57 protein-coding genes and 1 riboswitch (2 of these 58 only partly in view) are annotated in these 53,170 nt (G+C 67.8%); of the genes, 33 read left to right on the top strand and 24 right to left on the bottom strand.

Annotated features, from left to right (window positions below; translation table 11 throughout):
• Positions 1–83 carry the 5' portion of a tetratricopeptide repeat protein gene (locus SriyCCGPB3_RS02080; protein ID WP_197612515.1) on the bottom strand. Its footprint begins 1,438 nt before the window's first position, so only the first 83 of its 1,521 coding nucleotides appear in the window; it begins with the start codon at positions 81–83; the stop codon falls past the left edge of the window.
• Positions 84–248: 165 nt separating this feature from the next.
• Here SriyCCGPB3_RS02080 and SriyCCGPB3_RS02085 point away from each other — a divergent pair, with 165 nt between their 5' ends.
• Complete coding sequence (locus tag SriyCCGPB3_RS02085; RefSeq protein WP_350259814.1) at positions 249–2,330, top strand: gluconolaconase; 2,082 nt, start codon at positions 249–251, stop codon at positions 2,328–2,330.
• Here the strand turns inward: SriyCCGPB3_RS02085 and SriyCCGPB3_RS02090 are convergent.
• The gene (locus SriyCCGPB3_RS02090; protein ID WP_004153945.1) at positions 2,308–2,715 is read right to left on the bottom strand and encodes a YciI family protein; all 408 of its coding nucleotides are present in this window, start codon (positions 2,713–2,715) and stop codon (positions 2,308–2,310) included. The genes SriyCCGPB3_RS02085 and SriyCCGPB3_RS02090 overlap by 23 nt on opposite strands.
• A gap of 213 nt (positions 2,716–2,928) precedes the next feature.
• On the bottom strand, positions 2,929–3,156 hold the full coding sequence (locus SriyCCGPB3_RS02095) for a hypothetical protein (RefSeq protein ID WP_350259815.1): 228 nt from the start codon (positions 3,154–3,156) through the stop codon (positions 2,929–2,931).
• Between the two features lie 295 nt (positions 3,157–3,451).
• Here SriyCCGPB3_RS02095 and SriyCCGPB3_RS02100 point away from each other — a divergent pair, with 295 nt between their 5' ends.
• The 9 genes from SriyCCGPB3_RS02100 (at position 3,452) to SriyCCGPB3_RS02140 (ending at position 10,829) form a co-directional block, all read left to right on the top strand.
• Complete coding sequence (locus SriyCCGPB3_RS02100; RefSeq protein ID WP_180859041.1) at positions 3,452–3,865, top strand: YciI family protein; 414 nt, start codon at positions 3,452–3,454, stop codon at positions 3,863–3,865.
• Positions 3,866–3,936: 71 nt separating this feature from the next.
• Positions 3,937–4,359: a VOC family protein gene (locus SriyCCGPB3_RS02105; protein WP_110710913.1), complete on the top strand. Its 423-nt coding sequence runs from the start codon at positions 3,937–3,939 to the stop codon at positions 4,357–4,359.
• Between the two features lie 34 nt (positions 4,360–4,393).
• Positions 4,394–4,804, top strand: a complete 411-nt coding sequence (locus SriyCCGPB3_RS02110; RefSeq protein ID WP_350259816.1) for a VOC family protein — start codon at positions 4,394–4,396, stop codon at positions 4,802–4,804.
• A gap of 23 nt (positions 4,805–4,827) precedes the next feature.
• Positions 4,828–5,184, top strand: coding sequence for a DUF1428 domain-containing protein (locus SriyCCGPB3_RS02115; RefSeq protein ID WP_110710915.1), 357 nt, complete (start codon positions 4,828–4,830; stop codon positions 5,182–5,184).
• A gap of 45 nt (positions 5,185–5,229) precedes the next feature.
• Positions 5,230–6,486, top strand: a complete 1,257-nt coding sequence (locus tag SriyCCGPB3_RS02120; protein WP_350259817.1) for an RNA polymerase sigma factor — start codon at positions 5,230–5,232, stop codon at positions 6,484–6,486.
• A 98-nt stretch (positions 6,487–6,584) separates the two neighbouring features.
• On the top strand, positions 6,585–8,234 hold the full coding sequence (locus SriyCCGPB3_RS02125; RefSeq protein WP_350259818.1) for a M28 family metallopeptidase: 1,650 nt from the start codon (positions 6,585–6,587) through the stop codon (positions 8,232–8,234).
• Between the two features lie 212 nt (positions 8,235–8,446).
• Positions 8,447–9,706, top strand: coding sequence for a sensor histidine kinase (locus SriyCCGPB3_RS02130; RefSeq protein ID WP_110710918.1), 1,260 nt, complete (start codon positions 8,447–8,449; stop codon positions 9,704–9,706).
• Positions 9,696–10,466 carry a LytR/AlgR family response regulator transcription factor gene (locus SriyCCGPB3_RS02135; RefSeq protein WP_110710919.1) on the top strand — a complete coding sequence of 257 codons (771 nt, stop codon included), beginning with the start codon at positions 9,696–9,698 and terminating at the stop codon, positions 10,464–10,466. The genes SriyCCGPB3_RS02130 and SriyCCGPB3_RS02135 overlap by 11 nt, the downstream gene beginning before the upstream one ends.
• Positions 10,467–10,484: 18 nt before the next feature.
• Positions 10,485–10,829 (top strand): hypothetical protein, encoded by a 345-nt coding sequence (locus SriyCCGPB3_RS02140; protein ID WP_110710920.1) that lies wholly within the window; start codon positions 10,485–10,487, stop codon positions 10,827–10,829.
• A 39-nt stretch (positions 10,830–10,868) separates the two neighbouring features.
• Here the strand turns inward: SriyCCGPB3_RS02140 and SriyCCGPB3_RS02145 are convergent, their stop codons facing one another.
• The gene (locus SriyCCGPB3_RS02145) at positions 10,869–11,483 is read right to left on the bottom strand and encodes a hypothetical protein (protein ID WP_110710921.1); all 615 of its coding nucleotides are present in this window, start codon (positions 11,481–11,483) and stop codon (positions 10,869–10,871) included.
• 309 nt (positions 11,484–11,792) lie between these two features.
• Here SriyCCGPB3_RS02145 and SriyCCGPB3_RS02150 point away from each other — a divergent pair, with 309 nt between their 5' ends.
• Positions 11,793–12,722, top strand: coding sequence for an oxygenase MpaB family protein (locus tag SriyCCGPB3_RS02150; RefSeq protein ID WP_164161786.1), 930 nt, complete (start codon positions 11,793–11,795; stop codon positions 12,720–12,722).
• A gap of 194 nt (positions 12,723–12,916) precedes the next feature.
• On the opposite strand, the gene SriyCCGPB3_RS02155 is transcribed toward SriyCCGPB3_RS02150, so the two are convergent.
• The gene (locus tag SriyCCGPB3_RS02155; RefSeq protein WP_110710923.1) at positions 12,917–13,504 is read right to left on the bottom strand and encodes a TetR/AcrR family transcriptional regulator; all 588 of its coding nucleotides are present in this window, start codon (positions 13,502–13,504) and stop codon (positions 12,917–12,919) included.
• Between the two features lie 133 nt (positions 13,505–13,637).
• Between SriyCCGPB3_RS02155 and SriyCCGPB3_RS02160 the strand changes: the two genes are divergently transcribed.
• Entirely contained in the window at positions 13,638–14,852 is a 1,215-nt protein-coding gene (locus SriyCCGPB3_RS02160; RefSeq protein ID WP_350259819.1) for an MFS transporter, read from the top strand.
• Complete coding sequence (locus SriyCCGPB3_RS02165; protein ID WP_350259820.1) at positions 14,849–16,021, top strand: MFS transporter; 1,173 nt, start codon at positions 14,849–14,851, stop codon at positions 16,019–16,021. Before SriyCCGPB3_RS02160 ends, SriyCCGPB3_RS02165 begins: the two co-directional genes overlap by 4 nt.
• Positions 16,022–16,229: 208 nt before the next feature.
• Here SriyCCGPB3_RS02165 and SriyCCGPB3_RS02170 read toward each other — a convergent pair whose 3' ends face one another.
• Positions 16,230–18,341 carry a M13 family metallopeptidase gene (locus SriyCCGPB3_RS02170; RefSeq protein WP_350259821.1) on the bottom strand — a complete coding sequence of 704 codons (2,112 nt, stop codon included), beginning with the start codon at positions 18,339–18,341 and terminating at the stop codon, positions 16,230–16,232.
• 175 nt (positions 18,342–18,516) lie between these two features.
• On the opposite strand from SriyCCGPB3_RS02170, the gene SriyCCGPB3_RS02175 reads away from it, so the two are divergent.
• Positions 18,517–21,579, top strand: coding sequence for a bifunctional diguanylate cyclase/phosphodiesterase (locus SriyCCGPB3_RS02175; protein WP_110714247.1), 3,063 nt, complete (start codon positions 18,517–18,519; stop codon positions 21,577–21,579).
• A gap of 95 nt (positions 21,580–21,674) precedes the next feature.
• Here SriyCCGPB3_RS02175 and SriyCCGPB3_RS02180 read toward each other — a convergent pair whose 3' ends face one another.
• Positions 21,675–22,556: a LysR family transcriptional regulator gene (locus tag SriyCCGPB3_RS02180; protein WP_153856205.1), complete on the bottom strand. Its 882-nt coding sequence runs from the start codon at positions 22,554–22,556 to the stop codon at positions 21,675–21,677.
• A gap of 96 nt (positions 22,557–22,652) precedes the next feature.
• On the opposite strand from SriyCCGPB3_RS02180, the gene SriyCCGPB3_RS02185 reads away from it, so the two are divergent.
• The 3 genes from SriyCCGPB3_RS02185 to SriyCCGPB3_RS02195 all read left to right on the top strand — a co-directional run bounded on the left by SriyCCGPB3_RS02185 (position 22,653) and on the right by SriyCCGPB3_RS02195 (position 25,650).
• A complete protein-coding gene (locus SriyCCGPB3_RS02185; RefSeq protein ID WP_180847747.1) occupies positions 22,653–23,063 on the top strand; it encodes a DoxX family protein in 411 nt (136 codons plus the stop codon).
• Positions 23,064–23,094: 31 nt separating this feature from the next.
• Positions 23,095–23,883: a dioxygenase family protein gene (locus SriyCCGPB3_RS02190; RefSeq protein WP_350259822.1), complete on the top strand. Its 789-nt coding sequence runs from the start codon at positions 23,095–23,097 to the stop codon at positions 23,881–23,883.
• A 117-nt stretch (positions 23,884–24,000) separates the two neighbouring features.
• The gene (locus SriyCCGPB3_RS02195) at positions 24,001–25,650 is read left to right on the top strand and encodes a Na+/H+ antiporter (RefSeq protein WP_032128751.1); all 1,650 of its coding nucleotides are present in this window, start codon (positions 24,001–24,003) and stop codon (positions 25,648–25,650) included.
• A gap of 81 nt (positions 25,651–25,731) precedes the next feature.
• Here SriyCCGPB3_RS02195 and SriyCCGPB3_RS02200 read toward each other — a convergent pair whose 3' ends face one another.
• A complete protein-coding gene (locus tag SriyCCGPB3_RS02200) occupies positions 25,732–25,980 on the bottom strand; it encodes a DUF3297 family protein (protein ID WP_049456360.1) in 249 nt (82 codons plus the stop codon).
• A 90-nt stretch (positions 25,981–26,070) separates the two neighbouring features.
• Between SriyCCGPB3_RS02200 and SriyCCGPB3_RS02205 the strand changes: the two genes are divergently transcribed.
• The gene (locus SriyCCGPB3_RS02205; protein WP_049398337.1) at positions 26,071–26,613 is read left to right on the top strand and encodes a DUF6630 family protein; all 543 of its coding nucleotides are present in this window, start codon (positions 26,071–26,073) and stop codon (positions 26,611–26,613) included.
• A 148-nt stretch (positions 26,614–26,761) separates the two neighbouring features.
• Here SriyCCGPB3_RS02205 and SriyCCGPB3_RS02210 read toward each other — a convergent pair whose 3' ends face one another.
• The 5 genes from SriyCCGPB3_RS02210 to msrB all read right to left on the bottom strand — a co-directional run bounded on the left by SriyCCGPB3_RS02210 (position 26,762) and on the right by msrB (position 29,992).
• Positions 26,762–27,037 (bottom strand): DUF4031 domain-containing protein, encoded by a 276-nt coding sequence (locus SriyCCGPB3_RS02210; RefSeq protein WP_004153991.1) that lies wholly within the window; start codon positions 27,035–27,037, stop codon positions 26,762–26,764.
• Positions 27,038–27,050: 13 nt separating this feature from the next.
• Positions 27,051–27,539 carry a hypothetical protein gene (locus tag SriyCCGPB3_RS02215; protein ID WP_153856207.1) on the bottom strand — a complete coding sequence of 163 codons (489 nt, stop codon included), beginning with the start codon at positions 27,537–27,539 and terminating at the stop codon, positions 27,051–27,053.
• A gap of 97 nt (positions 27,540–27,636) precedes the next feature.
• Entirely contained in the window at positions 27,637–28,575 is a 939-nt protein-coding gene (gene motB, locus SriyCCGPB3_RS02220) for a flagellar motor protein MotB (RefSeq protein WP_014035837.1), read from the bottom strand.
• A gap of 3 nt (positions 28,576–28,578) precedes the next feature.
• Positions 28,579–29,433 (bottom strand): flagellar motor stator protein MotA, encoded by an 855-nt coding sequence (gene motA, locus SriyCCGPB3_RS02225; RefSeq protein ID WP_014035838.1) that lies wholly within the window; start codon positions 29,431–29,433, stop codon positions 28,579–28,581.
• A 91-nt stretch (positions 29,434–29,524) separates the two neighbouring features.
• The gene (gene msrB / locus SriyCCGPB3_RS02230; protein WP_005415117.1) at positions 29,525–29,992 is read right to left on the bottom strand and encodes a peptide-methionine (R)-S-oxide reductase MsrB; all 468 of its coding nucleotides are present in this window, start codon (positions 29,990–29,992) and stop codon (positions 29,525–29,527) included.
• Between the two features lie 140 nt (positions 29,993–30,132).
• Between msrB and SriyCCGPB3_RS02235 the strand changes: the two genes are divergently transcribed.
• Positions 30,133–30,507, top strand: a complete 375-nt coding sequence (locus SriyCCGPB3_RS02235; RefSeq protein WP_164161793.1) for a classical arabinogalactan protein 4 — start codon at positions 30,133–30,135, stop codon at positions 30,505–30,507.
• A gap of 144 nt (positions 30,508–30,651) precedes the next feature.
• On the top strand, positions 30,652–30,843 hold the full coding sequence (locus SriyCCGPB3_RS02240; RefSeq protein WP_164086219.1) for a lana protein: 192 nt from the start codon (positions 30,652–30,654) through the stop codon (positions 30,841–30,843).
• A 111-nt stretch (positions 30,844–30,954) separates the two neighbouring features.
• Here SriyCCGPB3_RS02240 and SriyCCGPB3_RS02245 read toward each other — a convergent pair whose 3' ends face one another.
• Positions 30,955–31,434, bottom strand: a complete 480-nt coding sequence (locus SriyCCGPB3_RS02245) for a winged helix-turn-helix transcriptional regulator (RefSeq protein ID WP_005407919.1) — start codon at positions 31,432–31,434, stop codon at positions 30,955–30,957.
• Between the two features lie 149 nt (positions 31,435–31,583).
• Between SriyCCGPB3_RS02245 and SriyCCGPB3_RS02250 the strand changes: the two genes are divergently transcribed.
• Together SriyCCGPB3_RS02250 and alr are read left to right on the top strand one after the other, a co-directional pair.
• A complete protein-coding gene (locus tag SriyCCGPB3_RS02250; protein ID WP_005412127.1) occupies positions 31,584–32,888 on the top strand; it encodes a D-amino acid dehydrogenase in 1,305 nt (434 codons plus the stop codon).
• Positions 32,867–33,934, top strand: coding sequence for an alanine racemase (alr, locus tag SriyCCGPB3_RS02255; RefSeq protein ID WP_164161795.1), 1,068 nt, complete (start codon positions 32,867–32,869; stop codon positions 33,932–33,934). The genes SriyCCGPB3_RS02250 and alr overlap by 22 nt, the downstream gene beginning before the upstream one ends.
• A gap of 102 nt (positions 33,935–34,036) precedes the next feature.
• Here alr and SriyCCGPB3_RS02260 read toward each other — a convergent pair whose 3' ends face one another.
• Positions 34,037–34,600 carry a DUF3016 domain-containing protein gene (locus SriyCCGPB3_RS02260; RefSeq protein WP_110710934.1) on the bottom strand — a complete coding sequence of 188 codons (564 nt, stop codon included), beginning with the start codon at positions 34,598–34,600 and terminating at the stop codon, positions 34,037–34,039.
• A 243-nt stretch (positions 34,601–34,843) separates the two neighbouring features.
• On the opposite strand from SriyCCGPB3_RS02260, the gene SriyCCGPB3_RS02265 reads away from it, so the two are divergent.
• Positions 34,844–36,832: a hybrid sensor histidine kinase/response regulator gene (locus tag SriyCCGPB3_RS02265; protein ID WP_153856211.1), complete on the top strand. Its 1,989-nt coding sequence runs from the start codon at positions 34,844–34,846 to the stop codon at positions 36,830–36,832.
• 43 nt (positions 36,833–36,875) lie between these two features.
• On the top strand, positions 36,876–37,169 hold the full coding sequence (locus tag SriyCCGPB3_RS02270; RefSeq protein ID WP_110710936.1) for a DUF3247 family protein: 294 nt from the start codon (positions 36,876–36,878) through the stop codon (positions 37,167–37,169).
• A 70-nt stretch (positions 37,170–37,239) separates the two neighbouring features.
• Here SriyCCGPB3_RS02270 and SriyCCGPB3_RS02275 read toward each other — a convergent pair whose 3' ends face one another.
• The gene (locus tag SriyCCGPB3_RS02275; RefSeq protein ID WP_005407925.1) at positions 37,240–37,503 is read right to left on the bottom strand and encodes a hypothetical protein; all 264 of its coding nucleotides are present in this window, start codon (positions 37,501–37,503) and stop codon (positions 37,240–37,242) included.
• 156 nt (positions 37,504–37,659) lie between these two features.
• Here SriyCCGPB3_RS02275 and SriyCCGPB3_RS02280 point away from each other — a divergent pair, with 156 nt between their 5' ends.
• From SriyCCGPB3_RS02280 to SriyCCGPB3_RS02290, 3 genes are read left to right on the top strand one after another with little or no spacing between them, the layout of a single operon-like run.
• The gene (locus SriyCCGPB3_RS02280; protein ID WP_110710937.1) at positions 37,660–38,724 is read left to right on the top strand and encodes a class I SAM-dependent methyltransferase; all 1,065 of its coding nucleotides are present in this window, start codon (positions 37,660–37,662) and stop codon (positions 38,722–38,724) included.
• A complete protein-coding gene (locus SriyCCGPB3_RS02285; RefSeq protein ID WP_110710938.1) occupies positions 38,721–39,422 on the top strand; it encodes a pseudouridine synthase in 702 nt (233 codons plus the stop codon). The genes SriyCCGPB3_RS02280 and SriyCCGPB3_RS02285 overlap by 4 nt, the downstream gene beginning before the upstream one ends.
• Positions 39,419–40,102, top strand: a complete 684-nt coding sequence (locus SriyCCGPB3_RS02290) for an HAD family hydrolase (protein WP_350259823.1) — start codon at positions 39,419–39,421, stop codon at positions 40,100–40,102. Before SriyCCGPB3_RS02285 ends, SriyCCGPB3_RS02290 begins: the two co-directional genes overlap by 4 nt.
• A 94-nt stretch (positions 40,103–40,196) precedes the next feature.
• Here the strand turns inward: SriyCCGPB3_RS02290 and fabB are convergent, their stop codons facing one another.
• The gene (gene fabB / locus SriyCCGPB3_RS02295; RefSeq protein ID WP_350259824.1) at positions 40,197–41,405 is read right to left on the bottom strand and encodes a beta-ketoacyl-ACP synthase I; all 1,209 of its coding nucleotides are present in this window, start codon (positions 41,403–41,405) and stop codon (positions 40,197–40,199) included.
• Positions 41,405–41,920: a 3-hydroxyacyl-[acyl-carrier-protein] dehydratase FabA gene (fabA, locus tag SriyCCGPB3_RS02300; RefSeq protein WP_049432293.1), complete on the bottom strand. Its 516-nt coding sequence runs from the start codon at positions 41,918–41,920 to the stop codon at positions 41,405–41,407. Before fabA ends, fabB begins: the two co-directional genes overlap by 1 nt.
• Before the next feature lie 191 nt (positions 41,921–42,111).
• Between fabA and dinB the strand changes: the two genes are divergently transcribed.
• On the top strand, positions 42,112–43,182 hold the full coding sequence (gene dinB / locus SriyCCGPB3_RS02305; RefSeq protein WP_350259825.1) for a DNA polymerase IV: 1,071 nt from the start codon (positions 42,112–42,114) through the stop codon (positions 43,180–43,182).
• Positions 43,183–43,467: 285 nt separating this feature from the next.
• Here the strand turns inward: dinB and SriyCCGPB3_RS02310 are convergent, their stop codons facing one another.
• Both SriyCCGPB3_RS02310 and SriyCCGPB3_RS02315 read right to left on the bottom strand, forming a co-directional pair.
• Complete coding sequence (locus tag SriyCCGPB3_RS02310; protein ID WP_350259826.1) at positions 43,468–44,379, bottom strand: MBL fold metallo-hydrolase; 912 nt, start codon at positions 44,377–44,379, stop codon at positions 43,468–43,470.
• 91 nt (positions 44,380–44,470) lie between these two features.
• Entirely contained in the window at positions 44,471–45,109 is a 639-nt protein-coding gene (locus tag SriyCCGPB3_RS02315; RefSeq protein WP_350259827.1) for an NAD(P)-dependent oxidoreductase, read from the bottom strand.
• A 108-nt stretch (positions 45,110–45,217) separates the two neighbouring features.
• Between SriyCCGPB3_RS02315 and SriyCCGPB3_RS02320 the strand changes: the two genes are divergently transcribed.
• The 3 genes from SriyCCGPB3_RS02320 to gph all read left to right on the top strand — a co-directional run bounded on the left by SriyCCGPB3_RS02320 (position 45,218) and on the right by gph (position 47,656).
• Positions 45,218–46,147 (top strand): LysR family transcriptional regulator, encoded by a 930-nt coding sequence (locus SriyCCGPB3_RS02320; protein WP_153856215.1) that lies wholly within the window; start codon positions 45,218–45,220, stop codon positions 46,145–46,147.
• Positions 46,144–46,935, top strand: coding sequence for a class I SAM-dependent methyltransferase (locus tag SriyCCGPB3_RS02325; RefSeq protein ID WP_153856216.1), 792 nt, complete (start codon positions 46,144–46,146; stop codon positions 46,933–46,935). Before SriyCCGPB3_RS02320 ends, SriyCCGPB3_RS02325 begins: the two co-directional genes overlap by 4 nt.
• Positions 46,936–46,999: 64 nt before the next feature.
• The gene (gene gph / locus SriyCCGPB3_RS02330; RefSeq protein WP_350259828.1) at positions 47,000–47,656 is read left to right on the top strand and encodes a phosphoglycolate phosphatase; all 657 of its coding nucleotides are present in this window, start codon (positions 47,000–47,002) and stop codon (positions 47,654–47,656) included.
• Positions 47,657–47,797: 141 nt separating this feature from the next.
• Here gph and btuB read toward each other — a convergent pair whose 3' ends face one another.
• Positions 47,798–49,642, bottom strand: a complete 1,845-nt coding sequence (gene btuB / locus SriyCCGPB3_RS02335) for a TonB-dependent vitamin B12 receptor (protein WP_350259829.1) — start codon at positions 49,640–49,642, stop codon at positions 47,798–47,800.
• A 115-nt stretch (positions 49,643–49,757) separates the two neighbouring features.
• Positions 49,758–49,980, bottom strand: a riboswitch (cobalamin riboswitch).
• Positions 49,981–50,122: 142 nt separating this feature from the next.
• Between btuB and SriyCCGPB3_RS02340 the strand changes: the two genes are divergently transcribed.
• A complete protein-coding gene (locus SriyCCGPB3_RS02340; protein WP_032128728.1) occupies positions 50,123–50,701 on the top strand; it encodes a histidine phosphatase family protein in 579 nt (192 codons plus the stop codon).
• Positions 50,702–50,792: 91 nt separating this feature from the next.
• Here the strand turns inward: SriyCCGPB3_RS02340 and SriyCCGPB3_RS02345 are convergent, their stop codons facing one another.
• Positions 50,793–51,155, bottom strand: a complete 363-nt coding sequence (locus SriyCCGPB3_RS02345; RefSeq protein WP_350259830.1) for a TfoX/Sxy family protein — start codon at positions 51,153–51,155, stop codon at positions 50,793–50,795.
• Entirely contained in the window at positions 51,152–51,634 is a 483-nt protein-coding gene (locus SriyCCGPB3_RS02350; protein ID WP_110710949.1) for a GAF domain-containing protein, read from the bottom strand. The genes SriyCCGPB3_RS02345 and SriyCCGPB3_RS02350 overlap by 4 nt, the downstream gene beginning before the upstream one ends.
• Before the next feature lie 68 nt (positions 51,635–51,702).
• Between SriyCCGPB3_RS02350 and bioD the strand changes: the two genes are divergently transcribed.
• Positions 51,703–52,386 carry a dethiobiotin synthase gene (gene bioD / locus SriyCCGPB3_RS02355; RefSeq protein ID WP_350259831.1) on the top strand — a complete coding sequence of 228 codons (684 nt, stop codon included), beginning with the start codon at positions 51,703–51,705 and terminating at the stop codon, positions 52,384–52,386.
• A gap of 75 nt (positions 52,387–52,461) precedes the next feature.
• On the opposite strand, the gene SriyCCGPB3_RS02360 is transcribed toward bioD, so the two are convergent.
• On the bottom strand, positions 52,462–53,170 hold the 3' portion of the coding sequence (locus SriyCCGPB3_RS02360) for a PLP-dependent aminotransferase family protein (protein ID WP_350259832.1). The gene runs 740 nt beyond the window's last position; only the last 709 of its 1,449 coding nucleotides appear in the window; the start codon falls outside the window, past its right edge; the stop codon is at positions 52,462–52,464.

The following is a 53,170-nucleotide window of genomic DNA, read 5'->3' on the forward strand; positions in this document are numbered from 1 at the left end:
GGCGCCACCGTGATCGAGGCGGAGGCCGGCGTGCTGGCCAGTGCAGCCACCAGCAGGGCGGCGAGGGGGAAGACGCGGGGCATGGAGGATCTCCATCCGTGGGAAGAGCATTGAACCCGCTGTAGCCAACGAGAACAAGCGCGACGCATGGAACTCTGGTATCCGGCAGTACGATTGGCCGTGGCGGATCGCGCCTCCAGCGTCTATTGTCGTTGCCTCTTCAAGCAGCAGGCAGGCAGCGCAGCACGATGGCACGGTGGCAATGGATGGCGGCAGGCGTGGCGCTGGCAACGGCGGTGGCATTGGCTGCAACCTGGTGGGAGACCCCGCTGCACCACTTGGCTGAACCGGCAGGCCCAGCGCCCACGCCACTGGCCTGGACCGCGCAGATCGAGCCGCTGGCCGGCGATGGCCACCTGGGTGATCGTGACGGCGCATCTGCCCAGGCCCGTTTCGCCGACCCGTACGCGTTGCTGCGCAGTGCCGATGGCAGCATCTATTTCACCGATGCCGGCGACAACAACCGCATCCGCCGACGCCTGCCCGATGGCCGCGTCGAAACCGTGGCCGGGCAGGGCGAGGGGCGCATTGATGGCCCGGCACTGCAGGCCAGTTTCAATACGCCCTCCGGGATTGCCGCCGATGCGCAGGGCAACCTGTACGTGGCCGACACCGGCAACCATGCGATCCGCCGCATTGGCACTGATGGCCAGGTGACCACGTTGGCCGGTGGCGAACAGGGCTACGCCGATGGCCCTGCCACGCAGGCGCGGTTCGATGCGCCGATGGGCATCGCGGTGGACGCGCAGGGCCAGGTCTACGTGGCCGATACATTCAACGATCGCATCCGGGTAATCGGCACCGATGGCAATGTGCGTACCCTGGCCGGCGGCGAGCGCCCGGGGCTGGCCGATGGTCTGGCGAGCGATGCACGCTTCGATACCCCGGTGGCGCTGGCCTTCGATGCGCACGGCGCGCTGCTGGTGGCCGACCTGTTCAACAACGCGGTGCGTCGGGTCGGTGCCGATGGCACGGTCAGCACGCTGCTGGGCGATGGCGGCGTGATCAATGGGCCGCTGTCGCTGGCCACCACGCACGACGGCGTGCTGTACGTGGGTGACCTTGATGGCCGCGTCGTGCAGGTGACACCGCAGGGCCACCAGATCGCGCTGGTGGGCAACGGCCGCCTGCCGCGACTGGCCCGCCCGAGTGGTCTGGCGATGGATGCCGACGGCAGTGTGCTGGTCGCCGATTCCGCCAGCTATCGCCTGCACCGCCTGCGCCCGCTGCCGGTGGGTGATTTGCCGGCACCGGCACTGGTCGGGCCCGCTGCCGATGCAGCGTTGCCGGATACCGGTGGGCGCTGGCCATTGGCACCGCAGGACGGCTGGCATGAAGTGGTCGGCACGCTGGGCGAGGTGCGCGGCAACTTCAAGGGCGAGAGCCGCCACCACCTGCACGGCGGTTTCGACGTGCGCGGTGATGTCGGCCAGACCGTGTTGGCGATCGCCGATGGCAAGATCAGCAGCCCGGTAGCGGCGTGGAGCCTGGGGGGGCAGGCCGAGGGCCTGGCCGTGGACCGCCTCAAGTACATTCACATGCGGGTCGGCCGCACCCCGCGCGACCAGCCGTTCGATGCGCGCTGGCAGGCGCTGTACGACGAGCAGGGTAAGCTGGAGCGGATGCGCGTGCGTCGCGGCATGCGCATCCACGTCGGTGATCGCCTGGGCAGCATCAACAACCAGGCGCACGTGCATCTGGCCGTAGGGACCGGCGGCTTCGAAACCAACGCGGTGGCGCTGGGCTTCCACAACTACGCCGACCACTTCGCGCCGCGCATCACCGATGTGGCCCTGCTGGACGACAACGACCAGCCGATGACCGCAGGCAGCGACGGCGTGGTGATGGTGGCGCGGCAGGGCCGCGGCGTGCAGATCGTGGTCGAGGCCTGGGACCAGGTCGATAACAACCTGCCGCGCCGCCGCTTGGGCATGTACCAGGTGGGCTACCAGATCCTTGATGCTGCCGGGCAGCCGCTGCAGGGCTACGAGCAACCGCGCTGGAACATCGTGTTCAACCGGATGCCGCCGCAGAACGAAGCGGTGCGCGTGGCCTACGCGCCGGACAGCGGCATCACCGTGCATGGCAGCGCGGTGACCCGCTTCCGCTACCTGGCCACCAACACCGTGCGTGATGGCCTGATGGAAACCGGGCGCTGGCAGCCGGCGGCATTGCCACCGGGCGAGTACACCGTGCGCGCCAGCGTGCGCGACTACAGCGGCAACGAAGGCGTGGGCCCGCGCGAGATCAGGGTACGGCTGCTGCCATAGCCGCAGCCGGGGCGCCGCAGCGTTCGCGCTCGGCGTCCATGTCTTCCAGCGGCCGCACCTCGATGCTGCCGAAGCGTGCCCACGGGAAATCGCGGGCGATGCGCATGGCTTCGTCGCGGTCGCGGGCGACGATCAGGTTGAAGCCGGCCAGCAGTTCGCGGGTTTCGGCGAACGGGCCATCCAGTACACGGCTGTGGCCATCACGCACGCGCAGGGTCTGCGCGGTGTCGACCGGCTGCAGCTTCTGCGCGGCCAGCAGCGTGCCTTCGGCCTGCAGTTTGTCGGCGTGCGCCAGGCAATCGCGCATCAAGGCGTTGAATTCTTCGGTGGGCAGCGCCTGCAGCAGGGCAGGCTCGATGTAGATCAGAAGCAGGTACTGCTGCATGGCACGGTCCAGGCGGGGGCGGGGGCGGGGTGTCCATGATGGCGCAGGTTTGCCTGCCGGCATGCTGCAGCGCGAAAGGCCGCCTGCGGCGGGCGATCGGCGAACGGCGGAGCCCCTCCGTGGTGGGGTGGGTTGGTCGCTGAAAGCTGGGTTTCAGAGGGTGGGTCGGGCGGGTGGGATTGGCGGGGACGCCGTGAATCCGTCCCTGGAGGCTTAGCCGCGCCATCCATGGCGCGGATACCCCGCCAATCCCACCCGCCCGACCCCTGACAGATTCCGGTCGCCGAACCACCACGGGAAATCAACAACAAGAGCGAAAGCGGGTCGCTTCGCTCGCAAAGCCGAGGCCGCCAGCCAACCGCCGTTGCTGTTGCTTTTGCTTTTGCTTTTGCTTTTTTTCTTGATCTTCCCGTGGTGGAACGGAGACAGGAACTTGTCCAAGGCCGGGTGGGTAGGCGGGGCGGGGGTGTCCGCGGCATGGATGCCGCGGCCAAGCCCCCAGGGACGGGTTTACGGCGTCCCCCGACCCGCCTACCCACCCGGCCAAACCCATGAACCCGAGCTTTTCAGCGACCAATCCAACCCCACCACGGAGGGGCTCCGCCGTTCGCCGACTCCCGCCGAAGGCGCGCTTTCCACGGAAGAAATAATTCTCAGAGAACGTGTCGATTCCCAGCCCTCTGGTTCGTTGTACCCAGTGAAGGGCACGCACCACGCGTCCCCACGGGAGACCGCAATGAAAGTGATGGTGATCGTGAAGGCCAACGCCGACTCCGAAGCCGGCCGCATGCCCAGCGAACAGGAATTGTCCGAAATGGGCGCCTTCAACGAACAACTCGTGGCCGCCGGCATCATGCTGGCCGGTGAAGGCCTGCATGCCACCCAGCGCGGACGTCGCATTCATTTCGGCGGCGGCGCGCCCAAGGTCGAGGCCGGTCCGTTTGGCCCTGCGGGCGAACAGATCGCCGGTTTCTGGTTGTGGGACGTGCGCTCGCTGGACGAGGCGGTCGAATGGGCCAGCCGTGCGCCCTTCGGCAGTGGCGGCACGCTGGAGCTGCGCCCCTTGATCTCCGCTGAAGACTTCGGTGAGGCCTTCACCCCCGAATTACAGCAGCAGGAACAGCGTCTGCGTGCACAGCTGGAAGGCTGACCCGTTCCCTGCTTCACATCTGCCGGGCATGCCCGGTGTCACCCCCCTGCAACACTCAACGGAGTAGTGCGATGAGACTGATTCCCTTCCTTGGCTTCAGCGGCCAGGCCCACGACGCGATGGCGTTCTATGCCAAGGCACTCGGTGGCCAGGTCACCTCGGAAATGAAGTACCGCGACATGCCGCCGTCCGATGGCATGCCCGGCTGCAACGAGATGCCGGCGCAGACCCTGGACCATGTCGCACACAGCCAGCTGGAGATCGGCAGCGCCATCCTGATGGCGGCCGACGGTCCGGGTGGTGGTGAGGGGGGCTCGACCACCATCAATGTCGACGTCGACAGCATCGAAGAAGCCGAACGCGTGTTCGCGGCGCTGGCCGAAGGTGGCCAGGTGCAGATGCCGATCGCCGAAACGTTCTGGGCGCACCGCTGGGGCATGCTGATCGACCGCTACGGCAAGCCGTGGATGGTCAACTGCATGAAGCAGCCCTGATCCCTCTTTCTTCCATCCACAAGGAGCTTCACCGATGAGTGCACCGCAACCGCAGATGATCTTCGTCAACCTGCCCGTGCAGGATCTGAATTCCTCCAAGGCCTTTTTCGCCGCGCTGGGCTACAGCTTCAACCCGACCTTCACCAACGATGATGCGGCCTGCATGGTGATCAGCGAGAGCATCTACGTGATGCTGTTGACCCAGCCGTTCTTCAGGCAGTTCACCAACAAGTCGATCGCCGACGCACATCAGCAGACCGAAGTGATCACCTGCCTGTCCGCCGACAGTCGCAAGGCGGTGGATGTGATGGTGGACAAGGCGCTCGCGGCGGGCGCCAGCGAGCCGCAACCGGCGCGTGACTATGGCTTCATGTACCAGCGCGGCTTCCAGGACCTGGACGGTCATCTCTGGGAAATCGCACACATGGACGGCGAGCCGGGCTGACGGTCGCCGCAGGGAGACACCTCATGGCTTACGTGGATGCTTACGTGCTGCCGTGCCCGCAGGACAAGGTGGCGGCCTACCGCCGCCTTGCCCGCAAGGCCGGCGCGGTGTGGAAGGACCATGGCGCGCTGCAGTACATGGAGTGCGTGGCGGACGACGTGGAGCCGGGCAAGAGCACCTCGTTCCCGCGCGCGGTCAAGGCAAAACCGGGCGAAACGGTGATCGTCGCCTTTGTGGTGTTCCGTTCGCGCGCGGCGCGCGACCGTATCAACGCGAAAGTGATGGCGGACCCGCGGCTGGCGTCGCTGGGCCCGAAGGACATGCCGTTCGACACCAGGCGCATGTTCTGGGGCGGCTTCAGGCCCATTGTCGAAGCGTGAGCCACGGCGCTTGTGCGGGCCACGCGTGCGTGCTGTGATCGGCGCATGCTTGATCCCGCACTGACGCAGCGTCTGGAAACCCTCTGGCGGATGGAGTCGCCGGTGTTGATCGCGCGCCTGGCGCGGCTGCTCGGTGGCGATGTCGGCCGTGCCGAGGAGCTGGCCCAGGACACCTGGCTGGCCGCGCTGGAGCGTTGGCCGGAGCAGGGCATCCCGGACAATCCCGGAGCCTGGCTGATGACCACCGCGCGCAACCGTGCCATCGATGTGCTGCGCCAGCACCAGCGGGTGGCGCAGCAGCATGCGCAATGGGGCGAGGAACTGCATCCGGCCCCCCTGCCGGCACCGGATGACAGCCAGGCGCTGGAGGATGACCTGGGTGACGACCTGCTGCGGCTGATGTTCGTGGCCTGCCATCCGGTATTGCCGGCCGACGCGCGGGTGGCATTGACCCTGCGCCTGCTCGGTGGCCTGACTACCACCGAGATTGCCCGTGGCTTCCTGCAACCCGAGCCCACCATTGCCCAGCGCATCGTACGTGCCAAGCGCACGCTGGCGCAGAAGCAGGTGCCCTATGAAGTGCCGCGCGCGGAGGCGATGCCCGAACGGCTGGCCTCGGTGCTGGAGGCGATCTACCTGGTGTTCAACGAAGGCTATGCGGCCAGCGCCGGCGATGACTGGATGCGCCCGGCGTTGTGCGAGGAGGCGCTGCGGCTGGCGCGCATCCTGGCGCACCGGCTGCCGGTGCCACCGGTGTTGGGCCTGCTGGCACTGATGGAACTGCAGGCATCGCGTGTGGCGGCGCGGACCGATGCGGAGGGTGCACCGGTGTTGCTGGACCAGCAGAACCGGGCGCGCTGGGACTGGCTGCAGATCGAGCGCGGGCAGCAGGTGCTGGCACGTGCGCTGGCCGCCGGTGGCGGCGATGATCCTTATGTGCTGCAGGCACGCATCGCGGCCTGCCATGCAGCCGCACGCCGCGCTGAAGCGACCGACTGGCCACGCATTGCCACGCTCTATACGCAGCTGCTGCAGGTGCAGCCGTCACCGGTGGTTGCATTGAACCGGGTGGTGGCGGTGCTGCGCAGCGAAGGTGCCTTCGCGGCATGGGCGCAGCTGCAGCCGTTGCTGGACGATGCGCGACTGCGCGATTACGCACCGTTGCAGGTGGTGCGTGGTGAGCTGCTGCAGCAGCTGGGTCGCCTTGAGGATGCCCGCAGTGCATTTGCCGCCGCCGCCGCGCTGACCGGCAACACGCGCGAACGCGAGCACCTGCTGTCCCGCGCGCAAGCACCAGGATGACCATCGGGGTCAGATCCCTCTCCCGTCGGGAGAGGGATCTGACCCCGCCTTTCCGAATCCCTTTACACTCCAGTAGGATTTCCCTGCTGGAGAGAGCAATGAAACGAGTGGTACTGGGCGTGCTGGCCGTGTCGGTGTCGAGCGCACTGATGGCGGCCACCCCGAAATTCGATGGCGCGCGGATCTCCGCCGACGTCAAGGAACTGGCCTCCGATGCCTACGAGGGCCGTTCGCCGGCCACCGCCGGTGAAGAGAAGACCATCGCCTATCTCAGCAAGCAGTTCGCCGATGCCGGCCTGCAGCCGGGCGGTGACCTCAAGGACGGCAAGCGCCTGTGGACCCAGGCTGTGCCGCTGCGCAAGGGCGACATCGTCGGCGCACCGCAGCTGGCGCTGCACCAGGGCGGCAAGACCGTGCCGCTGGAGCAGGGCAAGCAGATCGCCGTGCGCGCGGCCATGAACGGCGCCAGCAACGTCGACATCAGCAAGGCCCCACTGGTGTTCCTCGGCTACGGCGTGAAGGCGCCGGAGCGCAACTGGGACGACTTCAAGGGCGTGGACCTGAAGGGCAAGATCGCCGTGGTGCTGATCAACGACCCGGACTTCGAGACCGGCCAGGGTGATTTCGACGGCAAGGGCATGACCTACTACGGCCGTTGGACCTACAAGTACGAAGAAGGCGCCCGCCAGGGTGCGCTGGGCGTGCTGATCGTGCACGAGACCGCGCCGGCGTCGTATGGCTGGGCCACCGTGGCCGGTTCCAACACCAACACCATGTTCGACGTGGTGCGCGACAACCCGGCGGAAAGCCATCCGCTGCTGGAAGGCTGGATCCAGCGTGACCTGGCGGTGGAGCTGTTCCGCTCGGCCGGACAGGACTTTGAGGCGCTGAAGAAGAAGGCGCAGCAGCGTGACTTCACCCCGGTGCCGCTGACCGGCGCCAGCCTGGACGCGAAGTACGCGGTGAAGACCGAAGTGATCACCTCGCACAACGTGGCCGCACGCCTGGAGGGCAGCAGCCACCCGGACGAGACGATCATCTACAGCGCGCACTGGGACCACATCGGCGTGGGTGAACCGGACGCACGTGGCGACCGCATCTTCAACGGCGCACTGGACAACGCCAGCGGTACCGCCTCGCTGATAGAGCTGGCCCGTGGCTTCGCCAAGCAGAAGCGCCCGCAGCGCTCGGTGCTGTTCCTGGCGGTCACCGCCGAGGAGAAGGGCCTGCTGGGTTCGGAGTACTACGCTACCCATCCGCTGTATCCGCTGGAAAAGACCGTGGCGGTGATCAACATGGACGGCATGGCGCCGTTCGGGCCGTCACGTGACTTCGGCATCTACGGTGCCGCGCGCTTCGAGCTGCTGGACCAGCTGAAGGACGTGGCCAAGGGCTGGGACATCCGCTATACGCCGGACCCGAAGCCGGAAGCGGGCCTGTTCTTCCGCTCCGACCACTTCCCGTTCGCCAAGCGCGGCGTGCCGGCGCTGTCCTGGTCGGCCGGCCAGGACTGGGTGGACGGTGGCGTGGCCGCAGGCAAGAAGGCCTCCGAGGACTACACCGCCAAGCGCTACCACCAGCAGGGCGACGAATGGCAGCCGGACTGGGTGTTCGCCGGTGCCGCCCGCGACCTGGAAGTGCTGTACACGCTGGGCAACCAGCTGGCCAACTCGCGCAGCTGGCCGAACTGGAGCAAGGACGAATCGTTCCGCGCTGTGCGTGACGCCAGCACCGACCAGCGCAAGTAAGGGAATGCGCCGGGTTCGCCCGGCGCCTCCCGGGTAGTGCCGGCCGCTGGCCGGCAACCCTGTGATGCATGCGGAGATAATGGGGAGCCGGCCAGCCGCCGGCTCTACCAGAATGGCTTCCATCCCCACTTTTCCGGCCTTCGTCGCAGCCCGCTTGCTTGCCCGGCGGGCCGCCCTATGCTCGGCTCACCCCCTTCCTCCAAGGCGCCGCCGTGTTCGCCAGCCTCTCTCTCCTGATCCGCCACCTGCTGGCCTGGGCCGCCGCGTTGGTTGTCGCCGGCATGGTCTGGAGCGGCATCTTCAGCGGCATGAACGATGGCCCGGGCTGGGTCTTCGGCCTGCTGGCGATGTTCCTGATGATCTCCGCGCTGGGCAGCGCGATCACCCATGTACGACGGGTCTGGCTGGTCGCCGGCCGGCTGGACTCGACCACGCTGTCCGGGCGCCAGCGCCGCCAGGTGGAACTGCCGATGGATGCCGGCCAGGCCTACGCCGTGGTGGAAGCGGCGATCGCTGAACTGCCGCGCGTCGAAGACGTGGAGAGTTCGGCCGGCAGCCTGCAGGTGCGCGCTTACGTTCGCCGGGTCGATCTCTGGAATGGCCGCCAGCCGTCGCGCTGGAACCTGCCGGCGCGATTGGCGATCAAGCGCAACAGCGTGCTGGCCACGGTCACGCCGGGGCAGGGCACCAGCACGGTCACCCTGCTGTTCGAACCGGATGCCGGCTGGTGGGCCGACCTGCTGGCGCTGGACGAAGGCAGCAACTTCGAGAACGCCGAAGCGGTTACCCGCGCGATCAGCCGTCGTGTTGCCGACCAGCGCCGCGACGAGCAGGCCGCGGCCGAACAGACCCAGGTAGAGAAGGAGCTGTCGGTGGCGCGCTTGAGCCTGCTGCATGCGCAGGTGGAACCGCACTTCCTCTACAACACACTGGCCAATGCGCAGGTGCTGACCCGCACCGACCCGGCGCGCGCCGAGCAGATGCTGGGCCATCTGATCCAGTACCTGCGCAGCTCGCTCCCGCAGGTGGATGAATCGGTGTCCACGCTGGGCGTGGAGCTGGAACGTACCCGCGCCTATCTGGAGATCCTGCGCATCCGCATGGGCGCGCGGTTGGCGGTGGAGGTGCAGGTGCCGAACGATCTGCACGGCGTGCACCTGCCGGCGATGGCGCTGCAGACGCTGGTGGAAAACGCGATCAAGCACGGCCTGGAACCGAAGCCCGGCGGCGGCACGATCTGGATCCTGGCGCGTGGCTTCGATGACCATGTGACGGTGACGGTGGCCGACGATGGCCTCGGTTTCGGCCAGGGCACCAGTGGTACCGGCATCGGGCTGAAGAACCTGCGCGAGCGCCTGCGCCTGACCTGCGGCGAGCAGGCCGGTGTGGCGATCGTCGCCAACTTCCCCAGCGGCGTGGCCGCGACCATGACCCTGCCGCAGTCGAACAAGGAGCGCAGCCATGCCGCTTGAAGCGCTGATCGCTGAGGATGAGGAACTGCTGCGGCAATCACTGGTGCAACAGCTGGGCCGGCTGTGGCCGGAACTGAAGCTGGTGGCCGAGTGCGAGGATGGTGCCAGTGCGCTGGAACAACTGGCCGAGAAGCAACCGGACATTGCCTTCCTCGATATCCGCATGCCCGGCATCAGCGGCATCGAAGTGGCGCGTTCGCTGTCCGAGCTGAGCCCGCGCACCCAGGTGGTGTTCGTGACCGCCTACGATCAGTACGCCATCGACGCGTTCGAGCAGGGCGCGATGGACTACCTGCTGAAGCCGGTCAGCGACGAGCGCCTGCTGGCCACGCGCGAACGCATCCTCTCGCGGCTGCCATCAACGCGCCAGGACGATGCCGTACTCGAACGCCTGCTGCAGCGGTTGGGCCCATCGCAGGGCGCTGCCGAGCGCCCGCCCTTGGCCTGGATCACCGCCAGCAACGGCCGCGAGACGCAGCTGATCATGCTGGAGGACGTGGCCTACTTCCGCGCCGACAACAAGTACACCACCGTGGTGACCGCGGCCGGTGAGAGCCTGTTGCGCACCCCGTTGCGCGAGCTGCTGGAAGTGCTCGATCCGCAGCACTTCCGCCAGATCCATCGTTCGACCATCGTCAACATGAAGGCGGTGGCGGCGGTCAGCCGCGACGATACCGGCCGCGGCGTGCTTCGCCTGCGGGGGCGGGCCGAGACCCTGGTGGTCAGCCAACCGTTCATGAGCCTGTTCCGCGGCATGTAGCCGCACCCTGGAGGCACCATGCGCCTGTTCCTGCTTGCCTGCATTGCCGCGCTGCCATTGGCCGGCTGCGAGAAGTCCAGCAACACCTCGATCACCCGCACCCGTGCCAATGGCGTGGACACGCTGTACAGCAAGGGCACGGTGGCCGATGGCGAGGCGCGGTTCCAGTGCATCGCCAGCAGCAGCGGCCAATGCCACTACCTGGTGCTGGACCCTGCCTGCAGTACCGATGCGGCATGCGCGAAGCCACCGCTGCGCCGGTTCGCAGTGGCGGTGGGACAGACCGAGGCGATGCGCGACCTGCCCGAGGGCTTCCGCCAATGCGTCAGCCAGGACCCGATAGAACAATGCCACCGTGAGTGATCACGGTGGCATTGTGGGTCCCCCCGCTTCCCTGAAGGGTCAGTAGGCAGGCTGCAGTGTCAGGTCGTGGTGGTGCTCGTTCTCGCCGACATGGTTGAGGCGACCGACCAGTTCGGAGTGCTGCTTCATGCGCCCGATCTCGGTCATGATGCGGATGTCCTCATGGCGCAGTTCGCGCCGGGCGGTGACCGCCTGCTTGTAGTCCAGCACTTCCGGATAGTGCTCGGCCAGGTCCAGCGCCTCGGCCACGTGTTCGACACTGTCGGCCTTGGAGCTGATGCGGGCACGGCTGTTGAAGGCCTTCATCCAGCGCTCGAAACCGGCGGTGCGGTCGAACATGTTGGCCATGAACCAGATCACGAACAGGATCGAGATCCACGAACCGAACACCACGACCACGCGGGTGAAGGTGATGTGGTAATCGTCGCGCCAGAGGTAGTTGGTGATCAGGCCGAGGATCAGCAGCGAAGCCGCCTGCCAGCCGACGATCGAGGCGATCAGCCACTGGCACTTGGCCTGGGCCAGCACAGCCACTTCATCGCGGATCTGCTGCTCGCTCAGATTGCGCCAGTGCGCGACCTGTTTGTCGAACGGGCTGCTGTAGAGCTCGTTGTCGCGAAGCAGTAGTCCCAAACCCTTGAACAAAGCAATCATGGCTGGCTCCTTGTGGAACGTGCGTCGATCAGCATTGGACGGTGTGGCGGGTTCAGTTCTAGCACTTCCAGCGAGCCGTGCAATGGGCGGAATGCCTAGCGGCGTAAGGGTTTTGTCTGAATGGGTGAATGTTGCTGCGGCGCAGCATCATCGCCGCACCCTGCGACAGGATGTCGCAGGGTGAAACATGCTGCAGCCGCACATGAAACCGTTGCTGAGTGCGGGGACTCGCCGTCGGCGTCGTGATCGACCAGAATCGGGGCCGACCGCGCAACGCGTGGCCGTTCTTCCGCCTCTCCTGGACCTGTGATGCCGGCTCTGCTGCAGCGACTCTCCCGCCCCGTGACCGCGCCGATCCGGCGCTGGGTCCTGGAGGCCTTCCCGCGTGGCCAGAGCGGCATCGACTACGACCACCCGCTGGGTGACCCGGGCTGGTTCGGCCCGGACAGCGTCACCTGGCGGCTGCATGCGGAATTTCCGTCGATGCTGGCCGGAGGCCTGTGCGCGCTGATGCTGCAGACCCTGCACCCGCGCGCGCTGGCCGGAGTCTACGACCATTCCAACTTCCGCCAGGACCTGGTGGGCCGCCTGCGCCGCACCACCGCGTTCGTTGCCGGCACCAGCTATGCGCCTGCCGGCGAAGTCGAGACGCTGGTGGCGAAGGTACGCCGCATCCATGCGCAGATCCGCGGCCAGACCGCGCAGGGCGAGGCCTATGCCGCCGATGATCCGCAGCTGCTGACCTGGGTGCATGTGACCGAGGCCTTCGGCTTCCTGCAAGGCTTCCGCCGTTACGGACGCGAGGTGCCGGCGCACATCGCCGATCGCTACTACGACGAGTATCGCTGCGTGGCCGAGGCACTGGGCGCGGTGGATGTGCCGCGCAGTGAAGCGGAAGTGGCCGCCTATTTCTGCGCGCGGCAGCCTGAGCTGCGCGTCGACGAACGCTCGCGCGAGGTGCTGGAGGTGCTGTCCGGCGTGCGCCTGCCGGTACCGGTGCCGGGCCTGTCGCGCGAAGTGTTCCTCGGCGCCGGTGCGGCGCTGCTGCCGGACTGGGCCGAAGGCATGCTGGAACGCAATGCGCGCCAGCGTGCACAAGCTGCAGCGTCGGCGAAGCTGATGCAGGGCATGGCGCCGTTGTTCCGCCGTGCGCTGCCCGACGGCCTGGCCAGCCGCGCCTGCGCGCGGATGGGCGTGCCGGCAGCGGTGTTGCGCGAGTGGCCCGAAATGCTCCGGTAGGTGCCAACCTGGGTTGGCACGCGTTTCGCGATAGAGCTTCATCCACGCATGGGGTGGATCTACTGACACCATGGTTCTGGTAGCTGCCGACCTTGGTCGGCACGCATTTCGCGCAGTGCCGTAGAAGCGCCAACCAAGGTTGGCGTCTACCCGAGCGGATTCCGCAGTAGGTCCACGCCACGCGTGGATCGGCGTTACCCGGCCACCTTCAACCCACGCAACAGCATCTCCAGCGCCGCCGTCGCCTGCTGCAACCGCGCGTCGCCGTCCTCGCCCTCGGCGATCCAGAACGCGGCCTCGGCCAGGCTGCCGTAGATCAGCGATGCCAGCGCCTGCGCATCCACCGGCACCGCTACGCCCTGCGCGATCAACTGTTCGATCAGGCGCTGCATCGAGTGCACGCAGTGGCGCTGCGATTCCGGTGAGGCGCCACCCAGTACCGCGCGCGCATCACGCAGCACGATGCGCTGGATCTCCGGTTCCAGCGCCATCTCCAGATAGGCACGGCAGCGCCGTACGAAGCCGTCCCAGGCATCATCCGCGCCATCGCTGATCGCCTGCAGGCGCAGGTCGGTCTCGGCATCGAGCTGGGCGACCACCGCCGCCAACAGGCCCTTCTTGTCGCCGAAGTGGTGGTAGAGCGCACCCCGGGTCAGACCGGCCTGGGCGGTCAGGTCATCCATCGAGGTGGCGGCATAGCCATGCTCGCTGAACACCCGGCGGGCGGTGGCCAGCAGGCTGGCGCGGGTTTCTTCCATCTCGGCGCGGGTGCGGCGAACCATCCGGAGCTCCTTACATACGCAGTGCATGATTATTTACATACGGCGCGTATGAATGTAGCCTCTTATTCATACGCTCTGTATGTATTGTCGTGGCGCCGCACGCGCCAGGCAAGCCGCTGCCCTGGAGATCCTGATGGCCACCCCCTATCGCGACCTGTTCGCTGCCCCCGGCACCGCCGGCCTCGCTCTGGCCGGGCTGCTGGCACGCCTGCCGCTGCCGATGACCGGTATCGGCATCATCACCCTGCTGTCGCAGCTGCGCGGCAGCTATGCGCTGGCCGGCGCGGTGTCGGCCACCTTCGTGCTGACCTACGCGTTGCTGTCGCCGCAGGTGTCGCGCTGGGTCGACCGGCGCGGGCAGCGCAGGGTGCTGCCGTGGGCCACGGCGGCCAGTGCGGCCGGCCTGCTGTTGCTGCTCGCGTGCACGCTGCTGGCCGCGCCGGACTGGATGCTGTTCGTCGCAGCGATGCTGGCCGGCTGCATGCCCAGCGTGTCGGCGATGGTGCGCGCGCGCTGGACCGCGATCCACCGCGGTTGCCCGCAACTGCAGACCGCGTACTCGCTGGAGACCGTGTTCGACGAGGTCACCTTCATTGCCGGCCCGCCGCTGTCGGTCGGGTTGTCGGTGGCGGTATGGCCGCAGGCCGGCGTGCTGGCCGCGGCCCTGCTGCTGGTGCTCGGGGTGACCGCACTGGTCCTGCAACGCGGTACCGAACCACCGCTGCAGCGCTGCGAAGGCGCAACACCCTCGCGCTCGCTGCTGCGGCAAGCGGAGATCCGCCTGCTGGCGTTGCTGATGCTGGCGATGGGTGTGATTGTCGGTACCGTCGACATCACCAGCGTGGCCTTCGCCGAACAGCGGGGACAGCCACTCGCGGCCAGCGTGGTGCTGTCGGCCTATGCGCTGGGCAGTTGTGCGTCGGGCCTGCTGTTCGGCGCGCTGAAGCTGCAGGCGCCGCTGCAGCGCCTGTTGCTGCTGGGCGCAGCGGCCACCGCGCTGACCACGCTGCCACTGCTGTGGGTCGGCAGCCTGCCGGCGCTGGCCGTGGCGGTGCTGGTGGCCGGGTTGTTCTTCGCACCGACGATGATCGTGGCGATGTCGCTGGTCGAACAGCGTGTGCCCGAATCGCGCCTTACCGAAGGCATGACCTGGCTGCTGGCCGGACTGAACATCGGTGTGGCGCTGGGGGCGGCGCTGTCCGGGCAGAGCGTGGACGCCGGTGGCGTTCGCAGCGGCTTCATCGTCGCGCTGGCGGCAGGCGCCGTCGTGCTGCTGTTCGCATTGCTGCTGCAGCGCGTGCTGCGCGGCGCAGCTGCATCCATTTCCGCTGAAGGAATCGTCCCATGAGTGTCTCTTCGCCCGCGCACGTCGCGCCGGTTGTCCGCCCTCCGTGGTGGGCGGTTTCCGCAGTCGGCCTCGCCACGTTCTCGGTGGTCACCACCGAAATGCTGCCGGTGGGCCTGCTGACGCCGATCGCCGAAAGCCTCGGCGCCTCCACCGGCACCGCCGGCCTGATGATCTCACTGCCGGCATTGCTGGCGGCGCTGTTCGCGCCGCTGGTGGTGATCGCGGCGGGTGGCATCGATCGCCGTCGCATCCTGTGTGCGCTGCTTGCACTTCTGCTGGTCGCCAACATCGCTTCGGCGCTGGCACCGGGCATCGGCTGGCTGCTGGCCGCGCGCGTACTGGTGGGGTTCTGCATGGGCGGGATCTGGGCCATCGCCGGCGGTCTGGCCGCGCGCCTGGTGCTGGCCCACCGCATCGGCCTCGCCACTTCGATCATCTTCGGCGGCGTGGCCGCGGCATCGGTGCTGGGCGTGCCACTGGGCGCGCTGATCGGCGATGCACTGGGCTGGCGCTGCGCGTTCGCGGCGATGGCGCTGTTCAGCGCGGCGGTGATGCTGCTGCATCTGCGCGTGGTTCCGGCGTTGCCGGTCAGCACATCGGTGCAGGCGCGGCAGTTCGTGCAGCAGCTCGGTCATCGCGGCCTGCAGCGAGGACTCTGGCTGACCCTGCTGCTGGTGGCAGGGCACTTCATCGCGTTCACCTATGTGCGGCCGCTGCTGACGTCCGTATCGGGCGTGGATGCGTCGTGGATCGGTGCGCTGCTGTTTGCCTACGGCCTGGCCGGCATCGCCGGCAACTTCATCGCTGGGCCGCTGGCGGCGCGGCATCCACGCAGCACGCTGCTGGCGATCGCGTCGGGCCTGCTGCTGACGCCGCTGCTGTTGCTGTGGGTGGGTGGCACGCCGAGTGGTGGCATTGCGGTGTTGCTGCTGTGGGGCCTGGCCTACGGTGGTGTGTCGGTGGGCCTGATGAGCTGGATGATGAAGGCGCTGCCGCAGGCCGTGGAGATCGCCACCGCGCTGTACGTTGGTGTGTTCAATGTGGGCATCGCGCTCGGGGCGTGGGGCGGTGGCCGGCTGCTGGATGGCATGGGCCTGCATGCGAATCTGTGGGTTGCCGCGGTGTTGGCTGCGAGCGCTCTGCTGATGGTTGCCACCACCCGCCGGTAGATCCACGCCATGCGTGGATTCCTAATCCGTGCCGACCAAGGTCGGCACCCACCAGAGCCGAGGCATTTTCCAACCAAGGTCGGCACCCACCAGAGCCGAGGCACTTTCCAACCAAGGTTGGGAGCTACCAGAGCGAGGCATGTGCCAACCAAGGTTGGCAGCTACCGGGAAATGAAACGGGCGCCTTGCGGCGCCCGTTCCGGTTACATCACCACACCTTGACCCGCTTGTCCGGGGCCAGGTACAGCTTCTGGCCTTCCTTCACTTCGAACGCCGGGTACCAGGCGTCGATGTTGCGTACGGTCAGTGCGCGGAACTGGCCCGGTGCATGCACATCGGTCAGCAGCGAATTGCGCAGCGCCTGCTCGCGGCTCTTGCTGCGCCACGCCTGGGCGAAGCCGAGGAAGAAGCGCTGGTCCGGCGTGAAGCCTTCCAGGGTCTGGCCCGGCTTGCCCTGCAGCGACAGCTGGTAAGCGTCGTAGGCGGTACCCAGGCCGGCCACGTCGGCGATGTTCTCGCCCAGGGTCAGCTTGCCGTTCACGTGCACGCCCGGGAACGGCTCGTAGCTGCTGAACTGTGCGGCCAGCGCATCACCAGCGGCGTTGAACTGCTTCAGGTCTTCAGCGGTCCACCAGTTGTGCAGCTTGCCGGTCTCGTCGAACAGCGCACCGGCGTTGTCGAAGCCGTGGCTGATCTCGTGGCCGATCACGGCGCCGATGGCGCCGTAGTTCACCGCGTCGTCGGCAGCACCGTCGAAGAACGGCGGCTGCAGGATCGCGGCCGGGAACACCAGGCGGTTCTCCAGCGGCACGTTCATCGCGTTGATGGTCTGCGGCAGCATCGCCCACTCGCTGTGGTCGACCGCCTTGCCCAGCTTGGCGATGTTGCGCTGGTACTCGAACAGTTCGGCGCGCTGCGCATTGCCCAGCGCGTCATCACGGCGGATCTCCAGGCCGGTGTAATCACGCCACTTTTCCGGGTAACCCATGCCCACGGTCAGCCCGGCCACCTTGGCCTTGGCGCTGGCCTTGGTCTGCGGCGACATCCACGCGAGCGCGTCGATGCGCTTGGCGAAGGCGGCGATGATGTTCTTCGCCATCTCGTCCGCGCGTTCCTTGGTCTTGGCGTCGAAGTGCTTCTCGACGTAACGCTTGCCGATCGCTTCGCCGATGGCATGGTTGGCGTCGTCCACTGCACGCTTCCAGCGGTCGCTCTGCTGCGGCGTGCCGCTCAGCGTGGTGCCGTGGAAGGCGAAGCGGGCATCGGCGAATTTCTTCGGCAGGTAGGCAGCGGCGCGGTCCAGCGCGTGGAAGGACAGGTAATCCTTCCACACCTCCAGCGGCTCGGTGGCGACCAGCTTGGACAGGCCGGCCACGGCCTTGGGTTGCCAGACGATGAAGTCCTGCTGGTTGCCCAGCGCAGCCGCGTCGAGGAAGGCGTTCCAGTCCATGCCCGGCGCCTTGGCATTGAAGTCGGCCTGGGTCCAGGGATTGGCACCCTTGGTCACATCATTGGTTTCTTCCTGGGTGGCGTGCGCCTGCGCGATCTTCGTCTCCAGCGCGAGGATGCGCTGCGCCTTGCCCGCCGGATCGGCGACACCGGCCAGCTGCAGCATCTGTGCGATGTAGGCCTGGTACTGCTTGCGCAGCTCGGCCATGCGGCCGCCGCCCAGGTAGAAGTCACGGTCGGGCATGCCCAGGCCGCCCTGCACCAGGTAGGGCGCGTTGCGGTCCGGCTGCAGCATGTCGACCGAGACCCACAGGCCGAACAGGCGGTCGGTGTAGAAGTTGGTCGCATTGAGCAGGTCGACGTCGGCGCGCATCTCGCCGCCGAGGGCACGCGCCAACCCGGCCTTGTCGGCGATCGCATCGATGGCCTTCAGCTGCGGCTGCACCGGCGCGATGCCGTGCTGCTCGATGCCGGCCTCGTCCATGTAGGCGGCGTAGTAGTCGCCGATCAGCTTGTCGTCACCGCTGGCCTGGGTGTTGCCGGCGGCGCCTTCGAGAATGGCGCGGGTGTCGGCCAGGGTCTTCTCGGCGATGACGTTGAAGCTGCCGAAGCGCGAGCGGTCGGCCGGGATCTCGGTGTTCTTCACCCAGGTGCCGTTGGCGAAGCCGAAGAAATCATCGCCGGCGTTGATGCTGCGGTCCATGCCGCTGGCATCGAAGCCGAAGCTGCCCAGCATCGGCTTGGCGGCCGCAGGTGCGGCATCGGCAGGCGCGGCGGTGCCGGCAGCCGGATCGGCCGGGCGGTCGCAGGCGGCCAGGGACAGGCTGGCAACGATGGCCAGTGCCAGGGTGGGACGGCGCAGCTTGGACATGGACTTCTCTTGCAGCGGAAAACCCCAAGTCTAATCCGCTCCGCCCCGGCTGGCCCTCCCGTAGTGCCGCCCGCCCTGTGCGGGATCTGGCTGAACGCGCGGAACCGATCTTCACGCCGTCACCGGTGTGGTGCATGCTGGTCCCGGGAGCCTGCGCGGACACGGGGAGGTGGCCATGCGGGGGCGGGTCAGGCGTCAAGAATGGCGTCCGCCGGCCGTTGAGGTCGGGGACGTGGAGGATTCGTTCGCGCATGAAGCCAGCCGACTGCACAAGGAAGATCGACCGATGCCCGCGCTGAAGCGGGCGTTGGCCCGGCCACTGCGCGCCATTACCTGGGGCGGGGTGCTGCTGGGCGTGTTGCTGGTGGCCGGCCTGACCACCATGCTGATCAACGACCACCAGCGCCGGCTGGAGGCCGCGCAGCGGCAGAGCCGCGCGCTGGCGGTGGGCAGCGAGCGCCTGCTGGCACTGGAACTGCGCAACCTGGAGCGGGCGATGTCCGGCATCGCCGCCGACGCCGCCGAACTGTTCCGCAGCGTGCCCGCACAGGCCCCGGCGCTGCTGGATGCTTCGATCGATGGCGTGCTGCGCCGCCATGCCGAGCTGCACAGCATCGTCGTGCTCGATCGCCATGGTCGCTCGATCACCGCCGGCAGGGGCGATCTGAACCTGCCGCTGTGGACCGATCCGCAACGCCGTGGCCAGGGCAGCGCGCTGTACATCGGCCCGCCGCAGCGTGCCAGCGACGACGGCTGGGTGGTGCCGCTGGCGCTGCCGATGGCCGGCGACCGCTGGCTGCTGGCACGGCTGCGCTGCGGTGAGCTGCAGCGCATCATCGGTGGCCTCGATGTCGGTCCGAACGGACTGGTCTCGATCAGCGATGCCGAAGGTTACATGCTGGCCCGCGTGCCGGATCCGCATGGTACGGTCGGCCGTCGCTACGACCTGCCGCGCCGCGATCTGCTCGGCAAGCAGGCGGTGGTCGAGCTGGGCAGCCTGCCGGGCGCGGTGGATGGCGTGCCCCGCATCATCACCATCAGCACGCTGGAGCGCAGCCCGCTGGCGGTGCAGGTCGGGTTGGCCGATGAGGACGTGCTGGCACCCTGGTGGCCGTACCTGCAGGCGTCGGTGGCGATCGTACTGGCCTACATCGTGGTGCTGCTGGTGCTGCTGTACGCCGTGCGCCGTAGCACCCGCCACCAGCAGTCGATGGCCGAGGAGCTGAAGGCGGGCCACGCCGAGCTGCGCCTGGCCCACCAGGTGGGCCGCATCTGCACGTGGTATGTGGACGAAGACGCCGCGCTGCTGCGCTGGTCGCCGCTGGCGCGCGAGATCTTCGGTGTGCAGACCGATGCGCTGCCGGTGGCGGATTTCTTCGCGCGCGTGCATCGCGATGATGCGGCGCGCCTGCAGCATGCCTTCGACCAGGCCTTTGCCGGTGGCGCGGTGCTCGACCAGGTGTTCCGCCTGGTGCTGCCCGGTGGCGAGGTGCGCTGGGTGGGTGCGCGTGGGCAGCGGGTGGAAATGGCCGACAGCGAGCGGCGCATGATCGGCGCGCTGAGCGATCTGACCGAGCGCTACCAGGCCCGCGAGCAGATGAGCGAAGTGGAGCGTCGCTTCCGCCTGCTGTTCGACCGCAACCCGGCGCCGTTCTGGGTGTTCGATCCGGACACGCTGCGCTTCATCGAGGTCAACGACGCCGCAGTGCGCCAGTACGGCTACAGCCGCGAGGAATTCCTGGCGATGAGCATCCTCGACATCCGCCCGCGCGAAGGCTGGGACGAGGTCAAGGGCGCAATCGCCAAGGCCCGTGTCGGTGAACTGCAGGACGCCACCGTGCGCCTGCACCGGCGCAAGGACGGCAGCGTGTTCGAAGTGCGCGCACATCTGTCCCGGCTCGATTTCGATGGCCAGCCGGCGTGCCTGGTGCTGGCCGAGGATGTCAGCGAACGGTTGGCCTACGAGCGTGACCTGGCCTACCAGGCACGGCACAACCCAGCCACCGGCCTGCTCAACGTGCGCGCGTTGACCGAGCAGCTGGACGAGCAGGACGAGGGCTACACCATCGCCTTCGTGCAGCTGCGTGGGTTGCAGCTGGTGGCCGATACGCTGGGCCGCGAGATCGGCGACGCGGTGCTGCAGTCGATGGCGACCCGGCTCGGTGGCCTCGGTGCGCGTTGTGGCACGCTGGCGTTCCAGCCAGCGGAGGACTTCGTGTTCGCCATCGGTGCCGGCCACGATACCCAGCGCGTGCTGGACGACCTGCTGCAGATCGTATCGGCGCCGATGCGCGGCAAGGATTCGCTGCACCAGTTCGAGCCGCGCATCGGTGTGGCCGTGCATGTGCCGGGTGATGGCCACTCGGCCGAGCAGGTGATCGGCATGGCCGCACAGGCCGCGCATGCCGCGCGCGCCGAGGGCAACGTGGTGGTCTGGTTTGATGCGGCGGTGACCACGCGGCTGGCCGATCGCCTGCGCCTGGCGGGGCGCATCCACGCCGCCATCGACAACGAGTTCCAGCTGTACTTCCAGCCGATCCGGCACGCCAGCGATGGCAGCCCGGCGGCGCTGGAGGCCCTGCTGCGCTGGCCGCAGGCCGATGGCAGCTTCATCCCGCCGAACGAGTTCATCCAGCTGTGCGAGGACACCGGGCTGATCCTGGCGCTGGGCCGCTGGGTGATCCGCGCCGCGGCGAAGGCGCAGCGCCGGCTGGTCGAGGCCGGTTGGGGTGAGCTGCCGATCGCAGTCAATGTGTCTGCCGTGCAGTTCTTCAACAGCGACCTGGTGGCCGAGTTCACCCGTGCCCAGCAGGACTTCGGCCTGGCCCGTGGCGCGCTGCACGTGGAACTGACCGAGAGCAGCCTGATGCGCAAGCCGGCGCAGGCGATGCAGACCATGCAGCGCCTGCACGAGCAGGGCATCAGTGTGTCGCTGGATGATTTCGGTACCGGCTATTCCAGCATGTCCTACCTGCAGCACCTGCCGCTGGACATCCTGAAGATCGATCGCAGCTTCGTGGCGGATGTGGAAACCAACCCGCGCAATGCCTCGATCTGCCGTGCGCTGCTGTCACTGGGCCACAGCATGGGCCTGACCATCATCGCCGAAGGCGTGGAGACGCCCGGACAGCTGGACTGGCTGGCTGCGCATGGCTGCGACCAGGTGCAGGGCTACCTGCTGGGCCGGCCGGCGCCGCTGGAACAGATCATCGACGCGCTGGATGAGGTTGCCGCCTAAGTGGTAGTGCCGGCCGCTGGCCGGCATTCGCCCAGGACCGGGATGTGTCTGATTGCCGGCCAGCGGCCGGCACTACCGGCAAGCGCCAGACTCGGCTACACCCCCGCATCCACCAAGTGGTCGATGAAACTGCGCACCTTCGGTGCCAGGTGGCTGCGGCTGGTATAGACCGCGAAGATGCCGATCGGCGAGGCCTCCCACTCGGGCAGGACGCGCACCAGGCGGCCATCGGCCAGTGCGTCTTCCAGCAGGAAATCGGGCTGCAGGATCACGCCCATGCCGGCGATCGCCGCTTCGCGCAGCACGTCGCCGTTGTTGGCGTGCAGCAGGCTGCTCACCGAGACCTTCACTTCGCCGCCCGGTCCCTGCAGTGGCCAATGGTCGCCAGCGGCCCAGTAGCTGTAGCTCAGGCAGGCGTGGGCCTGCAGCTCCTGTGGCGTCTGTGGTGTGCCGCGTGCGGCCAGGTAGGCCGGCGCGGCGCACAGGCTCACCCGCGATTCGCCCAGGCGGCGGGCGATCAGGGTAGGGCCCGGCTCGCGGGTGATGCGGATGGCCACGTCGTAGCCTTCCTCGACCATGTCCACCAGGCGGTCGGACAGGGCCAGGTCCAGTTCCACCTGCGGGTAGCGTTCGCGGTAGCTGGCCAGCAGCGGGCCGAGGCGGGCGATGCCCCAGCTGACCGGTGCGTTGATGCGCAGCGTGCCGGAGGGCTCCAGCGCCTGTGCGCCGATACTGGCTTCCAGCGCGTCGAACTCGGCCAGCAGGCGCACGCACTGGGCGTAGTAGGCGGCGCCGGCGCTGGTCGGGCTGACCCGCCGCGTGGTGCGGTGGAGCAGGCGGGTGGACAGGCGCTTTTCCAGCGCGGCGACCTGGCGGGTGACGCCGGCAGTGGACATGTCCAGGGCCTGGGCGGCGGCACTGAAGCCATTGCGCTCGACCACCGCCACGAACACGCGCATCGCCTCGAGGGTGTCCATTGTTGCGCCTTTTGAAATAAATACGGTCAATCCATCGTATTTATTGGCACGCGAAGGCGCAATAACCTGTGCCCACTCCCTTCAAGGTGTTTCCCCATGCACACCACGAACGCTCCTGTTTCGCCGCTGGCCCCGTACGGCGCCACCCTGCTGCGCCTGGCCCTGGGCGTGCTGTTCCTGGTCCATGCGCTGACCAAGCTGCTGGTATTCACCCCGGCCGGTACGGCGGCGTTCTTCGAGTCGCTGGGCCTGCCCGGCGTGCTCGGCTACCTCACCATCGGCGTCGAGCTGGTGATCACCGTCGCGCTCCTGCTGGGCATCTACGCGCGCTGGGTGGGCCTGGTCGGCGTGCCGCTGCTGCTGGGCACCATCGTCACCGTACACGGCGCCAACGGCTTCGGTTTCGCCAATGCCGGCGGCGGCTGGGAATATCCGGCGTTCTGGGCACTGGCGCTGGTAGTGCTGTTCCTGGTCGGCGACGGCAAGTGGACCCTGCGTTCGCGCTGATCGCCCCCTGACCCTGCAACTGGAGAATTCCATGTCCCGCCTGCCTTCGCTGTACATCTCGCATGGTTCGCCGATGACCGCCCTGCATCCGGGCCAGGTCGGCGTGCGCCTGGCCGAGCTGGCGCGCGACCTGCCGACGCCACGCGCCATCGTGATGGCCTCGGCGCACTGGCTGGGCCGGCAGCCGCTGGTTGGCGCGCATCCGCAGCCACCGACGATCCACGACTTCGGCGGCTTCCCGCGCGCGCTGTTCGAACTGCAGTACCCGGCGCCGGGCGATCCGGCGCTGGCGGAAGAGGTGGCCGGCCGCATCGCCGCCACCGGCCTGCCGGTGGCGCTCGACCCGCAGCGTGGCCTCGACCACGGTGCGTGGGTGCCGCTGCGGCTGCTGCGCCCGCAGGCCGACATCCCGGTGGTGCCGCTGTCGATCCAGCCGCTGCTCGGCCCCGAGCACCAGTTCGCGCTGGGCCGCGCGCTGGCGCCGCTGCGCGAGCAGGGCGTGCTGCTGGTCGGCTCGGGCAGCATCACCCACAACCTGCACGACTGGGGCGACTACCAGGACGGCAAGGAGGCGCCGTACGTACGGCCCTTCATCGAATGGGTGGAGCAGCGCCTGGCCGCCGATGACCGCCAGGCCCTGTTCGATTACCGCCGGCAGGCGCCGTTCGCCGAACGCGCGCACCCGACCGATGAGCACCTGCTGCCGCTGTTCTTCGCGATGGGCGCGGCCGGCGAGGGCGGCTTCGGTGCACGCCGCATCGACGCCGGTATCGATGCCGGCTTCCTTGCCATGGACCTGTACCGCTTCGACGGGGCATGAGCCGGGGCTGACGCGCGACGGCCCCGGCCGTCGCGGTCATGGCCGCATGTGGTAGTTTTTTCCGGGTTTCCGGCGCTGGCCCTCGAGCCTCCCCGCGCGCCGCTTCCTGGAAGAAGCATGCATACCATTGAAGTCGTCCTGGCGATGCTGGTGGCCGTTGTCGCCAGCGGCTACCTGGTTCGCGTCCTGCCGTTCTCGTTGCCGCTGCCGCTGGTGCAGATCGGCCTGGGCGCGGTGATCGCCGGCGTGTTCAACCGCGGCCATGCGCTGGAGCCGGAGGTGTTCTTCCTGCTGTTCCTGCCACCGCTGCTGTTCCTCGATGGCTGGCGTATTCCCAAGCAGGGCCTGTTCCGCGACAAGGGCGCGATCCTCGAGCTGGCGTTCGGCCTGGTGGTGTTCACCGTCATCGGCGCCGGCTTCCTCATCCACTGGTTGATTCCGGTGATGCCGCTGGCGGTGTGCTTCGCACTGGCGGCCATCGTGTCGCCGACCGACCCGGTGGCGGTCGGGGCGATCGCCTCCAAGGCGCCGATTCCCAAGCGCCTGATGCACATCCTGGAAGGCGAGTCGCTGCTGAATGATGCCTCGGGCCTGGTCTGCTTCCGCTTCGCGGTGGCGGCGGTGATGACCGGCACCTTCTCGCTGGCCACCGCCTCGCTGACCTTCGTGTGGGTGGCGGTGGCCGGCCTCGCCGTGGGCGTGGCGGTGACGCTGGGCGTGTCGACCTTCCAGCGCTGGCTGTGGCGCCGCTTCGGCGAAGAGCCGGGCGCCGCGATGCTGGTCAACCTGCTGATTCCGTTCGCAGCCTATCTGCTGGCCGAAGAAATCCATGCCTCGGGCATCCTTGCCGCGGTCGCTGCCGGCATCGCGATGAGCTATGTCGAGCTGACCGGCCGTGTCTCCGGCAGCATGCGCGTGCAGCGCGCCGGGGTCTGGAACATGCTGCAGTTCAGCTTCAACGGCATCATGTTCGTGCTGCTGGGCGAGCAGCTGCCCGGCATCGTCGAACGCGCCACCACCACCATGAACGAGACCGGCCACCAGAGTGCGTGGTGGCTGCTGGTATACGTGGTGGTGATCAATCTGGCACTGGTCGTGCTGCGCCTGCTGTGGGTGTGGCTGTCGCTGCGCTGGAACCTGCTGCGCGCGCGTCGTCGCGGCCTGGAGCGGGGCGAGGCACCGAACTGGCGCATCGTGGTGGCGACCTCGGTGGCCGGCGTGCGCGGTGCGATCACCCTGGCCGGCGTGTTGACCCTGCCGCTGTTCCTGCCCGACGGCAGTGCATTCCCGGCGCGTGACCTGGTGATCTTCCTGGCCGCGTCGGTGATCCTGTTCTCGCTGCTGGGCGCCAGCATCGCGCTGCCGCGGCTGTTGAAAGGCCTGCAGCTGCCGTCCGATTCGGGTGAGCGCAAGGAAGAGGATCTGGCGCGCCGGCTGTCGTCGAAGGCCGCACTGGCCGGGGTCGAGCGCATGCGCCAGCAGATGGTGATGAACCAGAACACCGAGAACGTGCAGCTGTACAACGATGCCGCCTCGCGGGTCAGCCTGCTTTACCAGCGCCACCTGGAGAAGGACAGCGACGGGCCCGACGTGGACCCGGAGAAGGTGCGGCGCATGGAACTGGGCTACCGCCAGCTGCGCAGCGCCGGCCTGAATGCCGAGCGCGAAGAGCTGTTCCGGCTGACCCGGCGCGGGGTGATCTCCGATGAGATCTCGCGGCGCCTGATCCGCAACCTGGATCTGCTGGAATCGCGCAAGCGCGAGTGACGCTGCGGTCGGGCGCCGTCGATCGGGGTCAGATCCCTTTCCGCGGGAAAGGGATCTGACCCCAGGATCCGGGAGCCGCGCTTATTCCGGCTTCGTTTCCAGGAAATACACCTCGACCTTGCCCTTGACCTTGATGGTCATCGGGTTGCCGCGGCGGTCGCGGGCCTTGCCGGCCTGCACGCGGATCCAGCCTTCGCTGACCGAGTATTCCTCGACGTTGTCGCGCTCGACGTCGTTGAAACGCACGCCAACGCCGCGCTCCAGCGCCTGTGCATCATGGAAGGGGCTGGCCGGGTTGATCGCCAGGTGGTCGGGAGGGGTATCGCTCATCGCTTCATTCACAGTGACGGCCACCAAGGCCGGCTTCAGCGGCACAGGATAAACCGTAGAATGCCGGCCTGCCCCAGAGGAAGTTCCGCCATGCCCGACAACAGCGACTATTTCGACTTCGAGGAAGACATCCACGACTTCGACGAAGACGGCTTCGAGGCGCGGGTCTGGAACCTGCTGGTGCTGATCAACCCGGGTGACGAGGAACTGGCCCTGCAGCAGTTCAACCGCTGGCGCGAGCACCTGTCCGAGGACGGGCAGCCGCTGGAAGCGGACAGTGACTGGCTGCCGGCGCTGTTCACGGCCATTGCCTGGCAGTCCGGTTTCGAGGTGGAACGAGATGATCTGGAATCGCTGCAGTCGGCGGTGAACGAGCTTTCGGCGCGCTTCAACCTGCAGCTGGACTGGGGCGGCGACCTGGACGACGAGGACTTCGCCGAAGACCTGGACGGCGTGCAGCTGATGTCCACCGCCTTCGACCGCCTGCGCGAGCACAATTACACGCTGTGGAGCGTGGATGCCGGCAGCGACGGCTTCACCGGCGTGATGGCGCTGACCCGCGACGACGACGCGATGCTGGCGTTGTGCTCGCTGCTGAACGTGGAAATCCGGCTGGGCAGCGACCCGTTCTGAGCGGGGCAGGTGGGTGCGGAGCCCGCCTATGGGTGGATGCCAACCTTGGTTGGCATGCCCCGTGCCTGATGTGCGGACCAAGGTCCGCACCCACCACAGGAAGTGGTAGCCCCACCCAGCACAGCAAGCGGTAGCCCCCCGCCACTGCCTACGGCCGGTATTGCGCCCTGGCGTTGGCGATCACTGCTTTGACCAGTTCGCGGTCGGCGTGCCGGGAAATGGCCCGCGCACCGAGCGCGATTGCCTGCGCGCGCAGCTCGGCGGTGACATCGTAGTGGGCGCCGCTGGCCTTGTTCTGGAAGGCCCGCGGGGGAATGCCGAGCTGCGCCGCCATCGCGTGCAGCTCGGCCAGGGTGTCGGCCATCAGGTGCGCCCAGCGCTGGCCGCGCCAGGGATGCACCGCGTCATCGACGTAGACCGTCACCGCCGCGGCCGGTTCAGGCCTGCGGCTTGCTGTCGCTGTCAGCAGCCGGAGCGGCCTCGGCAGCGGCGTCTTCGGCCACGTCGCCCTCGGCGGCTTCGCCTTCCTCGCCCTCAGCAGCGTCGACGCCTTCGAACTCGGCGACCAGCTTGTCCAGGTACTCGTCAGCGGTCTGGCCAGCGTCGGCAGCCAGGGTGTCCAGCAGCTTCTGCAGCAGCTCGGAGTACTCCAGGTTGACCTTGCGGCCTTCCTTCTCCTGCACGTTGGCCAGGTGCTTGAGCATGGCCAGCATCGGCACCGGGTTCTCGGCATTGCCCATGGTCTGGCCGCCGATGGCCAGCAGCCACTCACGGCCCTGCAGGCCGATGGCCGCGACCACCTGGCCGTCTTCGTTGGTCAGCACGGCATGGTTCTGCACCTGCTGCTGGGCGTTCAGGCGGAGGAACGGGCGCTTGGCCTGCTGCTTCTTGCGCTTGTCGCGCTTGGCCTTGGAGTTCTGGGACATGGGGTGGGGTCACCTGGAAACGGAAAGACCGCCATTGTAGCGGCCGCGTGCAGGTGGGGTCAGATCCCTTTCCCATGGAAAGGGATCTGACCCCGATTCAGCGCGCCGGACCCTGCGCGGCCTGCACGTCCGGGTCGGCGGCGGGGGCCGACAGTCCCACCTGCGGGCCGGCACCGGCCAGGGCGGCTGCTTCGGCGGCCTGGGTCATCACCACGATGCTGATGCGTCGGTTGATCGGATTCTGCGGGTCGGCCTTGTCGAACAGCACCGACGAAGACAGGCCGACCACGCGGGTGATCTTGCTGTCCTCCAGGCCGCCGTCCACCAGTGCGCGCCGTGCGGCGTTGGCACGATCGGCGCTCAGTTCCCAGTTGCCGTAGCCGCGCGCGGCCGAATAGGCGGTGATGTCGGTGTGGCCGGTCAGGCTGATCCGGTTCGGCACGTGGTTCAGGTAGTTGGCCAGCTCGTGCAGGATCTGCTGCGTGTACGGCTTCAGCGTGGCGCTGCCGAGGTCGAACATCGGCCGGTTCTGCTTGTCCACGATCTGGATGCGCAGGCCTTCCGGGGTCAGGTCCAGCAGCAGCTGGTCCTTGAACGGCTCCAGTGCCTGGCTCTTGCTGATCGCTTCCTGCAGTTCCTTCATCAGCGCTTCCAGCTGCTGCTTGTCGCGCTGCTGCTGGTCCACCGGCTGCGGCACGGCTTCCTTCTGGTTCTGGAAGGGATCGTTGCTGCTGCCCCGCGAGATGTCGGTGGCGCCACCGAGCTTGATCATCGAGGTGCTGGCGCCACCCGGGCCGGCCATGCCGGGCGCCGGCGTGGCGTTCTGCCCGCTCAGCGGGCTGGGGTTGCGGAAGTACTCGGAAATGGCCGCACGGTCGTTCTTGTTGGTGGTGGCCATCAGCCACAGCACCAGGAAGAACGCCATCATCGCGGTCACGAAGTCGGCATACGCCACCTTCCACGAACCGCCATGATGGGCGGCGTGGCCGGCCTTCTTGACCCGACGGACGATGACAGTGGGCTTGGTCTCGGCCATGGCTTACTTGACCGTCTTCAGGTGCTGCTCGAAATCGGAGAAGGCCGGGCGCACGTTCGACGGCAGCGTCTTGCGGGCGAATTCCAGCGCGATCTTCGGGTTGTAGCCACGCAGGCAGGCCAGCAGGGCGGTCTTCACCGATTCGTAGATGCGGCTGTCCTGCTCGGCGCGCGCTTCCATGGCGGCTGCCATCGGGCCGACGAAACCGTAGCCCAGCAGGATGCCCAGGAAGGTACCGACCAGCGCGCCGGCCACGTGGCCGCCGACCTCGACGATGTCGCCGCCGATCGAACCCATGGTGATGACGATGCCCAGCACCGCCGCAACGATGCCGAAACCGGGCAGTCCGTCGGCCACCTTGGTCAGTACCTGCGAGGGTGCCATGGCTTCGGCGTGGTGCTTTTCCAGCTCCAGTTCCAGCAGCGGCTCCAGCTCGTGCGGCTCGATGTTGCTGCCGATCATCAGGCGCAGGCAGTCGGTGATGAAGTCGATCAGGTGGTGGTCGGCCTGCACCTTGGGGTAGTTGCTGAACAACGCGCTTTCGGCCGGACGCTCGACATGGTCTTCCAGCGCCATGAAGCCTTCGCGGCGGGCCTTGTTGAGCAGTTCATAGAGCAGGCTGAGGACATCGATGTAGTCCTGCTGCTTGTAGCGCGGGCCCTTGAACACGCCGACCATGGCCTTCAGGGTCTGCTTGACCGTCTTGGCCGGGGTGCCGACCAGGAAGGCGCCGAGCGCGGCGCCGCCGATGATGACCAGTTCGTAGGGCTGCCAGAGGGCACCCAGGCGGCCGTGGGCACCGAGGTAGCCCCCGATCACGCTGATGATGACGACCAGGAATCCAACGATGATGAGCATGGGGCGACGCAAGGAGAGGGGATATCTCCTTGTCGGCCCGTCGCCCGGTTTTCTGAAGAGGGAATTCTGTGAAATCGGTCAGCGGGGTGTTTCAGCCCGCCACGCCGCTTTCGGCGCCGCCACGCTGCAACGGGTCGGGCCAGGGCTCGCCATTGCCGGTGAACGAAAGTGAGACGGAGTTCAGGCAGTGGCGCTCGTAGGTGGGCGGTGGGCCGTCCGGGAAAACGTGACCCAGGTGGCTGCCGCAGCGCGCGCAGGTGATCTCGGTGCGGACCATGCCGTGGCTGGTATCGCGGATTTCGCGCACGTGTGCCGGGTCGAACGGGGCGAAGAAGCTCGGCCAACCGGTGCCGGAATCGAACTTGGTGCTGGAGCGGAACAGCGGCAGCGCGCACAGCCGGCAGCAGTAGACACCCTCGCGCTTGTTGTCGAGGAACACGCCGCAGAACGGCGCCTCGGTACCGTGCTGCAGCAGCACGCGGCGCTCTTCGCTGCTGAGGCCGGCGATCAGCGCCTCGGTCTGGGTGGCGGTGGGGGGCGTCAGGTCGAAGGCAGTCATGCCGGCTCTCCGTGGGGTTGATGGCCTGGGGATGCCGACAAACGTGGGGCTGCGGGCGCAGCCTTGCAAGTGTGATGGCCGTTCATGGGCGGCACACAGGTGCAGGCGCAAGGTAAATGTGATCCACGCCGGAGCGTGACATGAAACCGACCCTTTCCCTGCTGTTGATGGCCCTGGTGCCCACGTTGGCGCTGGCCCAGGTGCCCACTGCCGACCCCACCGCCACCCGCAGTGCGACCACCGTGGCGCCAGCGCCGGTGGTACCGCCGCCGCAGGCCGCCCGCCCGCAGCCGCAGGTACTGCCCTCGCCGCAGCCGGCGCAGCCGATCAAGTCCACCGGCCCCGCCCAGATCGCGCCCACCCCGGGGCCGAAGCCGGCCGACAAGGTATACGACCGCAATGGCCGTATCGTGCCTGGTTTGCGCCCGGCCGGTCCGAACCGCGTGTTTGATTCGCGTACCGGCCGCTATTACGACAGCGTGCCGGCCGGCGATGGCCAGCAGATCAAGCGCTGATCTCGGGTGCCAAACGAGGTTGGCGGCTAGCGCACGCTGTCCGGCCTGAACGCACGAAAACAACCTGCTGCAGATCACTGCTTTTTCGCCTGCGATTAACCGTTCCGGGACCAACGTGACCGTGCGCCGGCATTCCGCCGCCGCATGTCCTTCGTCCATTGGATCGCGATCATGAAAAACCAGCAGAACCGTCATCCCGGCAAGGAACCGCAGGGCCGCAACCCGCAGCAGCAACAGCAGCAACAGCAGCAACAGCAGCAGATGGAGCCGCAGCAGCCGCACAAGGGTGGCAAGCAGCAGGAACAGCGCTCGCAGAAGCATCCGCAGCAGCGCTGACGGTTGCCATGACCGGGGTCAGAGCCCGCTGCGCGGGATCCGACCCCTTGCCGAATCCTGACCGGGGTCGGATCCCGCATGAAGGGCTCTGACCCCAATCGCAGCCGCGCCTCAATCCGGAATCGGCAGGCTCAGCGTTTCCTTCACTTCTTCCATCACGATGTAGCTCTTCGACTCACGTACATGCGGCAGCGTCAGCAAGGTGCTGCCGAGCAGCTTGCGGTAGGAGGCCATCTCGCTGATCCGCGCCTTCAGCAGGTAATCGAAGTCGCCCGACACCAGGTGGCACTCCAGCACGTTGGGCAGCTTCAGGGCCGCGCGCCGGAACTCCTCGAAGATGTCACCGGACTTGTAGGCCAGGCTGATCTCCACGAACACCAGCAGGCTGGCCTTCACCGCCGCCGGGTCGAGGTGGGCGTGGTAGCCGGTGATCACCCCTTCGCGCTCGAGCCGGCGCACGCGCTCGGTGCATGGGGTGGTTGACAGGCCGACCCGCTCACCCAGTTCGGTGAAGGAGATGCGGCCCTCGGCCTGCAGGATGCGCAGGATCTTGCGGTCGATCTTGTCCAGTTCGCGGGTACGGGTGGCCATGGCCGTCAACCTTGGGGAATGAATTGCAGGAGAACATCCTGCCGGTTGATTTCAAAACAGGCAAATCAACTGGGAATGGCTGTCTATACTTCCCCAATTATGGTCCCGGCACGCTCCAGTGCAGGGAATGATCGGGTTGGAGAAGTCCCATGCGAGTCCTAGTCCTCGGCAGCGGCGTGATCGGCACCACCAGTGCCTGGTACCTGCGACAGGCCGGGTTTGAAGTCACGGTCATCGACCGTCAGCCCGGCCCGGCGCTGGAAACCAGCTTCGCCAATGCCGGCCAGCTGTCGTTCGGCTACACCTCGCCGTGGGCCGCCCCGGGCGTGCCGAAGAAGGCCATCGGCTGGCTGTTCGAGAAGCACGCGCCGCTGGCGATCAAGCCGGGCATGGACCTGGCCCAGTACCGCTGGCTGTGGCAGATGCTGCGCAACTGCACCCACGAGCGCTACGCGATCAACAAGGCGCGCATGGTGCGCATGTCCGAGTACAGCCGCGACTGCCTGAACGAGCTGCGCGCGCAGATCGGCATCGAGTTCGAAGGCCGCGACCTGGGCACCACCCAGCTGTTCCGCACCCAGCAGCAGCTGGATGCCTCGGCGCAGGACATCGAGATCCTGGCCCAGTACGGCGTGCCGTACGAGGTACTGGACCGCGCCGGCATCATCCAGGCCGAACCGGCCCTGGCCCATGTCGATGGCCTGGTCGGCGCGCTGCGCCTGCCGCGTGACCAGACCGGCGACTGCCAGCTGTTCACCCGCCGCCTGGCGCAGATGTGCGTGGATGCCGGTGTCGAGTTCCGTTTCGACCAGGACATCACCGGCCTGGAATTCGATGGCGACCGCATCACTGGTGTGCGCATCGACGGCAAGCTGGAAACCGCCGACCGCTTCGTTGTCGCGCTGGGCAGCTACTCGCCGGCGCTGGTGGCACCGCTGGGCATGCGCCTGCCGGTGTATCCGCTGAAGGGTTACTCGCTGACCCTGCCGATCACCGACCCGGCGATGGCGCCGACCTCGACCATCCTCGACGAGAGCTACAAGGTGGCGGTCACCCGCTTCGACGACCGCATCCGCGTCGGTGGCATGGCCGAAGTGGCCGGCTTCGACCTGTCGCTGTCGCAGCGCCGTCGCGAGACCCTGGAGCTGGTGGTGAGCGATCTCTACCCGAAGGGCGGCGACCTGTCGCGCGCGCAGTTCTGGACCGGCCTGCGCCCGGCCACGCCGGACGGTACGCCGGTGATCGGCGCCACGCCGTTCCGCAACCTGTACCTCAACACCGGCCACGGCACCCTGGGCTGGACCATGGCCTGCGGCTCGGGCCGCTACCTGGCCGATCTGATGAGCGCGCGCCAGCCGCAGATCAGCACCGAAGGCCTGGATATTTTCCGCTACGGCCAGTACGGTCACGCGCCGCAACAAGAGAACCGCACATGCGTCCTGCCCGCGCGCTGATCGATCTGGGCGCCCTGCGCAGCAACTACCGGCTCGCCCGTGAACTGGGCGGTGGCAAGGCCCTGGCGATCATCAAGGCCGATGCCTATGGCCACGGCGCAGTGCGCTGTGCGCAGGCACTGGAAGGCGAGGCCGATGGCTTCGGCGTGGCCACCATCGAAGAGGCGCTGGAACTGCGCCAGGCCGGCATCCGTGCGCCGATCCTGCTGCTGGAAGGCATCTTCGAGCCCAGCGACATGGCGCTGGTGGCCGAACACGATTTCTGGTTCGCCGTTGGCTCGCCGTGGCAGCTGGAAGCCGTCGCTGCCTTCGACAGCCCGCGTCCGTTGACGGTGTGGCTGAAGCTGGACAGCGGCATGCATCGCCTCGGCCTGGACGTGGACAGCTTCCGCGCCGCGCATGCACGCCTGTTGGCGCTGCCGCAGGTCGAACGCATCGTGCTGATGACCCACCTGGCACGCGCTGACGAGCTGGACAGCGAGCGCACCCACGAGCAGGCCGCGACCTTCGCCCGCGCCACTGACGGGTTGGAAGGCGAGACCAGTGTATGCAACTCGCCGGCACTGCTGGGCTGGCCGGATGTGCGCAGCGACTGGGTCCGCCCGGGCCTGATGCTGTACGGCGCCAACCCGCTGCCGGACAACACCGCGCTGACCGAGCGCCTGCGCCCGGTGATGACGATGCAGTCCAAGGTGATCGCCGAGCGCTGGATCGAGGCCGGTGAGCCGGTGGGCTATGGCGCGCGCTTCGTGGCCAAGGCACGCACCCGCGTGGGCGTGGTCGCGCTCGGCTATGCCGACGGGTATCCGCAGTTCGCACCGAATGGCACGCCGGTGCTGATCGATGGTCATCCCGGAGCCCTGATCGGCCGCGTGTCGATGGACATGCTGACCGTGGACCTGACCTCGCATCCGCAGGCCGGCGTTGGCAGTGTGGTGGAGTTGTGGGGGAGTGCACCGACGCTGGCGGAACTGGCGCCGCGCTGTGGCGTGAGCGCCTATCAGCTGCCGTGCGCGGTCAAGCGCGTGGCGAAGGTGTACGTGTAGCGCCGAGCCCACGCTCGGCGCCGTGAATGCGTGTCGACCAAGGTCGACACCTACCGACGGGCGTTACGCGCAGTGGTCGCCTGGTGCGGGTCGCCGTGGGGACTAACGCGCGGCGGTGGCCTGGCTGGCCAGCTGACGCCTGACCCAGTCATCGATCAGGCGCTTCTCGTAGCGCAGCGGGTCACTGTCGCTCTTCAGCCCCAGGTTGTGCAGGTAGCCGGTATCGCTGAGGCGCGCATCGCCCTCGCTGACGATACGGCCGCTGGCGTCCTTCAACGTGTACTGCAGGCTGATCCGCGGCGGGTAGATGTCGCGCATGATCCGGATGTCGCGGCCGCGCGGGCCGTGCCACGGCTCGTAGTCACCGGCGCGCTTGATGTCGACCAGGGTCACATCGAGCGTCTGCCCTGGTTGCAGCGGTTTGGCCGCGGTGGTCTGCAGGTAGCGCGCCAGCTGCTGCACCCAGTCGCCACGTTCGGCCTCGAAGCGGTTGGTGCTCTGGCGGATCTCGGTGAACTTGGCCGGATCGTCCCACTTCACGCTGACCGGGCCATCGGCCTGCAGTGCGCGGGGAGCTTCCGGATCGGTCACGGTGCGCGGTGCCGCGCTGGCACCGCCCGCCACAAGGGCGCCTGCCAGCAGGGCAATCGCGAGTGAGCGTTTCATGACGGTCTCCTGCGTCCCTCGATGGGGGCGATGTTGATCACGGATCGAGTGTGATCCTGCTTTCAGGCGACAGCAATGGCCTGATGCGTCGTGCGCAAGGGTGGTTGCCGCCAATTCATCGTCGTCAACCATGACTGACGGCGCTTGACGCTGTGAATACGCCCTTTGGAAGATGCTGTGCCTCCAACCCGGCCTGCACAGACGCCCTTGTCCACACTGCCGCCCCTCGTGGAGCGCCCACCGATGATGGTGCCGGCGCCCGAACCCGACCTGCATCATGGCGTGCTTGAGCGCATCAACGCCGGTTTCTGCGTGATCCAGGTGCTGTTCGAGGGCGACCGGGCCGTGGACTATCGATTCATCGAGGTCAATGACGCCTTCGAGCGGCACACCGGGCTGAAGGATGCACGTGGCCAGCGCATGAGCCTGCTGGAACCGAACCATGAGGAAGACTGGTTCCGCATCTACGGCGAGGTCGCACGCAGTGGCCGGCCGGCACAGTTCGAGATGGAGGCACGTGCGCTGGGGCGCTCGTTCGCGGTCGATGCGGTGCGCGTGGGCCGTCCGGGGGAAGACAAGGTCGGCATCCTGTTCTTCGACATCACAGCGCGCAAGCAGATGGAAGTGGAGCTGGGCGAGAGCGAAGCCCGCTTCAGCGCGCTGGCCGATGGCCTGCCGATGCCGGTGTGGGTACTCGACGAGCGCGGCCATGCCCGCTTCGTCAACAGCGCCTTCAGCGAGTTCTTCGGGGGTGATGAGACGCGTGTGCCGGAAGACGTCTGGCGTGGCCTGGTGCATCCGGATGATGCGTCGGTGTTCGAGTACGAACTGCAGGAAGCGCTGAAGGCGCAACGTTCGATGCATGCACTGGTGCGGGCGCGGCGCGCCGATGGCCAGTGGCGCTGGCTGGAAATGAATGCCCGCCCGCGCTTCTCGCGCATGGGCCGTTTCATCGGCCTGGCCGGCAGCAGTCCGGACGTGACCGAACGACGTGAGATCGAGCTGGCGCGCGAGGAACTGCTGCAGTCCGAGCGTGCCGCGCGCAGCGCTGCGGAAAACATGGCGCGGCTGAAGGATGAATTCCTGGCCACGCTGTCGCACGAGCTGCGCACACCGCTGACCACCATCCTCGGCTGGAGCGAACTGCTGCTGCAGCGCGTGGACAACACCAGCCCGCTGTACAAGGGCCTGAACGTGATCGCCAACAGCGCGGGTGCGCAGAAGCGGCTGATCTCGGACATGCTTGACCTCAGCAGCATGCTGCTGGGCAAGGTGCAGCTGGAGGTGGAAGTGCTGGACCTGCGCACGGTGCTCGGTGAGGCCATCGGCGCGCAGGAACTGGTGGCCGAAGGCAAGGCGCTGGACGTGCACCTGCAGCTGCCCGAGCAGCCCAGTCTGGTACTGGGTGATGCCACGCGCCTGCAGCAGGTGTTCTGGAACCTGCTCTCGAATGCGATCAAATTCACCCCGGCCGAGGGCCGCATCGACCTGCAGCTGCAGGCCGAAGGCAATTACTGGATGATCACCGTGCGCGATACCGGCGACGGCATCGCACAGGAATTCCTCAATCACCTGTTCAGTCGCTTCCGCCAGGCCGATGGCACCACCACCCGCCGTCATGGCGGCCTGGGCCTGGGCCTGGCGATCGTGCAGCAGCTGGTCGAACTGCACGGTGGCACCGTCACCGCCGCCAGCGAAGGCCATGGCCACGGCGCCACCTTCACGGTTCGCCTGCCGCAGCACATTCCCGATGCAGAGCGGCGCCCGCTGCGTGAAGTGATCAGCGGGCCGATCCTGGAGCCGGTGATCGTCGAGCCGTATCCGCTGCGCGGCATGCACGTGCTGGCGGTGGAAGACCAGCCGGAAGTGCTGGAGTACCTGCGGCGCATGCTGGAAGAGCAGGGTGCGAGCGTGTCGGCGGCCAGCTCGGCCGGTGAAGCACTGGCGCTGCTGGCCGATACCGGTCACCTGCAGTACCACGTGATGCTGACCGACATCGGCATGCCGGGCATGGATGGCTACGGCCTGGTACGCACGCTGCGTGAGGACATGGGTGTGGATGCCATGACCCTTCCGGCCGTGGCGGTGACGGCGCTGGCGCGTGCCGATGACCGGCGTCGTGCGCTGGCATCGGGCTTCCAGGAACATGTCGCCAAGCCGTATTCGGTGGCGCAGCTGGTGTCCGCCGTGCGCAAGGTACAGGTGCCACGCGCGGACAGCGCGCTGCACTGAGCATTCACGGCCGATCGGCGACCCTGCACGCAGGAGGTCGCCGATGTCCCGCACAGCTCCCCGTATCCATACCGATCCAGCGCAGATCGCGCGCCTGGAAGCCCTGTTGCCGCAGCTGGAAGGCGAAACGCAGGTGGAACTGACCCTGCACGATGGTCGCCGCCTGCTGGGCACCGTGGCGGTGAAACCCACCCTCCAGCAGTATCGCGATGAGGCCGGTGACGAAGGCAGCAATGGCCAGCTGCGCCTGGATGACTACGACACGCCGGTGCAGCAGCACCATGTGTGGCTGGACGAGATCGCCAGCATCAACCGCCTGCCACCCAAGGCACCTTGATCCGATGTAGAGCCGAGCCCACGCTCGGCTGCGCCGTCGCCCGAGCGTGGGCTCGGGCGCTACAGATGTGTCAGTGCTCGAACAACGTCGGCGTCGCCTCGAACCGCCGCGCATAGGCGCGCTCCTCCGCGACCCTCGCCACCTCGTCATCGGCCAGGTCCGGTGCGCCGTATACCGCATAGGCCACGCTGCCATCGGCGCCATGACCGACCTGGTGCAGCCGGTAGCGCGAGTGGCCGCCGCCGGTGTCCTCGGGGTAGTGCACGGGCGGATGGCTGCCTTCCAGGTCCATTTCACTGTTGTCGACCACGCCACCGACGAACAAGGCTCGCATGCGGGTTCTCCTGGGTTTCCGGGGGAGCCTCTACCCTGAACGTTTCAATGTTGCTGGCAGATCAAGGCCCCGTTCGGGTTTCGCAAAGTTGCCGCCGGGGCCGGCCCGGCCAAGCCGGTACAATGGACGGCCCTCACGCTTGAAGTACCCGCGCCGATGGCCTCCAGCGACGACGCCCCCCTGCAGACCCTGTTCCTGCCGTTCTCCCAAGGTGCCCTGCGCTGGCCGGAGGGTCCGGTGGCCTTCCTGCGTGCCCGCGACGGCTGGCCGCTGCGCGAAGCGGCCGGCAACCGCGAGGTGCACTGCGAGCAGAGCTTCGCCCCGTTCGCGCAGCCGCTGCAGCAGGCCGCTGGCTGGACTGTCAGTGGCCAGCTGGACGATGTGGCCGGCAAGGGCCGCTATCCGCTGGTGCTGGTGTTGCCGCCGCGCCAGCGTGAAGAAGCCCGCGCGCTGTTCGCCCGCGCGCTGGCGCTGGTTGCCGAGGGCGGACGCATCGTCGCCTGCCAGTCCAACAACGAAGGTGCCCGCTCGGGCGAGGGCGACCTCAAGCAGCTGACCGGCCTCGGTGGCAGCCTGACCAAGAACCATTGCCGCGTGTACTGGACCGCGCCGATGCAGGGCCAGCACGACGCTGACCTGGCCAAGCGCTGGTCGGCGCTGGACGCGGTGCGCCCGATCGTCGGTGGCCGTTTCCTCAGCCGCCCGGGCGTGTTCGCCTGGGACCGCATCGACCCGGCTTCGGCGCTGCTGGCCGAGCACCTGCCGGCTGACCTGGCCGGGCGTGCCGCTGATCTGGGCGCTGGTTACGGTTACCTGTCGCGCGAGCTGCTGGAGCGCTGCCCGAAGATCACCGCGCTGGACCTGTACGAGGCCGAGCAGCGAGCGCTGGCCCTGGCCGAGCTGAACCTGGCGCCGCCGCCGCGCCCGCTACCGCTGCGCTTCCTGTGGCGTGACGTCACCGCCGGCATCGAGCCGGGCTACGACGTCATCATCAGCAACCCGCCGTTCCATACACCCTCGCGTGCCGACCGCCCGGACATCGGCCAGCGCTTCATCGCCGTGGCCGCGCAGGCGCTGCGCCCGGGCGGGCGCCTGTACGTGGTGGCCAATCGCCACCTGCCATACGAGTACACCCTCAACGAGAGCTTTGGCGCGGTGCGCGTGATCGCCGAGCGCGATGGCTTCAAGCTGGTGGAAGCGGTGAAGGGGAAGGGCAAGTGAAGCTGGTCAAGCACATCGCCAACCTGGGCTATGGCAGCCGCAAGCAGGTGCAGTGGATGTTCCGCGAGGGCCGCGTCACCGACGCCGACGGCGAGGTGCTGTACGCCGATGACCAGGTGCCGCACGAGGCGATCCGGATCGACGGCGAGCCGCTGGACCCGCCGGTGGGGCTGTCGATCGCGCTGCACAAGCCCGCCGGCTACACCTGTTCGACCAAGGACACCGGCCGCCTGATCTACGACCTGCTGCCGGCGCGCTTCCGCGACCGCGATCCGGTGCTGTCCACGGTGGGTCGCCTCGACCGCGAGACCAGCGGCCTGCTGCTGCTGACCGACGATGGCGGCCTGCTGCACCGGATCATCTCGCCGAAGTCGAAGCTGCCGAAGGTCTACGAGGTGGAACTGAGCGACGACCTGCGCGGCGACGAGGTGGCCCTGTTCGCCAGCGGCACGCTGATGCTGGAGTCCGAGAAGACCCCCCTGCTGCCGGCTGAACTCGAAGTGCTGGATACGCGTCGCGCGCGCCTGGTGCTGCACGAAGGCCGCTACCATCAGGTACGCCGCATGTTCGCCGCCACCGGCAACCACGTGCAGGCCCTGCATCGCAGCCGCGTAGGCGGGCTGGACCTGCAGGGACTGGACGAAGGGCAATGGCGGCAGCTCACTCCCACCGACCTGGATACGCTGTTCGCTCCATGACCACCATCGCTGCGCTGCCGTTCCTGCCCGACGCCGTCATCTTCGACATGGACGGCCTGATGATCGACAGCGAGCGGGTCTCGCTGGCCTGCTGGAGCGAGGCCGCCGACGCGTTCGGGCTGGGCCTGGACGAAACGGTGTTCCTGCGCATGGTCGGCCTCGGTGACCGTGACACGCACGCGCTGCTGCGTGCGCAGGGCATCGAGGACAGCGTGATCGAGGCGGTGGCGGCACGTTGCCATGAGCTGTACGAAGCGCGCACGCAGACTGGCCTGCCGCTGCGGCCGGGCATCCTGGAGCTGCTGGAACTGCTGAAGGCGCATGCGATCCCGCGTGCAGTGGCAACCACCACGCGGCAGCCGCGGGCCAACCGCAAGCTGGCCGCTGCCGGCCTGCTGCCGTATTTCGATGCCGTGATCACCAGTGGTGATGTGGCGCGGCCGAAGCCGGCGCCGGATATCTACCTGCTGGCCGCGCAGCGGCTGGGCCAGGTGCCCGAGCGCTGCCTGGCGCTGGAAGATTCACCGGCCGGCACGCGTGCAGCGCTGGCTGCCGGCATGACCGTGATCCAGGTGCCGGACCTGGTGCATCCGGATGAAGAGCTGCGCGCACTGGGCCACCGCATCGTCGGCTCGCTGGTGGACGCGCACGCGCTGCTGTTGCCGCTGCTACCAAGGTAACGGTAGGTGCCAACCTTGGTTGGCACGCTTTTCAATGCAGTCGAGCACGCTCGACTCTACGGGTGCCGACCGTGGGTCGGCACACCTGCCCCCATCACACCCGCCCGAACACCAGCGCCGCGTTGGTGCCACCGAAACCGAAGCTGTTGGACATCACCGTATCCAGCTTCTGCTCGCGGCTCTCGCGCAGGATCGGGAAGCTTTCCACCTTCGGGTCCAGTTCGCCGATGTTGGCCGAACCGGCAACGAAGCCATCGCGCATCATCAGCAGGCAGTAGATCGCCTCATGCACGCTGGCCGCACCCAGCGAGTGGCCGGACAACGCCTTGGTCGAGGACAGCGGTGGCACCGCATCGCCGAACACTTCGCGGATCGCGTTGAGCTCGGTGACGTCGCCCAGCGGCGTGGAAGTGCCGTGGGTGTTGAGATAGTCCAGCGGGCGGTCGACGCCCTGCAGCGCCATCTTCATGCAGCGCACCGCGCCTTCGCCGGACGGCGCGACCATGTCGGCGCCATCGGAGGTCACGCCATAGCCGATCAGCTCGGCATGGATGTGCGCGCCGCGCGCAATGGCGTGGTCGTAGTCCTCCAGCACCAGCATGCCGCCGCCACCGGCGATGACGAAGCCGTCGCGGTCCTTGTCGTATGGACGCGAGGCGCTGGCCGGGGTCTCGTTGAAGCTGGTCGACAGCGCGCCCATCGCATCGAACATCACGCTCATCGACCAGTGCAGGTCTTCACCGCCACCGGCGAACATGATGTCCTGCGCGCCGTGGCGGATCATGTCCGCGGCGGCACCGATGCAGTGCGCCGAGGTGGCGCAGGCGGCCGACAGCGAGTAGCTGACGCCCTTGATCTGGTAGGCCGTGGCCAGGCAGGCCGAGACCGTCGAGCACATCGTGCGCGGCACCATGTACGGGCCGACCTTGCGCACGCCACGTTCGCGCAGCAGATCGACCGCGCCGATCTGCCACTCGCTGGAGCCGCCACCGGAACCGGCGATCAGGCCGGTGCGCAGATTGCTGACCTGCTCGGGGCTGAGCCCGGCATCGGCGATGGCATCGCGCATGGACAGGAAGGCGAAGGCCGCGGCGTCGCTCATGAAGCGCTTCTGCTTGCGGTCGATCAGGGCGTCCAGATCGAGGTCGACACGGCCGCCGACCTGGCTGCGCAGGCCGGCATCGGCATGGTCGGCCAGCAGGGTGATGCCCGAGCGCCCTTCGCGCAGCGCGGCCGAAACGGTATCCAGATCATTGCCGAGGCAGGACGTGATGCCCATGCCGGTGATGACAACGCGACGCATCAGAAGCTCCCGGTTTCAGTGAACAGGCCGACGCGCAGGTCGCGCGCGCTGTAGATTTCGCGATCATCCACGTACATGCGGGCGTCCGACTGGGCCATCACCAGCTTGCGGTTGATGACCCGGCTGATGTCGATCTCGTAACGCACGAGCTTGGCGTCCGGCAGTACCTGGCCGGTGAACTTTACCTCGCCGCAGCCCAACGCGCGGCCCTTGCCGGGGGCGCCCAGCCAGGTCAGGAAGAAGCCGGTCAGCTGCCACATGGCATCCAGGCCCAGGCAGCCGGGCATCACCGGGTCGCCGATGAAGTGGCAGCCGAAGAACCACAGGTCCGGGCGGATATCCAGTTCGGCGCGTACCATGCCCTTGCCATGCGGTCCGCCGTCCTCGCGGATTTCAGTGATGCGGTCGAACATCAGCATCGGGTCGTTGGGCAAACGGCCGGCAGCGGTGCCGAACAGTTCACCGCGTGCGCTGGCCAGCAGCTGTTCGCGGTTGAACGCGTGGAGACGGGTCATGAAGCACAATCCTGGAAGCGGGGAAACAGGGAAACAAGCGCTCGAGGATGCCCGTGGAAACTGCGCCGATCAAACATTTCAACCGTACGCAACCGTAGTGTTTTCAAGGGAATACGCGCATCCTGTTGATGTGCAAAGACCATACTTCGGCGTGTGGCCCGCCCGGCCCGCCCCCGCCTTTTCCGCCTGACATGACCCGACTGCGCAAGATCATCCACGTCGACATGGACGCGTTCTACGCGTCGGTGGAGCAGCGCGACGATCCGTCACTGCGCGGCAAGCCGGTGGTTGTGGCATGGCGCGGCGCACGTTCAGTGGTGTGCGCGGCGTCGTACGAGGCACGCGTGTTCGGCGTGCGTTCGGCGATGCCCGCCGTGCGTGCCGAGCGCCTGTGCCCGGACGCGATCTTCGTGCCGCCGGACTTCGCACGTTACAAGGCGGTGTCACAGCAGGTACGCGGGATTTTCCTGCGCCACACCGACCTGGTCGAGCCGCTGTCGCTGGACGAGGCCTACCTGGACGTGACCGAGCCGAAGAGCGGCATCGAACTGGCCACCGACATCGCCCGTACCATCCGCGCGCAGATCCGCGAGGAAACCCAGCTGACTGCTTCAGCCGGGATCGCACCGAACAAATTCCTGGCCAAGATCGCCTCGGACTGGCGCAAGCCCGATGGCCAGTTCGTGATTCCACCGCAGCGGGTGGACGCCTTCCTGCTGCCACTGCCGGTGAACCGGGTGCCCGGCGTCGGCAAGGTGATGGAAGGCAAGCTGGCCGCGCGCGGCATCGTCACCTGCGGTGACCTGCGGCAGTGGGCACTGATCGATCTGGAAGAGGCGTTTGGCAGCTTCGGCCGCAGCCTGTACAACCGCGCACGCGGCATCGACGAGCGGCCGGTGGAGCCGGACCAGCAGGTGCAGTCGATTTCCTCGGAGGACACCTTCGCCGAAGACCTGCCGTTGGAAGACCTGGGTGAGGCCATCGTGCAGCTGGCAGAGAAGACCTGGAACGCCACCCGCAAGACCGAACGCGTCGGCCACACCGTGGTGCTGAAGCTGAAGACCGCGCAGTTCCGCATCCTCACCCGCAGTTTCACCCCCGAGCGCCCGCCCGAGTCGATGGAAGAACTGCGCGACATCGCCCTGGCCCTGCGCGCCCGCGTCGACCTGCCGGCGGAGACACGTTACCGCCTGGTCGGCGTCGGGCTGGGCGGCTTCCGCGAAAAGGAACCGATGGTGCAGGGCGAATTGTTCGAGCACTGATCATTGCCGTGCCGACCAACGGTCGGCACCCACCAACAGCAGCAGGTTCCATCAGCAGCAGGTTCCGACAGATGGCGGGAAACTGTCGAAGGCGGGGTGGGTCCGGTTGCGGGGGCGTGAGCCGCATGGATGCGGCGACCGAGCTTACATGGACGTACTTGCAGCGTCCCCCGCAACCGGACCCCCCCCGCCATCCCACGGATAGCCAGCTGTTGCTGTTGCTGTTGCTGTTGCTGTTGCCTCTGCAGGTGCAGGGCGCAGCCCTGCAAAAGAAAACTCCTTACCTCACGGCCACTGCATCTCGCCCTTGGCCACCTTCGCACTCAACTCCAGCGACGCCACGCCGTCCAGCTTCGGGTAGCGCGCCTGCATCGCCTTCACCAGCGCCGTACTGTCCTTGGCCTTTGCCGTCTCGGCGTCGAACGCACGGATGTAGTCCGCGGTGAAGCGCAGCGCACTGGCATCCAGCGCCGCGCCCGGCGCGTAGTGCCCCGGCACTACCACCTTCGGTTTCAGCGCCTGCAGCCGCTGCAGGGTCTGCAGCCAGTCGGCATGTGATTTCGGCGTCTGCGTATCGGCCATCCACACGTGTTCGCCCGCCACCACCGGAATGCCACCGACGATCGCGCGTAGCGACGGCACCCACAGCACCGTGCGGTCCGGCGTCGGCCCATCCAGGCCGATCAGTGGCAGGCGCTCGCCTTCCAGCTGCAGGGCATCGCCGTCCAGCACCTGCGGCACCACGATGCGCGCGGGCACGTCGGCACCCATCTTCGGTCCCCAGTAGGCCAGCTTGCCGGCCTGGGTCTGCTGGATGTGGGCGACGGTCTGCGCGGTGGCGACGATGCGTGCCTGCGGGAACGCGTCCTGCAGCGTGGCCAGGCCGAAGTAGTAATCCGGATCGCCGTGGCTGATGTAGATGGTGGTCAGCTGCTTGCCGCTGGCGCGGATCAGTTCGACCAGCTTGCGCGCGTCGCTGGCAGCAAACTGCGCATTGACCAGGATCGCGTCGTGGCGGCCTTCGATCAGCACCGAGGACACCGAGAACATCGCCTGCGGGCCGGGATGGAAGGTCTGCAGGTGCAGCTGGGATTTCTTCGCCGTGGCCGGCGCTGCGGTGGCCGGCGCGGCCAGCAGCGGCGCACTGGTGAAGCTGGCGGCCAGGGCGAGGGGAAGCAGCAGGGCAGCGGTACGCATTGGAATTCCTTGTGTAGAGCCGAGCCAATGCCCGGCTGCAGGTTCGCGTAGCGCCGAGCGCGGGCTCGGCGCTGCAAGGGACGGACGTGGATCAATACGCCGCAGTGATGATCTGCTTCGGGTACTGGTGCGCTTCCAGCTCGGCGACGAACGCCGCGCCGTAGTCGGCGTAGCTGATGCGGCTGTGGCCGCCGGCATCGGCCAGGAACGCCTTGGGCTGCACGCGGTACTGGCCGCGCTCTTCGCCCGGGCCGATCTCGGCAGCCGGCGAGAAGAAGGTCCAGTCCAGGTCATCCACCGCCTGCAGGCGGTTGAAGGCTTCACGATGGGCCAGTGCGTACGGCTTGTAGGCCTCCGGGAAGGTGGGGGTATCGACCAGCTGCACGCCCGGCGCCACTTCCAGGCTGCCGGCGCCACCGACCACCACCAGGCGCGGTACACCGGCCTTGCGTGCGGCGGCAGCCAGCTGCGCGGCGACCTCGCCGACGCGGCCGATGTCATCGCCCGGACGCGGGCCGTAAGCACTGGCCAGCACGTCGTTGCCGGTGATGGCGGCAACCAGCGCATCCTGGTCATCCAGCGAGGCGATCACCGGATGGGCACCGGCCAGCTCGGCCGGCAGGTCCTGTGCGCTGCGCACGATGACGGTGAGTTCGTGGCCGCGGGCCAGCGCGTGGCGGGCGATCTGGCGGCCGATGTTGCCGGTGGAACCAACGAGGGCGATCTTCATGGCAGGACTCCGTGGGGCGGTGTGGGGTGGGAATGGGGCCACTCTAGGCTGCTGCAGTTGATCGAAAAACAGCGTATAACGCGCTTGTTTGTTGCATGGATCGAGCATATGGACCGATTGACCGCCATGACCGTCTTCGTCGAGGTGGCCGAGCGCGGCAGCCTCACCGCCGCCGCCGAGGTGCTGGACATGTCGCGGGCGATGGTCAGCCGCTATCTGGCCGAGGTCGAGGGCTGGCTGGGCGCACGCCTGTTGCACCGGACCACGCGCCGGGTCAGCCTGACCGGTCCTGGCGAGGCGGCACTGGCGCGCTTCCGGCAGATGCTGGCGATCGGTGAAGAACTGCAGGGCGAACTGGCCAGCGATGATCCCGAGCCGCATGGCACGTTGCGGGTGACCGCCAGCGTCTCGTTCGGGCAGAGCCATCTGGCACGGGCGGTGGCTGGCTTCGTCGCGCGCCATCCGGCGGCGCGCATCGAGCTGCTGCTGGTCGACCGCACGGTGAACCTGGTGGAAGAGCGGGTGGACCTGGCTGTGCGCATCGCGCGCCAGATCGACCCCAGCCTGATCGCACGGCGACTGGCCACCTGCCGCTCGGTACTGTGCGCGACGCCGTCCTACCTGCAGGCGCGTGGCACGCCGACCGCGCCGGAGCATCTGGCCGCGCACAACTGCCTGACCCATCATTACGTCGGCAAGAGCCTCTGGCAGCTGCACCGCGACGGTCGTTCGCTGTCGGTGGCGGTGGGCGGCAACATCAGCGCCAACGAGGCCTCGCTGCTGCTGGAGGCGGTGCGCGCCGGCGCCGGCATCGCCATGCTGCCGACCTACCAGGTGGCGCCGCTGCTGCGCAGTGGCGAGCTGATCGAACTGCTGCCCGATTTCAGCCTGGACGAACTGGGCATTCATGCCGTGTACGCGTCACGGCGCCAGCAGCCCGCTATCATGCGGCGATTCCTGGATTTCCTGGGCGAGTGTTTCGCCAGCCCGGCCTTCCAGGATCTGGATTGGCGCCCACCGGGCAAGGAGCACGCATGAACCATGGACAGGCCTTGATCGACCACAACCGTGCCGCCTGGGACCGACAGGCCAGCGAAGTGCGCGAATGGTCGCGCCCGGTGGAAAGCGCAACGATCGCCGCCGCGCGCGAAGGCCGCTGGCAGGTGCAGCTGACGCCCCGCGCGCTGCCGCTGGACTGGCTGGGGGACGTGCGCGGCCGTCGCATCCTGTGCCTGGCCTCGGGGGGCGGCCAGCAGGCGCCGGTGCTGGCGGCGGCTGGGGCAGACGTCACCGTGTTCGATCTGTCCGACGGGCAGCTGGAACAGGACCGCAGGGTCGCTGCGCGTGACGGCCTGCAGCTGCGCACCGTACAGGGTGACATGCGCGATCTGCATGCGTTCGCCAACGACAGTTTCGATGTGGTGTTCCACCCGATCTCGAACCTGTACGTGCCTGATGTGCGCCCGGTGTGGACCGAATGCCGGCGCGTTCTCGCACCCGATGGCCTGCTGATGGCCAGTTTCTACAACCCGGTGCTGTTCGTCGGCGCGCGCGATCCGCAGCTGGACGCACAGGGTCTGATCCGGCCGCAGTACGCCATCCCCTATTCGGACCTGGAAGACCTGGCGCCGGCCGAGCGCGAGGCGAAGCTGGCACGGGGCGACGCACTGACCTTCGGCCACAGCCTGACCGAGCTGATCGGTGGTCAGCTCGATGCCGGCTTCATCATCGATCGCTTCATGGAAGACTGGCAGCCGCAGCCGCGCTTCCTGATCGACCGTTATCTGCCCACCTTCCTGGCCACCCGCGCACGCCGGATTGGTTGAGGCGGATCGGCGCAAAAACCAGCGGCGTACAATGGACAGCTCCACGTCATGCAGGTGTCGTTCCTTGTCGTATCCCTATCCGCTGGTCGTGTTCGACCTTGATGGCACGCTGGTCGACAGCGCCGCCGATATCGCCGAAGCACTGAACCGCACGCTGGAGGACATCGGTGTGGCACGCGTGCCGGAAGCCACGGTGCTGGGCTGGATCGGAGATGGTGTGCGCCGCCTGGTCGAGCAGGCCGTGCATGCCGCCGGTCGCGAAGTCGACCTGGCTGAAGTGATGCCGGTGTTCATGGTGCACTACCGTGAGTGCCTGCTGCGCAGCCCGCGCCTGTTCGACGGCGTGGCCGAAGCGCTGGCACAGCTGCGGGAACGCGCGGTGCCGCTGGCGATCTGCACCAACAAGCCCGAAGCGCTGGTGCCGCCGCTGCTGCAGCACCTGGGTATCGGTGATGCGTTTGCGCTGGTGCTGGGCGGAGATTCGCTGCCGCAGCGCAAGCCCAGTGGCGAACCGCTGCGGCACATCGCCGCGCACTTCGGGTTGCCGGCGGACACCTGCCTGATGGTGGGTGATTCGTTGACCGACTACCGTGCCGCCGAAGCGGCCGGCATGCCGATCGCGCTGGTGCGCTATGGCTATCCGCGCGGCCTGGATCTGGCCACCGCAGACGCGGTGGCGGTGATCGACGACCTGCGTGAGCTGCCGGGGTTGCAGGCCTGACGCAACGGATAATCCCGTTCGCCGGCCGGCAGACCCGGCTGACGCAATGGGTAGTGCCGGCCGTTGGCCGGCAACCCGGAATGCGCTGCCGAAGGTCATGATGTTGCCGGCCAGCGGCCGGCACTACCATGACCGTCGCGCTCACTTCGGCTGGTAACGCACGCTCAGCTGGTACTCGCGGCCCGGCTGGTTGAACCACGCTACGGTCTCGTAGCGGCGATCGAACACGTTGGCGGCACGCGCCAGCAGCGACCACTCCGGCGTCAGCGCGTACTCGGCGCGCAGGTCCAGCGTGCCGTAGCCGCCAACCTTCACCGAGTTGCTGGCGTTGTCATAGCGCTTGCCTGCACCCTGCACGGTCAGGCCGGCGCGGAAATCGCCGAAGCGGCGGTCGATGTCCAGGCGTGCGTTCTGCTGCGCGCGGCGCGGCAGCCAGTTGTCGAACTGGGTGCTGCCGTGGGTGCGGTTGCGCGGGTCGGTATAGCTCAGCTGCGCATTGATGTCGAAGCCGGCCAGCAGCATGCCACCGGTCAGCTCGGCACCGCGGATGCGCGCCTTCTCCACCTGCCGCATCTTCATCGTGGAGGCATCGTAGGTGATCAGGTCATCGATGCGGGTCTCGTACACGTCCAGGCCCCAGTGCCAGCCCTGGCCCTGCTGCGAAACGCCGAGATTGGCGCTCTTGGACTTCTCCGGCTTCAACGTCCGCACGCCGCTCCATGGGTCGTACAGGTCGCTGAAAGTCGGTGCCTTGAACGCCGTGCCGTAGCTGGCATTGACGCGCAGGCCGTGCTCCAGTTCCATCGCCCAGCCCACGCTGCCGGTGGCGTGGTTGCCGAACTGCTGGTTGTCGTCGTTGCGCGCGCTGGCCTGCAGCTGGTGGCGGCCGAAGCGACCCTGGTACTGCACGAACACGCCGGTGTTGCGGCGGCTGTCGACGAGGTAACCAGCGCTGCTGCCATCCAGGTTGTCTTCGCTCCAATCCACGCCTGCACTCAGCAGCTGGCCCTCGGCCACGCCGAAGTCACCCTGCAGCGAGGCGCTGTCGCGATGGGTCTGCGCGCTGCCGAACACCCCCGGTGCGCCGAAGTTGTCCGACTCGTTGTCACTGCGGCCGACGTTGGCGGTGAACGCCAGGCGTTCGGACGGGGTGTAGCGCACCTTGCCGGCCAGCACCTGCTGGCGGGTCTCCGAGTAGTTGTAGTAGCCGTCGTAGTGGTTCTTGCCGTCGGCACGCAATGCGCTGCCTTCCATGGTCCACTGGTCGTTGAAGCTGTAGCCGCCGCGCAGGCTCTTGGACAGGTTGCGGTAGCCGTCGCGGTCATGCTCGTCGGCAAAGCAGCCCGCGGAGAACACCGAGGAGGAGCCGCGGCAGGCATCGATGCCGTCGGAATGCTGGTAGGCGATGTCAGCGCCGAACCAGCCGCGTTCGGTGCCACCGCCGATGCCGCCACTGGCCTCGCGCAGGCCATTGCTGCCGCCACCGAGCTGGAAGTGCGGGGCGAAGTCACCCTGGTTGCGGCGGGTGAAGATCTGGATCACGCCACCGATGGCGTCGGCGCCGTACAGGCTGGACTGCGGGCCACGCACGATTTCCACGCGTTCGATCTGCGCCAGCGGCAGGTCCTGGTACATGGCCAGGCCGAGGTCGGCGCTGTTGATGCGCACGCCATCCACCAGCACCACGGTGTGGCCCGAGTTGGTGCCACGCAGGAACAGCGAGCTCTGCTTGCCCAGGCCGCCGGCATTGGTCAGGTTGATGCCGGCGCGGCCGCGCAGCAGTTCCTGCAGCGAGGTGGCCTGGCTGGATTCGATCTGCGCGCGGTCGATCACCTGGGCCGGCGCGATGCTGTCCTGCAGGGCAATCGGGGTGCGGGTGGCGGTAACCAGGATCTGGTCGAGCGCGGTGGTGTCATCGGCGGCCTGGGCCAGCGCGGGCAGGGCGGCCAGCACGGCCAGGGACAGCATTCGGGACTGCAGCTTCATGGGGGACTCCAGGTGCCACGCACGCCCGCGTGGCGAAGGGGAGGAGCCGCGAAGGCAGGCATGCGCCGACGCCGCAGCGCAGGCCGCGGTCATCCAGCGCCATGCCCACCGCATCGCGACCTGAGGCTTCCGGGCCGGTCTCCGGGCTTGCCGCCGGGTGGCGCGAGGCCACCGTCCAGGCGCCTTCCCATGCCTGCGGCACAGTGGCGTTGTTGCCTGGAACTGACGTGCTTACCGTTGCGGGGGCAGCGCCGGCCTGGCGTGGAATCACGCGTCACCGGCTTCCCGTTTCAACCTGCCGGCCGTGGCCGCAGGTCACCTGGAAGTGCGCGCAGTCTACGGCATCGCAGGCGGCCGGTAGCGTCGAGCCTGCTCGACTGCCTTTGCTGAGCCCTTAGAATGGTCCCTCGATCCCGTGGTGCCGTTGCCGATGTCCGCCCGTTTTCCGCTGTTCCCGCGTTGCCTGTACAGGACGCGCGCATGATCCTCGACCTGGTCCGCCATGCCGGCAACGGTCGCGATGAGTTCCTCGATGGCCGCAGCGATCCACCGCAGCTGGCCCGTCTGCCGCAGGAACTGGTCGACGCTTACGCCGCGCAGCCGTGGGAGCGGGTGATCAGTTCGCCGCGGTTGCGCTCGCTGCACACGGCGATGGCCCTGGCCACGCCGCGCGGGCTGGACGTGGAAGCGGACGAGGAATGGGAAGAGCTGGATTTCGGCGATTGGGACGGGCAGTCGCTGTTCGACCTGCCGGAGGACGCATTGGCGGCCTTCCATGCCGACCCGCATGCATTCCCGCCGCCGAACGGCGAAAGCTGGGGCCACTTCGAGCGGCGCATCGCGCGCGCGCTGGATCGCCTGCTTGATGATGACGATCCGGTGCCGACGCTGGTGGTCAGCCACGGCGGCCCGCTGCGCATGGTGCTGTCGCAGGTCTGCGGCCTGCCGATGTCGCTGTGCTGGGCCCTGCGCATCGACCACGGCACACGCCTGCGGGTGTGGCTGGAGCGCGGCGAGGTCGGGCTGGTGGGCGAACTGCTGGAGCTGCAGCAGCCCTGACCGCACTCGCCGGGCATGACCCGGCGCTACCGATCCCGCATCACAGTGGTAGTGCCGGCCGCTGGCCGGCATCCCCAGGAACGCGGAGGCCTCAATCCTCGTCCGCGCGCTCGGCCACGCCGTCCTCAGCGTCATCGTCAGCATCGAAGCGCTGCTCATGCACGGGACCCGAAACGGGGCCGGCCGCCTTCAGCGGATGCGCGGCGATGCGCGCTTCGTAGTCCTGCACCAGCGCATCACGCTGCGGCTCGCTCAGTTCCTGCCAGTGGCAGTCCAGCAGTGCGCCTTCCAGCGAGTACAACAGGTTCAGGCTGGGCTTGAAGCCCGCGCGCTTGACCTTGACGAAGGCGCCGACCGCGCCGATCGCAACCAGGTCCTCGCGGCTGCGCAGGCCAACCTGGCGCAGCCAGGCTGCACTTTTGGGGCCGATGTTGCGCAGCTTGGGCGCGCTCATCCCAGCGCCTCGACGAACACGCGGGCGATCGCCTCCAGGCCGGCCTGGTCATCGGCATCGAAGCGGCCCACCTTCGGGCTGTCGATGTCGAACACGCCGATCAGTTCATCGCCGCGCAGCAGCGGCACCACCAGTTCCGAGCGCGAGGCCGAATCGCAGGCGATGTGGCCGGGAAAGGCGTCGACGTCCTCCACGCGCTGGGTCACGCGCTGGCTGGCGGCGGCACCGCACACGCCCTTGTCCAACGGGATGCGCACGCAGGCTGGCAGGCCTTGGAACGGCCCGACCACCAGCTCCTTGCCGTCGTACAGGTAGAAGCCCACCCAGTTCAGGTCGGGCAGTGCGTGGTAGACCAGTGCGGAGAGGTTGGCCGCGTTGGCGATGCGGTCGGACTCGCCGTAGACCAGGCCACGGGCCTGTTCCAGCAGCTGGGCGTATTGTTCCGGCTTGCTGCCGGTAAGCGAGGCATTGGCGAACATGCCCGCAGTCTAGCAAGCGCGCCGGGCCGGTGATAATGCACGCTCTGTTGCCCCGTTGGAGCCCATCGATGCCGTTGCCCGCCACGCTGCCGCCCGCCCTGTTCGTTACCGGCACCGATACCGAGATTGGCAAGACCGCAGCCAGTACCGCGCTCTTACATGCACTGCGCCGGCGCGGCCTGCGTGCGGTGGGCATGAAGCCGGTGGCCAGTGGCAGCGAAGACCTGGGGCAGGGCCTGCGCAACGAGGACGCGCTGGCATTGCAGGCGGCCAGCTGGCCGGTGCCGGACTATGCCGACCTGAACCCGTACGCGCTGCGGCAGCCGCTGGCGCCAGAGCTGGCCGCTGCCGAGGATGGCGTGCAGGTGGAGCTGGCGCCGATCGTGGCCGCGTTCGAACGTCTGCGAGCGCGGGCCGACGTTGTGGTGGTGGAGGGCGTGGGCGGTTGGCTGGCGCCGGTGTCGGTCACGCTGGACCAGCGTGATCTGGTGCGCGCACTGCAGCTGCCCGTGCTGGTGGTGGTGGGCATGCGGCTGGGCTGCGTCAACCATGCGCGGCTGACCACGCAGTCGTTGCAGGCCAGCGGCGTGGAGTGCCTGGGCTGGATCGGCAACCACATCGACCCGGCGATGCAGCGCCAGGACGAGAACATCACCACGCTGCAGCAGCGCCTGCCGATGCCGTGCTGGGGGCGGCTGCCGCATCTGCCGGGTGCGAATGGCGAAGCGCTGTCGGCGTACCTGCTCGAGTGACCCTGGGTAGTGCCGGCCGCTGGCCGGCAACCTCGATGCAATCATATGCGTGCAGTTGCCGGCCAGCGGCCGGCACTACCGTGCTGCAGCCGCCAGCTCCCGCGCGATCGCACCGAGCCGCTCCACCGCACCGATGAAGCGCGCATCCAGCGTCTGGCAGCACGACAGCCGCAGGCAGTGGCGATAGCGCGCACCACGTGAATACACCTGGCCGGGCATGAAGACGATGTCCTCCTGCAGTGCACGCTCGAACAGCTCGCGTGTATCCACGCCCGGCAGTTCCAGCCACAGCAGGAAGCCGCCCTGCGGCTCGGTGGCGCGGGTGCCGGCCGGGAAGTGTTCGGCCACCAGCTGGCGCAGCCGTCCCACCTGTTCGCGGTACAGCCGGCGCATGCGGTGAAGGTGATGCTCGTAGCTGCCGGCTTCCAGATACGCCGCCACCGCATCGCCGAGCAGTTGCGGCTCGCCACCGGTGGACTGGAATTTCAGCAGCGCGATGCGCTCGGCGAAGCGGCCGCCATCCAGCCAGCCGATGCGGTAGTCCGGTGCCAGTGTCTTGGAGAACCCACCGACCACCATCACCCAGCCGTCGCGATCGAAGGCCTTCAGCAAGGGCGCCGGCGGTTCGCAGAACTGCAGTTCGGCGTACACCGCATCCTCGATCAGCGGCAGTTGCCGTGCGTTGACCAGCTCGGCCAGGCGCTGTTTGGCGGCGGTCGGCATGGTGCAGCCCAGTGGGTTGTGCACGGTGGGCATCACCACCAGTGCGGCCAGCGGGGTGTGC

This window comes from Stenotrophomonas riyadhensis (genome assembly GCF_040256885.1).
In the GTDB taxonomy this organism is placed as follows: Bacteria; Pseudomonadota; Gammaproteobacteria; order Xanthomonadales; family Xanthomonadaceae; genus Stenotrophomonas; species Stenotrophomonas riyadhensis.

Coding starts and splice junctions, on each gene's coding strand:
- SriyCCGPB3_RS02145 (WP_110710921.1), bottom strand. CDS start 11,483: ATGATTGCTTTGTTCAAGGGTTTGGGACTACTGCTTCGCGACAACGAG.
- SriyCCGPB3_RS02350 (WP_110710949.1), bottom strand. CDS start 51,634: ATGTTCGCCAATGCCTCGCTTACCGGCAGCAAGCCGGAACAATACGCC.
- SriyCCGPB3_RS02170 (WP_350259821.1), bottom strand. CDS start 18,341: ATGTCCAAGCTGCGCCGTCCCACCCTGGCACTGGCCATCGTTGCCAGC.
- SriyCCGPB3_RS02110 (WP_350259816.1), top strand. CDS start 4,394: ATGAGTGCACCGCAACCGCAGATGATCTTCGTCAACCTGCCCGTGCAG.
- SriyCCGPB3_RS02270 (WP_110710936.1), top strand. CDS start 36,876: ATGTCCCGCACAGCTCCCCGTATCCATACCGATCCAGCGCAGATCGCG.
- SriyCCGPB3_RS02120 (WP_350259817.1), top strand. CDS start 5,230: ATGCTTGATCCCGCACTGACGCAGCGTCTGGAAACCCTCTGGCGGATG.
- SriyCCGPB3_RS02115 (WP_110710915.1), top strand. CDS start 4,828: ATGGCTTACGTGGATGCTTACGTGCTGCCGTGCCCGCAGGACAAGGTG.
- SriyCCGPB3_RS02250 (WP_005412127.1), top strand. CDS start 31,584: ATGCGAGTCCTAGTCCTCGGCAGCGGCGTGATCGGCACCACCAGTGCC.
- SriyCCGPB3_RS02240 (WP_164086219.1), top strand. CDS start 30,652: ATGTCCTTCGTCCATTGGATCGCGATCATGAAAAACCAGCAGAACCGT.
- SriyCCGPB3_RS02105 (WP_110710913.1), top strand. CDS start 3,937: ATGAGACTGATTCCCTTCCTTGGCTTCAGCGGCCAGGCCCACGACGCG.
- SriyCCGPB3_RS02325 (WP_153856216.1), top strand. CDS start 46,144: ATGAACCATGGACAGGCCTTGATCGACCACAACCGTGCCGCCTGGGAC.
- SriyCCGPB3_RS02140 (WP_110710920.1), top strand. CDS start 10,485: ATGCGCCTGTTCCTGCTTGCCTGCATTGCCGCGCTGCCATTGGCCGGC.
- dinB (WP_350259825.1), top strand. CDS start 42,112: ATGACCCGACTGCGCAAGATCATCCACGTCGACATGGACGCGTTCTAC.
- motA (WP_014035838.1), bottom strand. CDS start 29,433: ATGCTCATCATCGTTGGATTCCTGGTCGTCATCATCAGCGTGATCGGG.
- SriyCCGPB3_RS02275 (WP_005407925.1), bottom strand. CDS start 37,503: ATGCGAGCCTTGTTCGTCGGTGGCGTGGTCGACAACAGTGAAATGGAC.
- SriyCCGPB3_RS02150 (WP_164161786.1), top strand. CDS start 11,793: ATGCCGGCTCTGCTGCAGCGACTCTCCCGCCCCGTGACCGCGCCGATC.
- SriyCCGPB3_RS02215 (WP_153856207.1), bottom strand. CDS start 27,539: ATGTCCCAGAACTCCAAGGCCAAGCGCGACAAGCGCAAGAAGCAGCAG.
- SriyCCGPB3_RS02290 (WP_350259823.1), top strand. CDS start 39,419: ATGACCACCATCGCTGCGCTGCCGTTCCTGCCCGACGCCGTCATCTTC.
- SriyCCGPB3_RS02205 (WP_049398337.1), top strand. CDS start 26,071: ATGCCCGACAACAGCGACTATTTCGACTTCGAGGAAGACATCCACGAC.
- SriyCCGPB3_RS02100 (WP_180859041.1), top strand. CDS start 3,452: ATGAAAGTGATGGTGATCGTGAAGGCCAACGCCGACTCCGAAGCCGGC.
- SriyCCGPB3_RS02265 (WP_153856211.1), top strand. CDS start 34,844: ATGATGGTGCCGGCGCCCGAACCCGACCTGCATCATGGCGTGCTTGAG.
- msrB (WP_005415117.1), bottom strand. CDS start 29,992: ATGACTGCCTTCGACCTGACGCCCCCCACCGCCACCCAGACCGAGGCG.
- SriyCCGPB3_RS02315 (WP_350259827.1), bottom strand. CDS start 45,109: ATGAAGATCGCCCTCGTTGGTTCCACCGGCAACATCGGCCGCCAGATC.
- SriyCCGPB3_RS02280 (WP_110710937.1), top strand. CDS start 37,660: ATGGCCTCCAGCGACGACGCCCCCCTGCAGACCCTGTTCCTGCCGTTC.
- SriyCCGPB3_RS02135 (WP_110710919.1), top strand. CDS start 9,696: ATGCCGCTTGAAGCGCTGATCGCTGAGGATGAGGAACTGCTGCGGCAA.
- SriyCCGPB3_RS02165 (WP_350259820.1), top strand. CDS start 14,849: ATGAGTGTCTCTTCGCCCGCGCACGTCGCGCCGGTTGTCCGCCCTCCG.
- motB (WP_014035837.1), bottom strand. CDS start 28,575: ATGGCCGAGACCAAGCCCACTGTCATCGTCCGTCGGGTCAAGAAGGCC.
- SriyCCGPB3_RS02190 (WP_350259822.1), top strand. CDS start 23,095: ATGTCCCGCCTGCCTTCGCTGTACATCTCGCATGGTTCGCCGATGACC.
- SriyCCGPB3_RS02155 (WP_110710923.1), bottom strand. CDS start 13,504: ATGGTTCGCCGCACCCGCGCCGAGATGGAAGAAACCCGCGCCAGCCTG.
- SriyCCGPB3_RS02310 (WP_350259826.1), bottom strand. CDS start 44,379: ATGCGTACCGCTGCCCTGCTGCTTCCCCTCGCCCTGGCCGCCAGCTTC.
- SriyCCGPB3_RS02185 (WP_180847747.1), top strand. CDS start 22,653: ATGCACACCACGAACGCTCCTGTTTCGCCGCTGGCCCCGTACGGCGCC.
- SriyCCGPB3_RS02090 (WP_004153945.1), bottom strand. CDS start 2,715: ATGCAGCAGTACCTGCTTCTGATCTACATCGAGCCTGCCCTGCTGCAG.
- fabA (WP_049432293.1), bottom strand. CDS start 41,920: ATGACCCGTCTCCACGCGTTCAACCGCGAACAGCTGCTGGCCAGCGCA.
- SriyCCGPB3_RS02320 (WP_153856215.1), top strand. CDS start 45,218: ATGGACCGATTGACCGCCATGACCGTCTTCGTCGAGGTGGCCGAGCGC.
- SriyCCGPB3_RS02345 (WP_350259830.1), bottom strand. CDS start 51,155: ATGAGCGCGCCCAAGCTGCGCAACATCGGCCCCAAAAGTGCAGCCTGG.
- bioD (WP_350259831.1), top strand. CDS start 51,703: ATGCCGTTGCCCGCCACGCTGCCGCCCGCCCTGTTCGTTACCGGCACC.
- SriyCCGPB3_RS02160 (WP_350259819.1), top strand. CDS start 13,638: ATGGCCACCCCCTATCGCGACCTGTTCGCTGCCCCCGGCACCGCCGGC.
- SriyCCGPB3_RS02235 (WP_164161793.1), top strand. CDS start 30,133: ATGAAACCGACCCTTTCCCTGCTGTTGATGGCCCTGGTGCCCACGTTG.
- SriyCCGPB3_RS02340 (WP_032128728.1), top strand. CDS start 50,123: ATGATCCTCGACCTGGTCCGCCATGCCGGCAACGGTCGCGATGAGTTC.
- SriyCCGPB3_RS02085 (WP_350259814.1), top strand. CDS start 249: ATGGCACGGTGGCAATGGATGGCGGCAGGCGTGGCGCTGGCAACGGCG.
- SriyCCGPB3_RS02125 (WP_350259818.1), top strand. CDS start 6,585: ATGAAACGAGTGGTACTGGGCGTGCTGGCCGTGTCGGTGTCGAGCGCA.
- alr (WP_164161795.1), top strand. CDS start 32,867: ATGCGTCCTGCCCGCGCGCTGATCGATCTGGGCGCCCTGCGCAGCAAC.
- SriyCCGPB3_RS02245 (WP_005407919.1), bottom strand. CDS start 31,434: ATGGCCACCCGTACCCGCGAACTGGACAAGATCGACCGCAAGATCCTG.
- fabB (WP_350259824.1), bottom strand. CDS start 41,405: ATGCGTCGCGTTGTCATCACCGGCATGGGCATCACGTCCTGCCTCGGC.
- btuB (WP_350259829.1), bottom strand. CDS start 49,642: ATGAAGCTGCAGTCCCGAATGCTGTCCCTGGCCGTGCTGGCCGCCCTG.
- SriyCCGPB3_RS02195 (WP_032128751.1), top strand. CDS start 24,001: ATGCATACCATTGAAGTCGTCCTGGCGATGCTGGTGGCCGTTGTCGCC.
- SriyCCGPB3_RS02260 (WP_110710934.1), bottom strand. CDS start 34,600: ATGAAACGCTCACTCGCGATTGCCCTGCTGGCAGGCGCCCTTGTGGCG.
- SriyCCGPB3_RS02200 (WP_049456360.1), bottom strand. CDS start 25,980: ATGAGCGATACCCCTCCCGACCACCTGGCGATCAACCCGGCCAGCCCC.
- SriyCCGPB3_RS02180 (WP_153856205.1), bottom strand. CDS start 22,556: ATGGACACCCTCGAGGCGATGCGCGTGTTCGTGGCGGTGGTCGAGCGC.
- SriyCCGPB3_RS02175 (WP_110714247.1), top strand. CDS start 18,517: ATGCGGGGGCGGGTCAGGCGTCAAGAATGGCGTCCGCCGGCCGTTGAG.